This is a genomic window from Rhodococcus sp. NPDC080181 (genome assembly GCF_040702225.1).
GTDB lineage: Bacteria > Actinomycetota > Actinomycetes > Mycobacteriales > Mycobacteriaceae > Rhodococcoides > Rhodococcoides fascians.
In genome coordinates, this window is record NZ_JBFBKN010000032.1 from 1 (window position 1) to 42487 (window position 42487).

The window sequence follows — 42487 nt, forward strand, 5'->3', positions numbered from 1 at the left end:
TCGATCACCATCCCGGCAACAGGAAGCGGTGGCACACACGACGGTGCGTGCCACCGCTTCACCATGCCGTCGTTGACAGGCCGACCTCCATATGAGGCGGCTTCTCCGCTCCCGGCGGGGCGAATACGAAACAACGAATTCTCGGCATCGAAGGCGTCACCGGATTCGACGAGCCGACGCTGTTCTGAATTCATCGGTAATCGCTAAAGATACTCTCGACCGAATAAATAGATGAAAAACAGGACTGAAGTTGGCTTTGTCAGCCAGATATGCCGACCGAAGACATCGAGGCGTCGACAACGGAGACCGTCGCGGCGTCGGGACCCGGACTGACATCAGAATCCTCTTCTCTACCGCCGATGGTGAATGCGCCCGTATCCGGTAGCCAGCCGATCGCTCCCCGCTGGAACAGGTTGTAGCGTCCGGAACCGGTGGGCGTCGGGCGCTCGTTGCTGATCGGATAGCCAAGTGCGCCATAGGGTCCGCCGTGCGAGAGGTACCACTCCAAGATTGGTCCGTGTACTTCGTGCGCACCACCCTCGGGGAGAGCGAACACCATCGCGTGGGTGAACTCCAACATGCCGCCACCCTGAGGACCGAGCATGAATTCGCCAGTCTGCGCCCCGATCCACGAGTGTTCGTAAGCAAACCGATCGAATTGGTAGCTGAAAACTTCCAAGCCATTGTAATTTTCAGTCATCGACCGGCCCTCCGTCGCTTTACTTGCCCTCGATTATCCACCCGTTTCGTGGACGCGCACTTCGATTCGGAGATATATGTGACGTCTCCGCTATTGGAGAAGGGCGAGAATCTCGGCGGGGACCTCATCCGTCGCTGCGGGGTCGACCACCGTTCGAGACCAGGCGCAGTCGACATCGACTCGCGCCTGCGGCCGGTCTACGTACACGCCGAACGAGGCGCGCCCCCTACGATCGCTCCAAATCGCGGGTAAGCAGGTCCTCCGCAATGGACCTCCGGTCATACGCGATCATCGAGACCTTGCTGTCGGGTCTGACCGACGGACCTTTCGCGCACATGCCCTCGGCATCATGAGGCGCGGACTCGGCGTAGGTACAGCGGAGCGATCAGCACCACCTGCAACCCGCCGCCGGAACCGTGGCAAGAGGCCGGCACACGAAGCCCAGCGGGATGACGTCGGTGGATCGGGGCTAAAGCAACGCGGCGATGTCCGACGGTAAGTCAGCGGTCGATCTCGTACTCGAAACAAACGTGCCATCACCTGACGGAGCCAACTGCACCGGAGCAGATTTCTCCGAGAGGATGTACAAGCTGCCGTTGGAGGACCACACTGCCCCTGTACCGTAACGCTCACTCGACGACACTGGGTATTCGTACACGATCACCTCCGCGGGATCGGTTATTGCCAGCACACCTTGTGCGACACTCGCTGTGTACTCACCCGAGGATTTCGGCGAACCGGGTGAGACAAATGCGCTTGCTGGAGGGGCTGGCGGAAGCGCCGGCGTCTCAGGGACGGCAAGTCCGGGCTCGACTGGTTCAGGGACAATCGGTGCGGGAACGACCGGTTCGGTGGGGACGGTCGGTGCCGACGTCGTCGTCATTGGTGGCACTTCCGTAGCTTTCGGAGGCGCAACCGTCGTGGTCGGTGTCGTGGTCGCTGTCGTGGTCGATGCCGCGATCTCGGGCGAGGTCGTGTTAGCCACCGAACTATCGATCGTCGGCGACGGTATCGGCACAGCTTGCCTGCTAGCCGACGCGGTGGCGCTGCCGTTGCAATTCACACCTAGAAAAGAGGTGATTGTCTGGGTCTGTTTCCCGGGCGAGACCCACTGCCCAGCAGTCGATCGAACGTCTGCATACGAAGTTCCGCCCAACAATGCCCCGAGAAGTCCGGAAGTCACCACCGCGGTGGCGCTACCGGTCTGCGGCACCGTGAAAGCCATCGGGGCCGTGGAAGTTGTACCTGCAGCATTCCGAACTACCACCTGAAACCCGGTGACCGGAGCCACGGGACGGCCGATGGTCAAAGTCACCGATCTTGCCAACGTCCCACCGCCCGAGCAAACCAGTCCTGTCGGGTTGGGTAAGGTACCGGCTGCTAGCGGCCCCGGCCGAACCGTGGCAGTGTCCGATAGAGCAGCCTCAGTCATGTCAGGATGCGCATACCCCATTCCCAGAGCGGTCGCACCAGCAGCAACAAGTGCAATCCCGGTGGACAACGAGTGCCTGCCGCTCGGCGTACGTGACGCACTCGGCTCCGGACGCCATGCGACATACAATAAGAATGCTGCAAGTCCAGCGCCGAGCACCCAGGCGAACGGCGTGGTGGTCCACGTTGCTACATAGCCGCCAAAAGGCACATGCGCGAAAACTCGATCGGCTTCGGTAATTGCATAACTGTCGGCATCGACGTCCGCATTTGCGTCACCTTTGAGGAGGACCGACACAGAGTTTCCGGTAAAACCCTGAATCTTGTTGACTCGGTGCGTAATACGCGATCCATCCGTACGGTTGATGCTCACGATATCGCCGACCGTCAGCGAAGACGCCGGTACGGTACGCGCCAAGGCCAAAGATCCCGTATCAATGGCGGGGCTCATCGACCCGGAACGGAATATCAGCGGTGTGATGCCGAAGAAGACAGCGCACACAGCGAAGACGAAGCAAATAACGCCTAAGAGCGCACCGATATTGAGCGCGGATTCCCTTATCATTTGTCTCGACTTGGCCATCAAGCCCCCGTCGCAGTAAAGAGAAGGCTGACGTTCCCCGTCGAGCTCTGCGCGCTAGCAGGGGCATCCGGCGACAGTCGCAGACTTACGCACAGAACTTGAACTCCGCTTGTGGCGGCCAGGGGTGCTGCCACAGGAGCAATCTGTAGATTCGCGGGCAAAGGGGCGAGTGATGGCGTGACTGCAGTGCCGTCAGTGCACGGCGCAGTCACACTTCCGTCCTTCCTGACAGTTACATCGAAAAATGCGCCGAGACCAGTCCCGGTAACAGCGACGGAGTACGAGAAATTTGTCGACCCGACGTTGCGGACAGTGAATGCCCCTGAGGTAATCGAACCGGGAAACAACCCGGTCAGCGGTGCAGACGCGTAAGTCACCGGATCGTTCGAGTTGTTGATGGTTATGTCGACAGTTCCGGTTGTGAACTGACCTGACGTCGCAACTACAGTCGACGACCACGCGGCAAGAGTGCCCACGGCACCGAGGCCCAGAACCATCCCGAGCGACAGAAGCGCACGAACGCGAGTACTGGACAGGACGTTGAACACCGGACCGAGAAAGCTCACGACTGCAGCTTTCGCCGCGACCGGTCGATCCCTGCGCTCGCAAACTGATAGAGCGCGAATGCAACCAAGCCGCCCGCAATCACGTATACGGCGGTCGTTCGGCGCTCACCGGTAATCCAATTATTCACGTACCCGAGGTACGGAATGCTGTACCAAACACTTCCGCGGATTTGCTCGGGCTTGACCGGGCTCTCATCAGGACGCGGATTATTGTCGCCCTGCGTTGTGTAAACCCGCCTGTTTTCTGCGTCGAAACCGACGGCGACGATCCTGTGCGTTATCACTTCGGGCAGTCCGGACGCAATTTGGTATGTGACGGGTTCGCCGATGCCCATCGACTGCACGTCGCCCGGCTTGACGACGATCAAGGTTCCAGGTGGATACGTCGGTTCCATCGATGAGGTCAGAACTGTGTATGCCTGCGATCCGCTGACCTTCGGCACAACCACGGCTGCAAGGAGGATCGCCACCACACAGAACAAGAGAAGCAAGGACATAACGTTGACGATCCACCAGCGGAGCCCGGTCTTCTCGCTGGTCTGCTCAGCGGTCGTCATTACTTTTGCACCTGCTCTCCAACAATGGTGAATTCATGTCTGTACGACGACGACACTGACGTCGAGGCGGACACCAACGTCGACCGCACACACAGCACCACTGCCTGATTGGCCTGAATGGTCTGCTCCAAGATCGGCGTTCCGACGGGGACGATTGCAGGCGACGACGTGCTCGCGGAAACGCTGACTACGGACGGGCCCGACGGCGCACTGGTCGTCGTGCAAGCAGCAACAGTCGTGCCGATCCGGACGTCTACGGCGACTTGCACCGGCGTGGCCGGCGCCACCGTAGCCGGCGTCAATCCAATCCTGCTCACTCTGAACCGCAGCGGGACGTTGCCACCGTTCCTCAACACCATCGCACCCTGGCCGAATTCACCGGGTGCAATCAAAGTTTTGGCGAGGTTGTCGAACTGGAAAACCTGGGAGGTCGTAGTCGAATCTCCACCCGCAAAGAGAGTCAACGTGCCCGCTTTGACCGACCCCGCGTTCATCGTCTCTTGGTCGCGCCACAGTGCGCCGGTAGTCTGCACTGACCCAAAGGCCAGGACAGCCACCGACGCAACCGCAATACCGAGCCACATTGTCTTGACTCTCGGTCTGAGTTTCGACACGAACCGAAATGACTACGGACGTGTCTGCTGAAGATTCAGCTTGAACGTCGACAAATTGATAGTGCCGTTCTGACCGACCTGATTGGCGGTTTCCCTATCGAAGGTGACCTTCGCCGACACCGTGATCGTCTGTCCGGCCTGAGCGGAGGTAATTGTGTTGGATCCGGTCGAGTTGGTAACCACGACCGGAGCATTGACAGCAGTCAATCCGGAAGTGCCGTCGTACCTCACTGCGGTCAGGGGATCAGCCGTCAACGTCGCGGTCAGATTGTTACCGGTGGCGGTGACTACGAATGTTGCGTCGTACTGCAGGATGTCGCCGGGTACCATACGGAAGCTGGCGATCGATGGGATCGGGGTGCCAGGCGCACCCGCCGAAATGTCTCTCCATCCCGTACTGGTACCGGGAGCGATGTCGAGAATACCTGCAGTCACGGTGCCACCGTCGACGGTTTCGCTATCACTCCAGAGCGCGTAGGACCCGGCACCGCCGAGCAGGAGCACGCCAGCGGCAGCGGCAGCGAGCGCGCCCTTGGTTGCCTTGTTCATTCGTTCTACTTTCTTCGGTGGCCACACGGGGCCGAGGGGGGTGATCCGATCGGATCGTCGGCCATCCGAAGAGGCCTCCGCAATTGGTGCGATGCTCATTGTTTCGCCACGTCTACCTGGCCTGTTACCCAAGTGAGGGTAAAAGTCCAAGAGCTTTTTCGGCCGCTCGTTTCGTACTCTGAGTTTACAAGTCGAGATCGACTGTAACGCAGAGTCGCATCGGTAATCGGTCGAATTGGGGGCAGTTCGACGGCTGTTTCGCAGTGACCACCCGTCGATAGAGTCATTTCGGCGCAATTGGCAAAACCACAGTTCGTTTTCAACCCACAGCCGATGTGAAAGGTCCAGTCCGTCCTCATACAGCAAAAAGCCCCGAGGCAGTGCGCCTCGGGGCTTTTCGATAACGGGTTCGGCTACCGCAGAATGTCTCGACGGACGATGGTTTCGTCGCGGCCCGGTCCCACACCGATGCACGACATGTACGCACCCGACAGTTCCTCGAGACGCAGGACGTAGTTCTGCGCGTTGATCGGCAGTTCCTCGAATGTCCGGGCACCGGAGATGTCTTCCCACCAACCGGGCATCTCTTCGTAGATCGGCTTCGCATGGTGGAAACCGGTCTGCGTCATCGGCATTTCGTCGTGACGGACGCCGTCGACGTCGTAGGCGACGCAGATGGGCACGGTGTCCAGGCTGGAGAGCACGTCGAGCTTGGTCAGGAAGTAGTCGGTGATGCCGTTGACGCGGGTGGCGTACCGAGCGATGACCGCGTCGAACCAGCCCGTACGTCGGGCGCGACCGGTGGTGACGCCCACCTCGCCGCCCTGCTTGGCCAGGTACTCACCATGGTTGTCGAACAGCTCGGTCGGGAACGGACCGGATCCCACACGCGTCGTGTACGCCTTGAGGATGCCGAGCACCGTGGTGATCTTGTTCGGGCCGATGCCCGAGCCGACGGACGCGCCGCCTGCCGTCGGGTTCGACGACGTCACGTACGGATAGGTGCCGTGGTCGACGTCGAGCAACGTGCCCTGCGATCCCTCGAGCAGAATCGTGTCGCCGCGCTCGAGCGCGAGGTTGAGCTGCAGGCGCGTATCGGTGATGCGGTGCTTGAATCCCTCGGCCTGCTCGAGCACCTCGTCGACGACCTGCTGTGGATCCAGCGCCCGGCGGTTGTAGATCTTCGAGAGCACCTGGTTCTTGAATTCCAGTGCGGCCTCGACCTTTTGGGTCAGGATCTTCTCGTCGAGCACATCCGCCGCACGCACACCGACGCGGGCGAGCTTGTCCTGGTAGCACGGGCCGATGCCGCGCCCGGTGGTGCCGATCTTCTTGGCACCGAGGAACCGCTCGGTGACCTTGTCGATGGCCACGTGGTACGGCATGATCAGGTGCGCATCGGCGCTGAGCAGCAGATTCGACGTATCGACATCGCGCTTCTCGAGGCCATCGAGCTCGGTGAGCAGCACACCCGGATCGACGACGACACCGTTACCGATGACGTTCTTGACGCCCGGCGTGAGAATTCCCGACGGGATCAGGTGTAGTGCGAACTTGTCTCCGTTGGGAAGAACGACGGTGTGGCCGGCGTTGTTGCCGCCTTGGTAGCGAACCACCCACTGAAGTCGTTCGCCGAACAGGTCGGTGGCTTTGCCTTTGCCTTCGTCGCCCCACTGGGCGCCGATCAGGACTATCGCCGGCATGTGCTCTCCTACGTTGCTTTCGTGCAAGGACGTGCTGCAGATGTACTCGAGCGAATGCAGCAGTCACCATTCGTCGCAGGCGCGACAGTGGCCGGGGGAACAGTCTAGCCGAGGCGGTGAGCTGGCCCGCATGCCGCTACGGTCGACGCCGAACGAGGGCACTATGGTCGTGACGAGGATTCATCGGAAGATCTAGGAGCGCCGTGACACCGTTCGTTCTGCAGTGCGGCAACCCGCTGCTGCCGATCACGCTGACCGACGTCCCACTGCGCAACGCCGACGCAGTACCGACCGACGACGACTGCAGCGCGATCTTCTCCGACATCGAATCCGCCCCCGAGCCACGCATCATCGTCCTGGGCGACGATGCGTCCCTCGCCGCGCTGCTGACGCGCCTGATGCGCACCGAACGGCTGCACGTCGAGGTCGCGTTCGTGCCGGAGAACGCAACCGACGCCGCGCACATCTACAAGCTGGGCACCGGGTCACGTGCCGCCAAGGTCGCCCTGACGGGTACGGCGTCGAGCACACCCCTCATCCGCGACGATGCAGGCAAGGCCGTCGTCGGGAGGGCTCTGCTCGGCGGTGCCGACGGAACCGACCTCGAAGGCGAGGCCTACGTCGACGACACCCGGTTGTTCTCCGGCGTCGTGCCCGGAGTCGAGGTGGCTCCCACCGCGGACATGCCCGGCCTCCGCGCACGCGTCGTCGGCCGTCGCCGATTTCTGCCGCGCCGCTGGGTCAGCGGCCGCGCCATGCAACTCGGCTCCCCCGCCGCCGAACTGACGCGCGACGGTATCGCCGGCGGCAAGGCGGTGAAGCGGTCGACCTTCTACCGCCACCATCAGGAGTGGTTGCTGGTCCGATGACCGTTCCGGTGCGGCGCAGTCCCGTACTGCCGAGCCCGATCTTCGTCGCGGTGCTCGCCGTCGCCGGAATCGGTGGTGCCCTTGCCTGGACGGCGGACGACGTCACGTCCGTCGCCGCGCGCATCGGAGTGTTCGTGCTTGTTCTCGCCGGGTGGATCGCGTCGGTGTGCCTGCACGAATTCGGCCACGCCTACACCGCGTTTCGAGCCGGTGATCGCGAAGTCGAGCTCCGCGGCTACCTGACCCTGAACCCGCTGAAGTACACCCACCCGCTGCTGTCCATCGTTCTCCCGGTGGTGTTCATCGCGATCGGCGGGATCGGCCTGCCGGGCGGCGCCGTCTACCTGCGTACCAGACAGTTCTCGGCGTCGCCCCAGCGGCGCATCGCACTGGCCGGCCCGTTCGCCAATGCAGTTGTGGCCGTGGCACTTCTGGTGGTCATCAGGCTGTTCGGTACCGACGGCACCAACGCCGCCTTCTGGTACGGGCTCAGCTTTCTGGCGTTTCTGCAGATCATGGCCACGATCCTCAACCTGATCCCGGTGCCCGGACTCGACGGATACGCAGCCCTCGAACCCTCGCTCTCACCCACCACCCGAGCGTCGCTGAACCAGTTCAAGGGATACGGGATTCTCGTCCTCGTTGCGTTGCTTTTCGTGCCGGCTGTCAATGCCGCCTTCTTCGGAGCGATCTACACCCTGTTCGGATTGTCGGGGGTCCCCGAGTTCTTCGCCGGCAACGGCAACTACCTGATGCGATTCTGGATCTGACAGGTCCAGCGGGAAAGAGTGCACGATATCGAACGCGATCGGCGGGATTCCGTCTGTTCGGGCAGGTTCCGTGCATTCCTGCCCAACACTGTCGGTGGTCGATCGCATAATGTGCGCATGACGACGTGGAACGAATTCTCGGCAGCGGCTCCGACTCTCGCGTCCGCGGTGCGGGCCCGATTCACCGCGCACAAGCACCATGTTCTCGCGACACTACGGGCAGACGGCTCACCGCGCGTCAGTGGAACCGAGGTGGAGTTCGTGGACACCGGGGTGCTGCGACTCGGATCGATGCTCGGTGCCGCCAAAGCGCGAGATCTACAGCGCGACGGCCGGTTCGCACTGCACAGCAATCCCGGCCACCACTCGATGGAGGGCGGCGATGCAAAGATCAGCGGAATCGCCGCAGAGATCACCGATCCCGCTGTGCTGCAACCGATATTCGACGCGGCTCCCGGCGAACTCGTGCCGTACCACGTGTTCGATCTCGACATTGGCGAAGTGGTACTGACGTCACTGGTGGACGATCACATGCAGATCGACATCTGGCGTCCGGGAACCGAGGTACGCACCGTCACCAGGTGAGCTCTTCCTTGCAGGTTCGGCCGTGTGCGGTCGGCTCGACCTGCACGGTGGCATGGTCGAGTCCGTAGGTCGACAGCAGCGAGCGCGCTCGATCGAGCACCATCGACGACGACCCCTCGCATTCCAGATGCACCGTGGCCACGTCCATTCCGGTGGTCAGGGTCCACACATGCAAGTCGTGCACTCCCGTCACTCCGGGAAGGGCGCTCAGATCTCCGGTCAACGCGTCCACGTCGACGTCGGCAGGACTCGCCTGAGTGAGGATGCGCAGTGCCGACCCGGCGAGCTTGATCGCACGCGGAACCACCCACAGCGAGATGAGCACGCCGACGACGATGTCGACCCAGGTCCACCCGAACACCAGCATGAGCACACCGCCCACCAACACACCGACGCTGCCGACGGCGTCGGCCAGCACCTCCATGTAGGCACCGCGAACGGCGAGAGAGTCCTTCGCATCGCCGCGGATGAGCATCATGACGACGATGTTCGCGGCAAGACCGGCCGCTGCGGTGAGAATCAACGGAAGACCGGGGATCTCGGGCGCATCGCCGATGCGAGATATCGCCTCGTACATGATGAACGCCGCAACGCCCAGCAGCAGAACAGCATTCGCGATTGCGGTGAGCACCTCGGCACGGTGCCAACCGAATGTCCTTGCCGCTGCGGCACTTCCCTTCCGCGCAAGGACGAGAGCGATCAAGCCCATCGACATTCCGAGTACGTCGGTGAGCATGTGGCCGGCATCGGCCAGCAGACCGAGCGAGCCGATGGCCAGCGCCACGGTCAGTTCGACCACCAGGAACACCACCAGAACGGCCAACGCCACGATCATCTTGCGAACCCGAGATCTGGGCGGTCCCGCGCCGTCGGGCGAATGACCACCCACGCCGTGGCTGTGTCCGTGACCCGCGCCCATGACTCCCCCTCGTGACTGCAACGACTTCAGGCAGTCACCATATGCGTACATACGCATATATGCAACGGTGTGCTCGGGTCACAACTCCGGCGGGACGTGCGGATGCTTGACCGTCGGCGGCAGAGTCGCCAACGCAGAGATGCGCTTGAGCCCGGCGACCTGCAACAGATCGACGATGATCGACCGCAACTGAGCGAGCACCACCGTCGCCGACAACCCGGCGTTCGAGATCAGTTCCGGCTTCGCTCCGGCAGCGACCGACCGCAACACCCGCGCGGCCTCCGCCGCATCCGGCTTCTGCCCCGGATCGGCGAGAATCATCTGGCGTAGGACTTCCACCGCGTGCGCCAGCTTCTCCACCTCGTCGACCACCCGCGGGTCCAGAATTTCGTCGTCGCGCACCAAGGTCAACGACCGCCGTGCCAGCACCCGAATATTGCGAACAGCGTTGTCGATGGGGTCGGCTGTCGCCGCCAGGGCCGCCAACCGAGTGCGATGATTCCAGTACATCGGAGAAATGCGCGCGATCTCCCGGCCGCCCTTGAGATCGGTTCGCAGAGCGTCGATGCCGGACTGCGTCGCCCGAGCCTTGCGCAACGCATCCTCGATGGGCTTCGGGTCGTTCGCCACTAACCCGTCGGCCACTTTCTGCAACACACTCGCCGCCGTCGCCAACACGTTCGCCGCATCCTTACGCGCCCGCCACACCGGATGCGTCGGAATCAACGCCACGATCGCGATGCCCACCAGACCACCGACCAACGCGTCGACCATGCGGTTGGGGCCACCCATGTTGCCGGGCGGAATGAGGGTCGCCACCAGCACCGCGGACGATCCGGCCTGCATGGCGATGATGGGGCCGCCGTCGAGGAACACCGCGGCCGACATCGCCAACACGACCACCAGCGCGATCTGCCATGGCCCACTGCCGATCAGGGAGATCAACAGATCGCCGACGCCGATGCCGACCGTCACGCCGGCCACCAGCTCGGCCGATCGGCGCAACCGCGCCCCGAGGGACACACCGAGCGAGACGACGGCCGCAATGGGCGCGAAGAACGGACGTTCGTGACCGACGAGATCCGTAGCGACGAACCACGCGACCCCGGCCGCCAACGCGCACTGCACGATGGGCAACAGCGACAACCGCAGCCGCTCGGTGCCCGCCTTCATCCGGGTTCGGCCACGCGCCCGGCTCGCGCGGGCACGATCAGCCCAGGCCGAGCGCTTCCGCTGCTTTGGGGTCACAGTCTTCGAGGAGGTCGAGGCAGCGGGCGTACTCGTCGTGCTCGCCGATGTCGCGGGCGGCTTTGGCGAGGACTGCGACGCATCGGAGGAATCCGCGGTTGGGCTCATGGCTGTACGGGACCGGCCCGAATCCCTTCCATCCGTTACGACGCAACTGGTCCAGACCTCGGTGATAACCGGTACGCGCATAGGCGTACGCGGTGATGGTGGCACCCGATTCGAGAGCGGCCTCGGCGAGATACGCCCACGCGATCGACGCCGTCGGATGTGCCGCAGCAACCGTCTCGGGAGCCTCGTGATTCAGCAGTGCGGATTCGGCCTCGTCGTCGCCGGGCAACAGCGTTGGTTGAGGTCCGAGCAGATCACCGAAAGAAGTCATGGCGCTCATTGTGCCCCTACGTCACCCAATCGTGTCCGAACACCCCCGGCGGCGCTCACGCTGCGCTGCACACGCGGTCGATAGGCTGCCAGCTGACGAAATTTCGGACTTACAGCTTTCGAGGAATTCGGTGAACGAGGGAGAACGCATGCCGGACGAGAAGAACAATGCGACCCCCGAGGCCGACACGACCAAGATCGACCTGAACAAGAAGAAGCCGGCCGACGAATCGACGGACGCCTCCACCGAGAAGATCGCTGCACCTGCAGCCGATTCGCCGGTAGCTGCGCCTCGAAAAGCCGAGCCCCAGAAGATTGCGGCCCAAAAGATCGCGCCCAGAAAGATCGAACCGCAGAAAGCTCGGCCGCAGCAGGTCGGACCACGCCGCGTCGGACCGCCGGCTGCGGAACCGAACAAACCGAGTCACAAGAAGTGGTGGGCGGCTCTGGTGGCCGCGGTAGTCGTGATCGCGGCAGTGGCCGCCGGTGCGTACCTGCTGATCGACCGCACGAACGTCGAAGACTCCCCGGAAGCGCAGATTCGCACGACGGTCGAGTCGTTCACCAGGGCGCTGGCCGCCGGGGATCTGGCCACGCTGCGCAGCACGTCCTGCGGAGACCTGGCGACGTTCTATCGCGACATCCCGGACGCGGAGTTCGCCGACGTGCATCGGGTGTCCGTGGAGCAGGGCAACATCCCGACCGTCGACAGCATCGACGCCATCCAGGTCACCGACGACTCCACGGCGATCGCCCAGGTCATCGCCCACACGGACGCCAACCCGAACGATCGTTCGCCGCGCACCTTCGACCTGAGCCTCGACGGCGATCAGTGGAAGGTGTGCAGCTGAGTACCCATGTGAGTGGAACTTCGTAGCCCACTACGAGGTTCCGCTCACATGGGGTGCGGCCGCTTATCCGGCGCTGACGCTGCGTCCGGCCGACTTCAGGTCGTTGCAGGCCTCGATCACACGGGCCGTCATTCCGGCTTCTGCCTTCTTGAGGTAGCTGCGCGGGTCGTAGGCCTTCTTGTTGCCCACCTCGCCGTCGATCTTGAGCACACCGTCGTAGTTGGAGAAGAAGTGTCCGGCGATCGGGCGGCTGAATGCGTACTGGGTATCGGTGTCGACGTTCATCTTCACCGTTCCGTACTCGAGCGCCTCTTCGATTTCGCTCTTCGCCGAGCCCGATCCGCCGTGGAAGACGAAGTCGAACGGCTTCGAGCCCGATGCCAGGCCGAGCTTCTCGCTGGCCACACGCTGACCGTCGGCGAGAACGGACGGCTTGAGCTTGACGTTGCCCGGCTTGTAGACGCCGTGCACGTTGCCGAACGTCGCCGCCAGCAGGTAGCGCGAGCCGGCGTCTCCGGCACCGAGTGCCTCGACGGTCTTGAGGAAGTCCTCGTTCGACGTGTACAGCTTGTCGTTGATTTCTGCCTCGACGCCGTCTTCCTCGCCGCCGACGACACCGATTTCGATCTCCAGGATGATCTTCGCGGCCGCAGCGCGGGCCAGCAGATCCTTCGCGATCTCCAGGTTCTCGTCGATCGGCACGGCCGATCCGTCCCACATGTGCGACTGGAACAGCGGGTTCTTGCCGGCGTCGACGCGCTCCTGCGAGATCGCGAGCAGCGGACGCACGTAGGTGTCCAGCTTGTCCTTGGGGCAGTGGTCGGTGTGCAGCGCGATCGTGACGTCGTATTCGGCGGCCACGACGTGGGCGAACTCGGCGAGAGCGACAGCGCCGGTGACCATGCTCTTCACACCCAGGCCGGAGCCGAATTCTGCGCCGCCGGTCGAGAACTGGATGATGCCGTCGCTACCCGCGTCGGCGAAGCCTTTGATGGCGGCGTTGATGGACTCGGAACCCACACAGTTGATTGCCGGGAAGGCGAACTTGTGTTCCTTCGCCCGGCCCAGCATCTCGGCGTAGAACTCGGGAGTTGCGATAGGCACGGCGTCATTCCTCCATTGAAAGTTCGATTGTGTCCTGTGCAGTATGGCAACCTCCGGGCTCGGTGTCGTGCGTACCCGCTCACGTCCCTCCCGGGTGGTTGTCCGTCGAGGGGTGCCGAACAGGCCATCGAGTTCACGGTCGGCCGACACCGACTGTTCAGGAGTTGCCGGTTTCGGCCGGTAGTGTGGGCGCGGTGAGTCTTCTTGCTGCTTCGGAATCGGTGACGACGAATCTGGCCCTGTTGCCCGGTTTCCTCGATCCGGTGAACCTGCTCAATTCCTTCGGTCACTGGGTCCTGATCGGTCTGCTGCTGGTGGTGTTCATCGAGTCCGGCCTGCTGTTCCCGCTGCTGCCCGGCGACTCGTTGCTCTTCACAGCCGGCCTGATCGCGGCGTCGAAGTCCACCGAGATCGAGCCCTTCGCGTCCATCTGGACGCTGGTCATCCTGATTCCCATCGCGGCGATCCTCGGCGACCAGGTCGGTTTCCTCATCGGCACCAAGGGTGGTGCCGCCCTCTTCAAGACGAACGACGCCCGATTCTTCAAGAAGAAGTACATCGACGAGTCGCACGTCTTCTTCGAGAAGCACGGCCCGATCACGATCATCCTGGCGAGATTCGTACCCATCGTGCGGACGTTCGCGCCGGTCGTCGCCGGTGCGTCGCACATGAAGTACTCGCTGTTCCTGACGTACAACGTCGTCGGCGGCATCCTGTGGGGCGCGGGTGTCACGGTTCTGGGGTACCTGCTCGGACAGATCGCGTTCATCCGCGACCACGTCGACATCATCTTCCTGCTGATCGTCGCCGTGTCCGTACTGCCCATCGTGATCGAGGTCGGCAAGCGCATGATCAAGGCCCGCAAGACTCCACTCGGGGAAGCAGCAGACGCGATCGAAGCCGACGCCCCGGACTCCAAGTCCTGATCGAGAAATTCCGAAAGCGATCGAGCCCGTGTCACTGAGCGCCACAGCATTGACCGCCACCGCACTGCAGACCGTGTCCACCGAGGCCGTCGGCAGTTTCGGACCGCTGCAGTCGGCGGGTCCGCTGGTCGTGTGGGTGATCGTGATGGCATTCGTGTTCATCGAATGCGCGGTGATCATCGGCCTGTTCCTACCCGGTGACTCGATGCTGATCACTGCGGGCATCGTCATGGCGACGCACGCGTCGGGCACCGGCCACATCTGGGCTCTCTCGGTCGGTGCGATGGTCGCGGCGATCGCGGGCAACCAGGTGGGATACATGATCGGCCACCGAACCGGTTCGACGCTGGTGGCCCGCAAGAACGGCAAGTACCTCAACACCAAGAACCTGCACAAGGTCAATCTGCTGCTGGAAAAGCACGGATTCTGGGCGGTTCTCGTCGCGCGTTGGATCCCGTGGGTGCGCACGCTGTGCCCGATGGTCGCCGGGGCGGCGAAGATGGATCACCGTCGCTACACCATCGCCAGCACTCTGGGCGCGATCATCTGGGCACCGGTGCTGTTGCTCGTCGGCTTCTACTTCGGCTCGTTCATCCAACGCATCCCGTGGCTGATGCCCGCGGTGCTGATCAGCATGATCGTGCTGCTGGTCGTCGGAACGGGTCTGGGCATCTGGCAATACCGCAAGGAAATGGCGCGTCCCGAAGAGACGATCGTCGTCGACGAGGTTGTCGAGTAGGACCCGGAACGACCTGAAAACCGGCGGGAGTGCAGCCTGCGGAACGACCTAGAATCCGCGGGAGTGCAGCCTGCGGAACGACCTAGAATCCAGCAGCGCAGACGCGGTAGGCCGCTTCCATGAGCATCCAGCCACCGAGTTGCACGGACAGGTCGCGTTCGGGCACCTCGGACGGTCGGACCGTTCCCTCGGCGAAGGTGGCGATGTGCAGGCCCTGCCCCGGGAATCGTGCTTCGCGGGTCCAGTCGGCACCGAACAGTGGGTTGTCCTCCACTTCGAGTCTGTTCTCCCATGCGGCCTCGGCCGAGGCGAGGACGATTGCGGCCGCAACCTCTCGTGCACGGTCGTCGGCGTCGGTGTCGCCGGGTAGTTCGGTGGCCACCAACGCGAGGTAGCGCGCGAGGATCGGGTTGAACAGGCCCCCGTCTCCCCCGCCGCCGCCGGTGATGACGAGGTTGCGGGTGAGGTGGTTCTCGACGGCGTCGACCAGCGCGTGGACACGCTGCGCGTGCCTCGGCTCGCCGAGACGGAGTGCGAGTTCGGTTTCCAGGCCGAGTGCGACGCCCTGGCAGTAGCTGTAGATCGCGCGTTCGACCTCGCCGGACTTGCCCGCGTCGACGAGGGCGCGGGTGGAATGCATGCCGTCGAGGATCAATCCGGTGCGCGAGTCACGCAGGGTGCGGTCCATCCAGTCCGACATCTCCTGGGCCCGCCAGAGCCGACCGGTGCGGGCGAGCATGATCGCGGCCGGGCCGTTGGCCGGCGCGTTGTAGAAGTCGGATTTCTTGCGCCACGGGATGCCGCCGCCTTCGGCCGGAGCCCAGGCGTCGAACAGTTCCATCTCGATCTGCTGGATGCCGCTGCGGTTTCCGACGAAGTGCTGACGCTGCGCACGTTCGAGAGCCAACCCGAGCCAGGCCATGTCGTCGTAGTAGTTGTTGGTCCAGCCGGTGAGGTTTCGGGTGCGGTGCGCGCGGGTGATTTTCGTCAGGCGTCGTCGACGTTTTGTGGTGAGTTCGCGGTCGGCGGCATCCACTGCGCAGTCGAGCAGGTGTGCCTGCCACCAGTAGTGCCAGCGCAGGAAGGCACGCTCATGCTTGACGGGCGGCCACGCGACGACTCCGAGCGCCGTACCGGGCAGTCCCCACAGCCGACGCATGTGCCGTGCGACGACGGCCCCCTCCGCAGCGTCGGCACGCTGCGACCACAACTCCTGCATACCCGCAATCCTGCCACTACCGTTGCCGAACCGTTACATCCCGTCCTGGTAAGGCCCTGTCTTCACCATGCGGTATCGAGATCGGCGTGGCGACGAATCCACGAGTGCATCGCAATCCCGGCCGCAACACCGGCATTGATGCTGCGTGTCGACCCGAATTGCGCGATCGAGACCGTCATGGACGCGGACTCCCGCGCGCTATCGGAGACGCCGGGACCCTCCTGACCGAACAGCAGCAGGCAGTTGCGCGGCAATTCAGCCGTTTCGATCGGCACCGAGCCCGGGGTGTTGTCGACGGCGACGACGACGAGTCCCTGGTCCTCGGCGAACGCCATCAGCGCCTCCACCGAATCGTGGTGGTGAATGTGTTGGTACCGGTCGGTGACCATCGCGCCGCGACGGTTCCATCGACGCCGCCCGACGATGTGCACCGCCTGTGCAGCGAAAGCGTTGGCCGTGCGCACCACGGTGCCGATGTTCGCGTCGTTCGCGAAGTTCTCGATGGCGACGTGCAGTGAATGACGGCGAGTGTCGATGTCGGCGACTATGGCCTCGCGTCGCCAGTATCGATATGCGTCGACGACATTGCGTCGATCACCGGCGGCGAGCAGTTCGGGGTCCAGCCGCGGGTCGTCGGGCGGCGGCTCGTCGTGGGTGTCCGACCACGGGCCGACGCCGTTCGGGTTCTCACCCCATTCGGTGGGACCGGCTTCGGCCGGTTGGCCGTCGATCTCGTTCTCGCTCAATAGATTTCGTTACTGTCGGGCGCGATCCGGAATCCGTGACCGGTGGCGTCGTTCGCGCACGAGATACCGTTCTCGGCCGAGGTACAGGTGTAGCCACCCTCGGCGATGGTCGCACCGACAGCCAGCGGCGGATCCATCGATTCGCCACCCGAGGTGTACACCACTCCCCCGGAACACATGAATGCCGCGGGACCGTCGTTGGTCACGCGAATACCGTTGCCCCAGTTGATCATGCAGTCGTCGGGCCGCGGCGGGACCGGGGTGGTCGTACCTTGACACCCGGCCTCGGTGCGACTCGACAGCGGCACGATGCCGCATTGGAACAGTCCGTCGGGCGAGGTGAAGTAATAGGCCCCGCCGATCGCGGCATACGTCGTCTGCGGCTCCGCGACCGGTGGGGGTGGTTCGACCGGCGGGGGCGGCGGCGCTTCCGACGTGGTCGTCACCGGCGGCGGAGTCGTGGTCGGTGCGGTCGTCGTGGTGGTCGGCACGGGGGTGGTGGTCGACGACGGAGGCGGCGCTTGCGCAGCCGACTCGCTACTGCAGCCGGTGAGGACGAGCGCCGACCCGACCCCGACAGCGACCGCCCACGCCCGCACCGTTCCGAATCGCACTGTCCCGAATTGTCTTGTCCTGCTCGACCGCACCGTGCTCAGCATGAAGAAAACCCGACCCACCTTTCGACACCTACTGCTCGAAAGACAGACGATACCGGCGCAGCGCCGGCATCGTCCGGTGCGGCGTTCTAGGTGTGGCTCAGACGGCGGTTGACTTCACGGGTGAGCCACGCAGGCGAGAACCGTGAACCGAGCGAGAGCGCCTTGGAGGGCAGTCCGACCGGGAAGTGCACCTTGTGCAACCGACGCTTCACCGGACGGGTGGCGTCGAAGATCGCGTCGGACACATCTTTGACGGTGAGCTTGATGCCCAACGAGCTCGTGGTGCCCGTCGAGATCTTCTCGGTCATCGCCGTCTGGACGAACAGCGGCCACATGGCCTTGACCGCGATGTCGTACTTGCTCCATTCGAGATCCAACGCCTCGGTGATGCCACGTACCGCGAACTTGGATGCGCCGTACGTCACCAACTCGGGCTGACCGTAGATGGCCGAGGCCGAGCACAGGTTGACGACCTGCGCGCCCGGGGTGTCCCTGAGGTAGGGGAATGCAGCGTGGGTGCCGTAGACGACGCCGTTGACGTTGATGTCGATCTGGCGGCGATGCACCGAGAGCGGCATGTCTTCGAAGGCCCCTGCAGCGAGGATTCCGGCGTTGTTGATCAGGATGTCGAGTCGACCGTCACCCTCGGCAACGAACTCCTTCAACCGGGTTTCCCACTGGTCGGAGTTGGTTACATCCAAAGTACCGGTGAACACTCGACCGCTGAGCGAAGCAGCTTCCTTGCCGAGTGACGCCAAACCGGTCTCGTCGATGTCGTACGCACCGACGAGGTAACCGTTGGCAGCGAACTTGAGTGCCGTTGCACGGCCGATGCCGGCCGCGGCACCTGAGATGAAGACAGTAGGTCGAGTCACATCGATCACCGTACATGTAACCCTACTTACGAGTAACCCCCAATCTCCGATCGATCGAACGCCGTCTCCCGACGGCACAGGAGTACCGAAGTGAACGACTCGAGGATCGTGCGAGCCGTCGTCGTCGTGGCGATCGGCTATTCGATAGTGCTGGCAGTCTGGATCGGCTGGCTCGTGGACAAGACCCCGCCCGGCACATTGCCGTACCAGTTGGCAGCCCTGGTGGCCGGATTCGGCGCGGCCCTCGGCCTGGCCATGATGATCGCCGGACGCCCCACGCGCGAGCAGAAGGATCTGATCGAACACGGCGTCGAGGGGTGGGCGACGGTGGACGCGATCCGGCGCATCGACGACGACACCGCCGAGCTGGACCTGGAGTTCACCGTGCCGGGCTCGAGCAGCTACTTCGGCAAGATCGTCTACGGCATTCCCCGAGCCGACACCGCACACTTCGAGCCGGGCACGGTCATCGCTGTTCGAGTGGACCCGGCCCATCGAGAGCGGGTTCTGCTGCTTCCCCGTCACGGCGTCGACGAGTAGTGGCCAGGGCGTCGACGAGCAGCATCTGAGCGGCCACGTACGTGGACAGGATCACCGCCTCCGCCGTGCGGCGCTGCCGTTCGTCGGTGAGGAACAGTCGTCGGTGGACGATCAGCGCGTCGGACACCGTGAACAGGATGCCGCCCACGACGAGCCGGCGATCACCCCCACGCGAGACCGACCGCGCAGACAACGTCGACGTCGTCGCGAGCACGCCGCCGTAGGCCGACAGGGTCGGGGCGACCGCCGGTTGGCGTCGAGCCAGCAGGATCGACGCGGCCAGCCAGCCCGCGTATCGCGGAACGGCGTCCAGCAGAACCGGTCGCGCACCACGACGCCACAGCAGAAACGTGTAGCAACTCTGCATGACTCCGAATGCAGTGGCACCGAGTTCGAGCGCCGAGTCGTCGTCCGGGTCGATCAACAGCACGTCGCCGATGGTGGCGGCGACCAGACCCGTCGCCAGCACCCGGTCGTGTGCTGGATCGAGGGCGGTGGCCAATGCAGGAACGATCAGCGGCTTGGCAATCTTCTGCAGCCGTGCCGAGCCCGTCCACGCCCCGAGCACTGTCACCGCACCTGCTACCGACGCGGCAACGCGGGCACATCCCACCCGATCGAAGTTCACTTCCGACCTTTCCGGGGCGAATCCGTCATAACGACCGTCACATGTGACCCTGACCCCTATCGCTTGATACTCGCAGTGAGCGTGGGCATCGTGGACAGGTCGGTCGGATCATTTTCGAAAGCACTGGGGACCATCATGCGCCGCAAACTCACCGGGCACACTCGCATCGCAGGTGACGAGGTCGCCGGCTACCCCAATCCGCTTCTCCGCGACTGCGACCTCCGCCAGGCACAGATCAAGCGCTGGGTCGTCACCCTGTTGATCGTCATGGTGCCGTTCTCGCTGTGGATCGGCACCGGTGCCTACTCCGAGCAGCAGCAACGACTCGATGAGCAGCGCACGTCGATCCACCAGGTGACGGCCACCACGACCGATGTCGCAACCGTGGCACCGACTGCCGCGACCAGCTTCGACTCCACCAACGGTGGAGCCGTGACGGCCGTTCCCTCGCAGTGGGTCTACCGAGGCGTCGAGCACACCGGCCGCGTCAGCGTCGACACCGGGTCGCCGGTAGGTACGACCGCTCAGATCTGGGTGAACGACGCCGGCGAGCTGAGCCTGCGGCCACTGACCTCGTCGGATGTCGTCGCTGCCGCGATCTTCAGTGCCGTCGGAAGTTGGATCCTGGCGGCCACTGCGCTGATCGGCTTCTACTACGTCATGCGCTTCCGATATGACGGGCGCCGAAACGCCGAGTGGGATCGCGAGATCGCCGATCTACTGAGTCGACACTGATCCGCTCTCACTCCCCGAGCTCACCCCACCCGATTTCAACGGCAGGTGAGCCTCGCATTGCGATAGATAGTTAGTGTATGTAACAATAAACCGGTGAGCCATTCCCACGACGACCTCAAAGATCTGGTCTCGGAGCTGGTCACCAGTTCGTCACGCTTCGTTCGCTTGGCTGCCCGGTTCGGCAGCGACGAATGGCCCAGAGCGTGGATGCGGGCACTGTCGCTGCTCGAGGAGTATCAGCCCTTGCGCATCAGCACCTTCGCCGAGTTGGACCGATGCTCGCAGCCCTCGGCCACGGCACTGCTCGCGAAGTTGGGCAAGAACGGCCTGGTGACCAAGACGTCCGACCCCGACGACTCGAGGGCCGTGCTCGTCGAGATGACCGAGGCCGGCCATCGGTGGCTCGCCGCGAGTCGCCGTCACATCGTCGACGGACTCGTCCCGTACCTGTCCGACCGAGACCCGGAACAAATCCAGAAATTGACCGACGGCCTGAGCGAGCTTCGCAGCATCCTCGAACCCGTCGATCGGGAAAAGAGAGGAACTCTTTCGTGACCACCAGCACCTCCCCCGACAGCCTGCTGAAGCAACCGCGCGCCGTGTGGGCCGTCGCGTTCGCCAGCGTCATCGCCTTCATGGGTATCGGTCTGGTCGACCCGATCCTCAAGCCGATCGGCGAACAACTGCACGCCTCGCCGTCTCAGGTGTCGCTGCTGTTCACCAGCTACATGCTCGTCACCGGCGTCGCGATGCTCATCACCGGCGTCGTGTCCAGCCGATTCGGGCCCAAGCGCACACTGCTGGCCGGCCTGGCCGTCATCGTGGTCTTCGCCGCCCTCGCCGGCATGTCCGGTTCCGTCGGCGAGATCATCGGATTCCGCGCCGGCTGGGGACTGGGCAACGCCCTGTTCATCGCCACGGCGCTCTCGACCATCGTCGGCGCAGCATCCGGCGGCGTCGCCCGCGCGATCATCCTCTACGAGGCCGCACTGGGCATCGGAATCGCAACCGGCCCGCTGGTCGGCGGCCTACTCGGCGGATTCAGCTGGCGCGGACCGTTCTTCGGCGTCGCGGTACTGATGGCCATCGCATTCATCCTGCTGATCGTCATGCTCCCGGACACCCCCAAGCCCGCGCACACCACGTCGATCCTCGATCCGTTCCGGGCACTGCGACACCGCGGACTGCTGACCGTCGGCATCACCGCACTGCTCTACAACTACGGATTCTTCACCCTGCTGGCGTACACCCCGTTCCCCCTGGACATGGGCACCTACTCGATCGGTTTCATCTTCTTCGGTTGGGGCCTCTGCCTGGCCGTGGCATCGGTGTTCATCGCACCGAGACTGCAGCGGGCCTACGGAACGCTGAACATGATGATGCTCTCGCTCCTGCTCTTCGCCGTCGACCTCGGCGTCATGGCGATGTTCACCGAGAACAAGACCGTCCTGATCGTCGGAACCGTCGTGGCTGGCCTGTTCCTGGGCGTCAACAACACTCTGATCACCGAGACCGTCATGATCTCGGCGCCGGTGGAGCGCTCGACCGCGTCGGCGGCCTACAGTTTCGTCCGCTTCACCGGCGGTGCCGCCGCTCCCTACCTGGCCGGCAAGCTCGGTGAATCCAACATGCACGTCCCGTTCTGGGTCGGCGCGGCCTGCACGGCCCTGGCCATCGTCGTCCTGGCGACCGGCCGAAAAGTCCTCTCCCACGTGGACGAACACGAGCCGGCACCACACAGCATCGACGAAGCCCGCGCGGTGACAGTAGGCGACTGAGCCTTCCGATCAACCGCTGGATCCGACGGCCGAGAGCATCACTCTCGGCCGTCGGCGTGTATCAATGGCCTCATTCGTCACATCCGTCTCATCAGTAACACTTTGGTAACCAATACCTCAGTAAAGGACTTTTCGGTTCGATGTACCGTCCGGTTGGTTTACGGTCACGTCATCACGGTTGTTCGTGTGACTCACCAACAACACTCGTTCCGCGTGGGAGGACGGGTGCGCGCAGCTCACTGCTGCCACTGACCGAAGGGCCACAATCTCCATGTCGCAGAAGTCGATCGCCAGGTCCAAGAAGGCGCGCCTCGCCGCAGCCGGGGCCGCCATGGCACTGTCCCTGTCCATCGCCGCACCGGGAATCGCCAGTGCTCAGGAGCCCAGTACGCCGGAAAGCTCCGAGGTTCAAGCACCGGCGGGCGAAGAATCCGAAGGCGTCGAACCCGCCGCTCCCACAGGCCAACAGGGTGCCGCAGTAGAAGGATCGGGCACCGCAACAGCCGAAGGACAGATCGACGCTCCTGTCCCGGCCGTCACGTCCGAGGACGCAGCCGCGGCCGCCGCAGCCGCAGTCCCGACACCCGAAGCCCCCTCCGCCGTTCGTCCACTGCCGCAGATCACCGGCGGCGTCGTGTTCAACGAAGACGGCACGGCCACAGTCAATCTCGACGTCATTCCGCAGTTGTCCGACGCCGAGAAGAAGGCGATCGCCGACGCCGAGGCCGCCAGCAAGGAAGCCGCAGCCGCATCGGCTGCCGCCCAGGTACGACTCGAGACGGCCAAGGCAGCCGAGGCCACCGCGAGCACCGACGCCACCAAGGCAGAAGTTGCTGCTGCCGAGGCAGACGTCAAGGCCAAGGCCGCCGTCACGGCCGCCTCGAACGCCAAGGTCGAGAGCGCAGCAGCGAGCGCAGCGGTCACCGCAGCGAAGAACACCGCTGCCGAACTGAAGACCAAGGCCGACGAAACCAAGGCCGCCGCCGACAGCGCTGCAACAGTCGCAGCCGAGGCAGAGGCGAAGGCGAAAGAGCTCGAAGCCGCAGCCGTCTCGGGCGACCCCGAGGCCACCGCCGCAGCCGAGGCGGCTCGCGCAGACGCCGACGCGAAGGCCGAACTCGCCGCCACCGCCAAGGTCGAAGCCGACGCATCGAACAAGGCGCTCGCGGATTCCGTTACCGCTGTTCAGGATTCGTTCAAGAACTTCAACCTCACCAAGGTGACCGCTGCAGTTCGCGCTGCCGCTGCCACTGCCGCGAAGTCGCTGGCACTGAACATCGAGGCTCAGACCGCTGCCGCAGTGGCTGCAGTGGCCGAGCAGAACGCGAAGAACCTCGAAGCCGCAGCCGAGGCCGCAGCCGGTGAAGACACTGCATCCGAGAAAGCCGCAGCCGACGCCCGCACTGCAGCCGACGCAGCAAAGGCCGATGCCGACGCCAAGGCCGAGGCGGCAACCGCTGCCCAGGCTGCACTCGATTCCGCGCCGTCGGACGCCGATGTCGCCGAGTTGCAGGCCAAGGCCGACGCAGCCGCAGCGGCACTGGTGACGGCGAATACGGCCGTCGAGACGGCGAACGCCGACCTGCAGGCCAAGACCGACGCAGCCGCGACCGCCAAGACCAAGGCCACGGAGGCAGCAGCCACGCTGAAGACGGCTCAGGACGCCGCAACGGCCGCCAAGACCGAAGCCGACGCCAAGGCGAAGGCCGAGGCCGATCTCAAGGCCGAGGCAGCCGAATTGGCAGCCAGCGGACCGAAGTTCGAGTGGACCATCAACCTCGGCAACACCGTGAAGGAAGACGTACCCGTCACCGAGGTCGACGAGAACACCGTCGTCGTCGACGAGACCGGAGTCTCGCTCGTCGGCGTCAAGAACGAGGACGGATCCTTCACCGTCGCGGACTACTTCACCACCGACGACAACGGCGTCGTCAGCGTGGCCGGAGAGCTCCCGCCGGTCGATCTGGCACTCGGCGATTCCTCGAACGAGGCGTCGGGCGCTTCGGACAGCTCGTCGAACACCCCGGTGATCCTGGCCGGTGTCGGCGTGGTCGTCGTCGCAGCTGCCGGTGGCGCGTTCTACCTGCGTCGCCGCAGCTCCACCGATGCCACCTCGTAACACCCGCTGGCTGTGGACGGCGATCCTGACGTTCGTTCTTCTCGTATCAGGTTGTGCGAGTGGCGAAGTCGGGATCGCCGCACCCGATCGTTCGCCGGTGCAGTCACAGATCTCGGGGGCTGCACCGACGGGCGATGTCGCCCCCTCTCGACCGGAGTACATCGAGCTGCGCTCGGCGGACGGGTCGACCTATCTGAGCAGTCCCATTCATCCGGACCCCCTCTATCGCGGCGGGGAAAGCGGGCAGGTGCTGAACCCGGTGGACGAACTACCGGCCTGGTGGGCCGAGAGTGGCATGCCGGGCACCTCGACCGAGCAGACGGTAGTTGTTGCCGGACACAACTATTCGAAGCGGGACGCCCCGTTCAAGGCATTGCGGGTGGTAACCCCTGGCGACACCGTTGTGCTGCGTACCTCGAGCGGCACCTTGGAATACGCAGTCGAAACCGTAGGACCCCTGCCGAAGGGATCACTGTTGGCAGACAACGAACTGCGCAAATCGGTACCCGGTCGATTGATCCTGGCCAACTGCGACGTCCAAGGCGGCGAGCCTACCGACGACAACTTCGTCGTCGTCGCGCAGTTGATTCGCTGAAACAGGCTTGTAGACAATCACTGTCGCGGCCGGGCCCCCGGTCCGGCCGCGACAGTGGCTACAGACCGAGGTCTGCCAAGCCCAGCAGTGATCGGTATACCAGCCCTTCGGCGGCGATGACATCGTCCGCACCCGTCGCCCGATCCACGACTGTGGCGACCCCGACCACCGTCGCGCCCGCGTCGCGCAGGGCTCGAACTGCGGTCAGGGGCGAATTGCCGGTCGTCGTCGTATCTTCCACTACGAGAACACGTTTGCCGACGATGTCCGGTCCCTCGATCTGACGCTGCATGCCGTGCGCCTTCGCTGCCTTGCGCACCACGAATGCGTCGATCGGCCGGCCCTGCGCGTGCATGATCGCCATCGCGACGGGATCTGCGCCCATCGTCAAACCGCCGACCGACGCGAAATCCCAGTCGGCGACGAGTTCGCGCATCAGCGAACCGATCAATGCACCTGCGCGATGATGGAGGGTCGCCCGACGCAGATCTACGTAGTAGTCGGCTTCCTTGCCCGAGGACAACGTCACCTTCCCGTGCACGACGGCGAGCTCTTTCACCAGATCGGCCAGTTCCTGCCTGTCCGAATTCGCAGCGCTGTCAGCCATGTTCGGGTTCCTCTCGTCGTGCCATGAGGCGGTCGGGTCGGTACGAACTTACCCACCGAGATTCTCGACCACCCGCACCCGGGTACTGGGCGCAGCGCTCCCCTAGGCGGCGACCTCGGCGGCGCGGTGCTCGTCCAGGGACTCCTTGGTTTCGACGAACGGTTCGGGCGCGGTCACCGATCGAGCCTTCGCGACCAGCGACGAGGGGAACGATCCGACGGCCTCGGACAGCTGATACGCCGTGTCGTTGTACACCCGCACCGCGCCGGCAATCCGCTTCTCGGTGACCGTCAGGTCGCCGGCCGGCCCCTGGAACGCCCAGTTGCCGACGACACTGCGGCGCGCTTCGGCGTCGTCGAGAACCGCATGGAAGGCGGCGGACAGAGCGTTCTCGGCGGCAGCCTGCGCCTGCAGGCCCAGTCCGCGATCACGGACTGCCTTGGACCACGAACGCGCTCCGGCGAGCTGACGCAGCAGGTCGCCCGACAGGTCCGCCGACTCGGCCGCAGTCAGAAACGGTTGCAGTTGCTCGTATCGACGCTCGAGCTCGATGTCGACGAGCCGTGCGCTCTGCTCGGCCAGACCGCGGTACCGCGCGAGGCGGCGCACCACACTCAGGACGTAACCGAGAACGACGAGTACCAGCACAAGGACCACAACGCCCGAGAAAACCGTCACGAGGTACGAATTTAACGGTGCCCAGCCGCCGAGGCCGGTAGGCACGCCCGAGAATGATCAGGGTTGGTTGCGTCGCCGATCCGCATCGAACGGAATCGGACGGGACACGGGCGGACGCGGCACCGGTCGCACCGGATTCACCGATCGCGTGGCCTGCGGTCCGCTCTGATCCGGCCTCGGTGGACTCGGCCGTCGAGTCGCCTGCTGCGGACGAGAATCGGCAGCAGGACTTCTCGTCTCCACACCGCGAGGCTCGACACTGCGCGGCTCCACACCGCGCGGCGGGACGTTCCCGGACTGCTGGTTGCGGGGCGGCCCGACGCGCGGTTCCTGCACCAACGGTCGACCCGGATCGCTTCGATCACGAACGGACTCGCCGCCGCCCGGACGCGAGCCGTACACCGCGCTACCGCGGACCGGCGGCAGAACGTGCAGCATCCCCGACAGTCGCGCCACCGCATCGATCGCGGCATCCCAATCGCGCCCCGAGCTGGTCAGGGGCATCGATCCGAGAGTCCAGTCCTGTTCACTCCACAACAGCTGCAGATTCTCGGGAATCGACTCGGTGAACGCAGCCATCCGCTGGTCACAGACACGACGAGCGATGTCGACGTCGGTGGCGAACACCACTCGCGGTCCGATGGACCCGAGAAGTTGCATGTCCTCGTCGCGCGGAGGTGGCGTCGAGCGGGGCCTCAGGTCGATATCGACATCGGAGCCGACGGAACGCTGGACGGCCACGATGGTGCCCGTCTCCTCGACGTCGAAGAGTACGAACTCCTCACCACGCCGAACTCCGGTGACGACGCCGAGAGCCACATCGAACTCGGGCTTGGACAGCGCGGCGCGCGAGAACTGGGTGACCAGCTCTCGGTCGTGGGGTCGGTACTCGTACCCCTGGGCCTTGGCCCACATCTGCCGTACCCGACCGGATCGATCTCGCTTGGATCGGTCGATGTAGAGCAGCGCTGCTGCGCCCACGAGTGCAATTACCGCCAGGCCGAACCACATTGCCGTCATCGCGAACCACCTTAATCGACTTCCACCTCGCGCCCGTCCACGGCCGCCGACTCCTGTGAACGGTCATAGGAGCCGCACGGAGAGCTGCGGGTCATTCCGCGGGCTCCACTCCCGCCTTACCCTCCGAGCTTGGGGGTCTCGATGATGACGTTCGCACGGATGATTCCGTTCTCGACGGCCTCGCCCTGCACCACGACGAAAGCACCGACGGCCAACGACGCGAGATCGCGACCGGACAACGAGATTATCTGGGTCTGCGGTGTGGTCTGCACTGTGACCGGAGCGCCGTCGAGGCCGTCGAGCGTCAGAGTCGAACCGTCGTTGGCGTTGATCGTTCCCACCGATGAGCCGAGCTGGCCGAGGATCTCGGGAATACCGCCGGGGATGAGCTCGGGTGTGGTTGTCGCACCCGATTCCGTGGGCCGCGGCGTGGTCATGGGCGCGCTGGACGGCGAGGGCCGGATGGAGGTGGACGGTGCCGCGGCGGTGGTGCCCGGTTCGTCGCGCCCTCCGCTCAGAAACGCAATCCCGAACGAGACGACGATGACGAGCACAACGAGCCCGATCAGCGCCAGAACCCACGGACGGGGCCCCTTACTGCCGGAATCGACGCTGTTCGGCTCCTGCGGCGGCGGCGCACCCCCGAACTGCTGGGTGCCCCCGAACTGCTGCGGTTGCCCGAACTGCTGGGTGTGACCGAACTGCTGGGTGTCGTATCCCGGGGCCTGTCCGTAGGCCTGATTCGCGGCCGCCTGCTGCGCCGGGTCGAAGGGCGGGAACGCCTGCGTCGGCTGGTAGCCCGGTGGGTACGCCTGCGGGTCGGGGTTGCCGTAGGCCTGGGTCGGATACGCCTCCGTCGGCTGAGCGCCCGGAGACTGCTGGGCATCCGGGTACTGCTGGGCATCCGGGTACTGCTGGGCGCCTGGGTGCCCGTAGTCCTGGGTCGGCTGGGATGACTCCGGCTGCTGCGCCGCGTCCTGATCGCGATCTCGGGGTGCTCGCGGGTCGTCCGGATTTGTCATTCCACGAGGGTACCCACGCCGAGAACGTCGACAGTGGCAACCGACAGCAGGCCCGCACGAGACGTTCGTGCGGGCCTGCTCGGGCTGGTTGCCGGCTCGGGCGCTAGCCGAGGATGAGCCGTTCGCCGTCGGGGCTGACGTTGACGGGCACCACGTCTCCGTCGTGCACGTCACCGGCGAGGAGGAGCTTCGCCAGCTGGTCGCCGATTGCCTGCTGAATCAGTCGGCGAAGCGGTCGAGCACCGTACAGCGGGTCGTAACCGCGTACGGCCAGCCACATCTTGGCCGGCGACGACACGTCGAGAGTCAGTCGACGAGCTGCCAGACGGTTCGCGAGGAAGCCGAGCTGGATGTCGACGATCGACTCGAGCTGGTCCTCCGACAGTGCGTCGAACACGACGACGTCGTCGAGCCGGTTGACGAACTCGGGCTTGAACGAGCGCCGCACCGCGTCCATCACTTCGTCCTTGGTACCGCCGGCACCGAGGTTCGAGGTGAGGATCAGGATCGTGTTGCGGAAGTCGACCGTGCGGCCCTGACCGTCGGTGAGCCTGCCCTCGTCGAGCACGGCCAGCAGGATGTCGAACACATCCGGGTGTGCCTTCTCCACCTCGTCGAAGAGCACCACCGTGTACGGACGCCTGCGTACCGCCTCGGTCAGCTGCCCGCCGGCCTCGTAGCCGACGTAGCCGGGAGGTGCGCCGACGAGCCGAGCAACGGCGTGCTTCTCGCTGTACTCGCTCATGTCGATGCGGACCATCGCGCGTTCGTCGTCGAAGAGGAACTCCGCCAACGCTTTCGCGAGCTCGGTCTTACCGACGCCGGTGGGTCCGAGGAACAGGAACGAGCCCGTCGGACGGTTCGGGTCGGCCACCCCGGCACGGGCCCGTCGGACGGCGTCGGACACCGCTTGCACTGCATCTTTCTGTCCGACGACTCGCTTGCCGAGTTCGTCTTCCATCCGCAGCAGTTTGGCGGTCTCGCCTTCCAGCATTCGGCCGGCCGGAATTCCGGTCCACGCCGCCACCACGTCGGCGACGTCGTCCGGGCCTACCTCCTCCTTGAGCATCACGTCGCCCTGGGCAGGTGAGTCCTCGGTCTTGGCCGCGAGTTCCTTCTCCAGGGTCGGGATCCGGCCGTACCGTAGTTCGGCGGCCTTGCCGAGATCACCGTCGCGTTCGGCGCGATCGGATTCTCCGCGAAGGTTCTCGAGTTCTTCCTTGAGCACCCGCACCGAGTCGATGGCGTTCTTCTCGTTCTGCCACCGCGTGCTGAGCTCGGCCAGCTTCTCCCGCAGGTCGGCAAGTTCCTGACGCAGTTTGTCCAGCCGGGCCTTCGATGCGTCGTCGGTCTCCTTGGCCAGGGCCATCTCCTCGATCTCGAGGCGACGGACGGCTCGTTCCACCTCGTCGATCTCGACGGGGCGCGAGTCGATCTCCATGCGCAGACGTGATGCAGCCTCGTCGACGAGGTCGATGGCCTTGTCCGGCAGGAACCGGGCCGTGATGTACCGGTCGCTGAGGGTCGCGGCGGCCACCAGGGCGGAGTCCGTGATGCGGACGCCGTGGTGCACCTCGTAGCGTTCCTTGAGTCCGCGCAGGATGCCGACGGTGTCTTCGACCGACGGCTCCCCGACGTAGACCTGCTGGAAGCGGCGTTCGAGGGCGGCGTCCTTCTCGATGTACTTGCGGTACTCCTCGAGGGTGGTCGCGCCGACGAGTCGGAGCTCGCCGCGAGCAAGCATCGGCTTGATCATGTTGCCCGCGTCCATCGCCGAGTCGCCGGTGGCTCCCGCGCCCACGATGGTGTGCAGCTCGTCGATGAACGTGATGACCTGACCGGCGGAGTTCTTGATGTCGTCGAGCACGGCCTTGAGCCGTTCCTCGAACTCACCGCGGAACTTCGCGCCGGCGACCATCGAACCGAGATCGAGGGATACGACGGTCTTGCCTCGCAGGCTTTCGGGCACGTCGCCGGCGATGACGCGTTGCGCGAGTCCTTCGACGATGGCGGTCTTGCCGACACCGGGCTCACCGATCAGAACGGGATTGTTCTTGGTGCGTCGGGACAGCACCTGGACGACACGCCTGATTTCGGTGTCTCGGCCGATGACGGGATCGAGCTTGCCTTCTCGGGCGAGCGCCGTCAGGTCGGTGCTGTACTTCTCCAGCGCCTGGTAGGTGTTCTCCGGATCCGCGCTGGTGACGCGGGCACTGCCGCGGACCGCCTGGAACGCGTTGCGCAGCTCGTTGGCTCCGGCACCATGGCCGGAGAGGAGCTTGGCGACGTCGTCGTTTCCGGTCGCGAGACCCACCATGAGGTGTTCGGTGGAGACGAACTCGTCGTCCAGTTCGGTGGCCAGGTGCTGCGCTGCGGTGATCGCGGCGAGGGTTTCACGGCCGAGTTGCGGAGTGGTGGTCGAACCGGACGCCGAGGGCAGGCGGTCGACGAGGTTCTGCGCTTCTCGACGCACCGTTGCGGGGTCGACGCCGACGGCCTTCAGCAATGGTGTGGCGATGCCGTCGGTCTGATCGAGCAACGCCACCAACAAATGTGCCGGACGAATATCCGGGTTACCGGCCGCGGATGCGGCCTGCAGGGCAGCCGAAAGTGCTGCCTGCGACTTCGTGGTGGGAGTGAAACTGTCCACCGGTCACCTTCTTTCCAGTGTGGGGTTCGAGCGTGTCGCTGGGTACAACCATAGACAAGTTGAGTCTGTTCCGCTCAACCTTGATTCTTTTCGTACGCGATGCCCTGATGCGCGAAAGTCTCGATCGGTCTACTTTGGTGACGGTCGAAGGTGTCAATCGGTGGGGGTGGAGGTTGCTCGACGCACGCACGGTCTCCCTGGTCCGCACCGGATTCAAGTCGGTAGCGGCTGCACCGAACGGTCCCGAACAGCTGTCCCGGTCGTTCTACGCTCACCTTTTCGCCGAGTATCCCGACTTCCGTTCCCTGTTCCCGGCGTCGATGGACGCATTGCGCGAGCATTTCGTTCTGGCACTGGGGTACATCTTCGACAATCTGGACGACGCCGACCGCGTCGAGCCGTTCCTCGAACAGCTGGGCCGGGACCACCGCAAGCACGGAATTTCCGGGGCACATTTCCGGGCGGGGAGTTCGGCGCTGATCAGCGCCTTCCGGAGCTTCGCCGGCACCGAGATGTGGACCGACGAGGTCGAGACCGCCTGGCGAGATGCCCTCACCGTGGTCAGCAACGCAATGGCCGCCGCCGCCGACAACGACGAACTGCCCCCGTATTGGAGCGCGACGGTCGTCGAACATCACCGCCTGCTCGACGACCTGGCCGTGGTGCGACTGAAGACCGACGGGGAGATTCCGTACTTCCCCGGCCAGTACGTCAGTGTGCAGATTCCGCAGCGGCCCAAACTGTGGCGCTACCTGTCCCCTGCCATTCCCAGCAACCCCTACGGCGAGATCGAGTTCCATGTTCGACGCGTATCCGGGGGCTGGGTATCACCGGCGATGGTCACCGAAACGACTGTCGGCGACCGTTGGCTGATCAGCCCGCCGCTGGGCGGCATGCACGTCGATCGCACGATCGGCGAGGACGTGTTGATGATCGCCGGGGGCACCGGTCTGGCACCGTTACGCGCGCAGGTGATGGAGATGGCCCAGCGCAGCACCAATCCGCGGGTGCATCTGTTCGTCAGTGGGACGTATCCGTGCGACCTCTACGACCTCGACACACTGTGGCAGCTGTCGTTGTCGAATCCGTGGCTGACGGTGGTGCCGGTGACCGAGGAGCTCGAGGATCCGTGGTGGCACTCGGGTCCGACGCCCGAACTACCGTGGGGCATGCATCATCGACTGCACGGCCCGGTGGGCAAGGTGGTGACGCGGTTCGGCTCGTGGGCCGATCGGCAGATTCAGATCTGTGGGTCGCCGTCGATGGTGCGCACCACGCTGTACGCACTGCGCAAGGTCGGTACGCCGATGGAGCACATTCAGCACGATCCGTTCTGACTGCGCTACAACACTTTTCAGCCGGGAATGATCTTTCGGCCGGAGATCGACCGCGGCGGGAGGTCCTCGACGATGCCTCCGACGACCAGCCGCGGTGTCCAGCTCTCGGTGACGAGCCTGCCGTCTCCGGTGATGATCGCCTCGGGATCAGGGTCGACGAGAATGGGGTATCCGGTGTCGGACGTAGCTCCGACATTCTGCACCAACAGGCCGTTCTCGATGGTGTAGTACACGTGCACCGGGTGCAGGTCGGAGTCGAAAGCCCAAGGGCGACCGATGAATATCACTGCGTCGCCGGTGTCGTCGAGCACCGATACGGAGCCGTCTCGCTCGAGCCGCAACTCCCAGCACGCAGGCATGGATGCGGTGAAGTCGAATCGATGCGGAGCCTGGGCTTCGAGCAGGTGAATCATCAACAACGCACCCTCGCGTGAGTCCCGTTGCGGCACAACCACTTCGAACGATCCACATTCGTAGAATCTGGATCCGAACGGTCCCGGTACGCCTACCCCGAGATCGTCGGCGATGGCCAATTCCAGGCGGATCGAACCGGATCCGTTCTCGGCCCGCAAGGTGATGCCCTCGGAAGGATGAGGCATCGGGGACTCGTCGCGGGGCGCGTAGGACAACACCGCTCGCAGCAGCGGCTCGGCGACCTCGGCGTCACCGTCTCGGGAATCGAACGTGCGTCGTCGTCGTCGATCGGTCATCGTCACCCCCTTCGCCTGACTCGACCAGTTTGCCACCCTCGACCCCGATCGCGCGTCCGATTCTGCGGAAAACCATCCATTCGATGCAGTGGTCTGCTAGCGCGCATCAGGCCCCGGCAGCCGCCTTGGCGGCAACCCGCGCCTGCACTTCCGGACGCCTGAGCGGCGGCACCGTCGGAGGTGGCTGCCGCCGGTCCGGCAGGGCGTCGAGCAGCCGATGCGTCGTGGCCGTCACCTCGGCGACTGCCGTCTCGAACGCGTCACGGGTGGCGTCGGACGTCTTCTGCACACCGCTGATCTTGCGGACGTACTGACGCGCCGCAGCCTCGATCTCGTCGTCGGTGGCGTGTGGTTCCAATCCCCGCAGGGTGGTGATGTTTCGGCACATTCCCCGACGATAGACCCGCAGGTCACACCTCGAGAAGACCTGCGATCGCCTTCAGGCACAGCTCGCGAACCTGTTCCCTCTTCAGAGTCCTGCGCTCCACCCAGTCGTGACAGACCGCGCGGACGAATGCCACCCACCCGCGGAGCGCGGCCCGGATCATCTCGTCGTCGTGGAACTCGTCCGGCAGCGCGTCGAGAATGCGTTGCTGCTGGATGTCGAACTCGCGCGTGAGAATGTCGTTGATGCGGTCGTCTCCGAGCAGCGCGCCTCGATTGACCGCTCGGACGCCGTGCGCATGCTCGTCGGTGTAGGCGATGTAGGCGTCGAGTCCGGCGGCTATCTGCTCGAGGACCGGCAACGAGGGGTCCGGGGCGGTGACGGCGAGGTTGCGCTCGGATTCGGTGCGCACGATCTCGACGAAGAACTCCCGCTTGGACGGAAAGTAGTGGTACATCAGACCCCGTGAGACCCCGGCCAGGTCTGCCACTTCCTCGATCCATACGTCCTCGTAGGGACGTTCGGCGAACAGGGTCGACCCGATCTCGATCAGCTGCGCACGCCGCTGCTCCGGTGTCATGCGTTTTCGAGGTGTGGTCATGGGGTTTCGAACCTTACTTGACACGAGTTCAACGGTGAGTACGGTCACTATTTGACACCGGTTCAACGAGTCGGTTCGGGGACTGAGGAGCGGCCATGTCGACGGAATTCGCACTACGAGACGGCGCACTACCGCATCCGCCGTATCGATTGCCGATACTGGGCGACGTCATCGGTGTCGACCCGCGCTCGCCGATCCAGGATTCGACCGCTCTGGCCGCACGGCTCGGACCGATGTTCGAGCGCCACATCCTCGGCAAGCGCTTCGTCTTCGCCTCGGGTGCCGACGTGGTCGGCGATCTCTGCGACGAACGCCGCTTCGAGAAGTTCCTGCCGCCGGGCGTCGAGCGCCTCCGCGACATCGGTGCCGACGGCCTGTTCACCGCCTACAACGACGAGCCCAATTGGCAACGGGCCCACGATCTGCTGCGGCCGGCGTTCACCGCCGGAGCCATGCGCGGCTACCACGACATCATGGTGAACGTCGCGGACGATCTGATCGAGCACTGGAGCGAGCGTTCGCGCGACGCGTCGACGACCGATGTGTCCTCGGACATGACGAAGCTGACGCTCGAGACTATCGGACGCACCGGATTCAGCTACAGCTTCGGCTCGTTCACCCGCGCCGAACCACACCCGTTCGTGTCCGCGATGGTCGGCGCACTGACGTACAGCCAACGGCGGGCGTTGGTATCGATCCCGGCGTTCGCCGCGCCGCTGTTCGCCCGATCGGACCGCCGATACGAGCAGAACAAGAAGTACCTGGCCGAGGTACTCACCGACGTCGTACGTACTCGTCGACAGTCCGACGGGGACTTCACCGACCTACTGCAGATCATGATGGACGCGGCGCGCGAGGCCGACAACCCGAATGCCCTGAGCGAAGCCAACATCGGCCACCAGATTCTGACGTTCTTGATCGCCGGGCACGAGACCACCTCTGGTGCATTGTCTTTCGCACTGTACTTCCTGGCCACCCACCCCGAGGTCTTCGAACGTGCCCGGGCCGAGGTGGACGAGATCTGGGGGACGGACAAGCCCGAGTTCGGCCAGGTCCCCAAACTCCGGTACGTCCGCCGAGTCCTGGACGAATCACTGCGTCTGTGGCCGACGGTTCCCGCGTTCGGACGCGGCGCACGAGCCGACACCGTCATCGGCGACGGCTACCCCATGGCGGCAGGAGACTGGGCGATCGTGCTCGCGACGGCCCTGCACCGAGATCCGGTGTGGGGCGATCGGCCGGAGAAATTCGACCCCGACAACTTTCTGCCCGCCCGCATCAAAGCTCGGCCGGCGCACGTGTACAAGCCCTTCGGGACGGGCGAAAGAGCATGCATCGGAAGGCAATTCGCCATCCATGAGGCCGTACTGGTACTCGGAACCGTGCTGCAACGCTTCGATCTGCAGGCCGACCCGTCGTATCGACTGAAGGTCACGGAGCGGCTGACCATGATGCCCGAGGGCTTTCGGGTGCAGCCGACGGTGCGCACGTAGTCAGTCCGGCAGCAGCGGTACCGATACCCCCGGGTCTCGTCCGAGCAGTACCCCGCGCGTCAGCGACGTCGACCCGAACTTCTTGTGCACCCCGTCCAACGCACGGTCGAGTGCCGACGCCTCGGGTGGTCTACGTACCGAGGGGGGGTCGAACTGCAGTTCCAGTTGCTCGGCTCCGCCCCTGTCGATGCTCGAGACCGTCACCCCGACCAGAGTGATGCCCTTCTCCGCGATCAGCGGAGCCGCCTCGTGCAGCAGCTCGAGTGCGGCATCGAGGATGTCCCGGGTGTCGGCGGTGGCGCGATCGAGGGTGTGCGATCGGGTGGCCCGGGTGAAATCGGCAAACCGCAAGCGCAACATCACGGTTCGGCCGGTCCGCTGCGCGCCCCGCATTCGGTGCGTGACGCGATCGACGAGGCCGATCAACGACGCCTCCACCTCGGCCGCGTCGTGCCGCCCGCGGCCCAGGGCCCGCTGGGCACCGATGGAACTGCGCGACTTTCCGGGCTGCACGCGGCGCGGATCTCGTCCCATGGCCAGTGCGTACAGGTGCGCTCCTGCGCCCTTTCCCAACACCGAGGCCAGCGATCTCTCGCCGTAGGCCGCGATGTCTCCCACGGTTCTGATGTCGAGTACGTGCAGCTTCTCGGCGGTGACCTTGCCGACGCCCCACAGCCTTTCGATGTTCAGCGGGTGCAGGAACTCGAGTTCACCACCGGGTGGCACCAACAGCAGCCCGTCGGGTTTGGCGAACGCACTGGCCACCTTCGCCAGGAACTTGGTGGTGGCAATCCCGACGGTGATGGGCAGCCCGACCTGTTCGGCGACGTCGCGGCGCAGTTGCTGCCCGATGTCGAGGGCGCTGCCCGCTATCTTACGCAGGCCTCCGACGTCGAGAAAGGCCTCGTCGATGGAGATTCCCTCGACGAGCGGCGTCGTGTCGTGAAAGACGTCGAACACGTCCTTGCTCGCCTGGGAGTACGCCTCCATACGCGGAGGCACGACGATCGCCTGCGGACAGACCGCCCGCGCCTGCCCACCGCTCATCGCGGTGCGTACCCCGAAGGCCTTGGCCTCGTAGCTGGCCGCGAGTACCACTCCCCCGCCGACGATCACCGGTTTTCCCCGCAGCCGCGGGTCGTCTCGCTGCTCCACCGAGGCATAGAAGGAGTCGAGATCGGCGTGCATGATGCTCGCTTCCCCGCTCTTCGCCTTCCCGGCGCTCGACTCCACGTTTTCATGCTCCCACGAGGCACCGACATCCCCGTTACCTGCATCGAGCCCGAAAAACACCCCGAGAAAGTGACCCAGGTCACCTGATGTGCCATTGTTGAGTCGTCGGATCACGCGAACGGCTGGAGACAACTGTGACGGCCTGGTGGCGGTGGTACGGAGCACTCGGCGTACTCGGCTGCATCGCCTACTTCGCGGTGCCCGACTCCGTCTGGTCGCAATCGATCTTCGTCGTGGTCGGGGCGTCCGCCGTCGCCGCCACGATCGTGGGAACGAGACTGAACCGTCCGCGCAACCGAACCGCCTGGTGGAGCATCGCCGCGGGCACCGCGGTGTGGGTGCTCGGCGACATCGTCTACGAGTGGCTTCACGCCGGCGGGGGCGTCGTGCCTTATCCGTCGCTCGCCGACGCGCTCTACCTCGTCGGCTACCCAATCTACGGTTTCGGACTGTTCCTGTTGGTCCGGCACAAGTGGCGGGCGAGCGAACGCGGCCACATCGCCAACAGCGCTATCGTGATGGTCGCATTCGCACTGCTCACCTGGGTTTTTGCGGTCCAACCGTCGCTGGACGGGGACGGCATCTCCGGCGTCGCCGGGCTGGTCGACGTCGCCTATCCCGCGATGGACATCTTTCTGCTCGGGTTGCTCGCCCACTTCGTCGGGTCTCGTCAGTGGCGGGCACTGTCCTACCGACTGCTCACCGCGGCGGTGGTCCTGCTCGTCGTCACCGACACCGCCAACAACTTCTCCATCGTGTCCGATTCCTCGGCCGACCGCTCGCTGCTCGACGCGGGGTGGACGCTGTCCTACGTGCTCATCGGCGTCGCCGCACTCCACCCGTCGATGCGGAGAATCACCAGCCCCACCATCGAATCCGACGCCCACCTGATGGCGTCGTTCACCACACCGTCCGTCGTCGTGCTGACCGCTGCCACGCTCACCGCCCCCGCCGTGATGGTCGTCGAAGTCGTGCGCGAGAAGCCGATCGCACAATGGGGATGGGCGGTCATGCTGTGCGCGGGCATTCTGGTGGTCCTGGTGATCCTGCGCATCACCGACCTGCTGCGGCTGCTGCACACCCAGACCGTTCAGCTCCGCGCCGTCGCCGACACCGACCACCTCACCGGGCTGGCCAATCTGCGCGCTCTCGAACACCGGATCTACGGCAACGCCGGTGAATCGACGTTGCTGACGGTCGACATCGACCGCTTCACCGAAATCAACGACACGTTCGGACGGGGCCTCGGAGATCAGGTGTTGGCCGCCGTCGCCACCCGACTGCGCACGGTAGGCGACGACGCGATCCTGTTGGCACGCTTGGCCGGTGACGAATTCGCGTTGTGTGGTGAGTCGGATTCGATGGATCCCGCAGCCCTCGCCCGCGACATACTGGAACAATTCTCGACGCCGTTCGAAGTGGGCAACATGTCGTTGCTCATCGAAGCGAGCGTGGGGGTAGCGACGAACGCCCCGGCGCGCGTCGCCGAGGACGACGCCACACCCGACCGTCTGGTGCAGCGCGCCGACCTCGCCGTGCAGGCCGCGAAGACCGTGCAATCGCGCGTCGCGTACTACGACCGGTCCATGGACCGGGACAAGAGCGAGCAGTTGATCATGCTGGGCGAGCTCACCGCCGCCCTCGCGTCGGATCAACTGAGACTGCGCTATCAGCCCCAGGTCGATCTGGACTCGATGACCGTGGTGGGGGTCGAAGCCTTGCTGCGTTGGCACCACCCGAGTGGAGACATTCTCTCTCCCAGCGCATTTCTGCCCACGGCCGAGCACACCGGACTGATCCGCCCACTGACCCGCTACGTCCTCGAGCAAGCCCTGGCGGAACGACAGCGATGGGCAGCATCGGGCCTGAACCTGCGCATGGCCGTCAACATCTCCACTCGAAACCTGTTCGACGACAGTCTGATCTTCCACGTGTCCCGAGTCCTGTCCGAGTTCGATTGCCCTGCAGAGCAGTTGACCTTGGAGGTCACCGAGAGCTCCGCGATGACCGACCCCGCCGGTGCCACGGAAGTGCTGGCCGGTCTGCACGCCATGGGAGTGCAGGTCGCCATCGACGATTACGGCACGGGCTACAGTTCTCTGGCCTACATCGAGCGCCTCCCGGTCCAGGAACTCAAGATAGATCGAACGTTCGTCAGCGGAATGTCGCACAATGCCACTCACGCCGCCATCGTTCGCTCGACCATCGAACTGGCGCGCACACTGGGGCTGTCGGTGACCGCAGAGGGCGTGGAGGACGAAAGGACGGTATCGGTGTTGCGTGAGCTGCGATGCGGACGGGCGCAGGGCTTCCACCTGGGCCGCCCCACCCCCGGCGAGCACCTGCCCGCCCTCGTCGACGAACTGAACGAGAACCTGAAAACTGTTATCGGAGAACGGATATCATGACCGAAGCCACACTGTCGGTATACGCGGCCATTCGATCTCGCCGCGACGTGCGAGCCGAGTTCGACGGAACCGTCGTCGACGACGACACCTTGCGCCGCATCCTCGGCGCAGCGCATCAGGCACCGAGCGTCGGCAACACCCAGCCCTGGGATTTCATAGTGGTCCGCAAACCCGACACGTTGAGCGCCTTCGCCGCACACGTCGCCGACTGCCGACAGGACTTCGCGGACAAGCTCGACTCCGAGCGCCGACAGACGTTCGACCCCATCCGTATCGAAGGGATCGAGACCAGCGGTACCGGAGTGGTGGTCACGTACGACCCGAACCGGGGAGGCCCGCACGTCCTCGGCCGCGATACCGTCGACGACACCGGATTGTTCTCGGCAGTACTGGCCATCGAAAACCTCTGGCTCGCAGCGATAGCCGAGAACGTCGGGGTCGGCTGGGTGTCGTTCTACGACGAGGCGTACCTCACCGAACTGCTCGACATCCCCGCCCCGGTGCGTCCGATCGCATGGTTGTGTGTGGGCCCGGTCGAGTCGTTCCAGGAGGTACCGGATCTCGAGCGATTCGGCTGGCGCACGGGGCGTCCACTGGACGATGCCCTGCACTTCGAGCAGTACCGCCGATCGTGAAAACCGCTCTCGCCGCGGCGACGGTCATGTGCCTCCTGCTCGTGGGGTGCTCTTCTGCCCCTGACGAATCCCCTTCGCCCGCAACCACGCCGGCAACAACTCCGGCAGCCGAACCCGCCCAGGCACCCGATTCTGCCGATCCGGTCGGAACTGTCGTTCCGCTCCCCGGGGCTCCCGAGGGCATCGTCGTGGGGACGTCGGGCATCGCCGCCGCCGGAGTACGCGAGCCCGACGGCGTGGTGCTGTTCGACGCGGCGACGGGTGCCGTCCGGCAGATGGTCCAGACGACGGGCGCACCCCGGCACCTGTCGCTGGCAGGTCCCGACGGCCCGGTCCTGGTCCCGCTCGAAGGCAGTGACGAACTACTCGAAGTGGCGCTGAACGACGGTGCGATCCTGTCCACGGCCACGGGTGTCGGACGGCAGCCGCACGACGCGGTGCTCACCTCCGGCGGCACGATCGTGGCCACCAACGAGATGGGCGGCGGGGTGATCTTCCTGCGCGAGGGATCGGTCTTGTCGGAACTTCCACCGGGCCCGGTCCAGCCCGGTGGCGCTGCCGCTCTCGGCCCGTACGCCGCCGTCGCAGACGTGCAGGGCAACGGTGTGTGGGTCTATGACGGCGCGACCCAGCGGGAGGTGGCGCAGGCCCCGATCGGCGTCAAGCTGACCCACGCCGTGACGGTGAACGAGACAACGGCCGGGTTCGCCGATACCGACGGCGGAACCGTTCTTCTCGCCTCGGTCGACGCTGCGGGGAGTATTCGCCAGACCGCGTCGATCGAGGCCCCGGGAAATCCGTACGGACTTGCCGTCGACCGCGACCGGGCGCTGCTGTTCGTGACGTTGACCGCGTCGAATCTGTTGCGCGTGGTCGATGTTTCGGACGTCTCCGCACCGCGATTCCTGGGCGACGTCCCGACCGTGACACAGGCCAACTCCGTTGCCGTGGACCCGCGCACCGGGGACGTGCTGGTGACCGGCAGCGACCCCGGCGCAACGAGTTCGATTCAGATCATCCCCCGCGCCGAGCTACCAGCGGGGTGAGTGATCACCAGCCGTAGGAGCCTGGGATGCCCTTGAACGGGCCGACCACGTCGTCGGTGATCCAGCCCTCGTAGAAACCGCCTTCTTGCGGCCGGACCGCCTCGCCGTCGATTTCGCAGTCGAGTCGGCTGGGTGAGAACGCGAGGTAGCCGGCGATCTCTGCGAACCGCGGTGTCGGGTTCTCGTAGCTCCACCCCGCGGCCGGTGCCACGGCGTCGCCGCCGTGCACGTCCCAGTAGGTCGCCGCGCCCTTCCATTCGCAGTGCGTCGACCGGGCCTCGGACGGCGTCAACGCGCCGGGAACCACGTCTGCGGGCGAGATGTACCAGGTGGGCGGATGGCTGGTTTCGAGCACTCGGTACGCGGCGGTGGTGCGCGCGACCACCTCGCCGCCGAGCCGGACGACCAGCGAACGGTTGGAGGACTCGAGCTTCGGTGGACGGGGGTAATCCCACACCGACTCCTGACCCGGCTTCGGCTTCTCGGGAACTACGGATCTCGGCAGATTCTGGCTCATCACTCGATGGTGCCACCGGATGTCACGGAGCGTCGACGGGATAGAGATCGTCCACCCGTTCTTCGTCGAGAATCCAGCGATCGACGTCGTCCAATGGTTCGACCGTGCGCACGGACGTGAACGGAATATCGCGCGCCGGCGAATCGCGACGAACGTCCTCGACGGGTGCGGCCGGTACCGGGGTGGATGACACAGCAGACGCGGGCTCAGCCGGTTCCGGTCTCGGTTCGATCCCGGTCTGCAGCGGCACCACGTCGGCGGCCACGGTGTCGTCGTCTGCCTGCGTGAGGCTTCGGGCGTCGTCCGGGATCTCTGGATTGTTCGGCAGTTCGGCCGGTACTCGGACGAGGATGCCGAGTCCGTGTGTCGCGGCCAACAGACTGACCGGGGCGACCGTCGCAATGGCCGCCGATAATGCCGGATGCAATGTTCCGGCGTCGGAAATGAAGGCGTGCATGGCATTTGCACCGATACTGACCAGAGCCGCCGTGATCAACACGCCCCAGAAGAAGCGTCGGCCACTGCGTTGTTCCTCGAATTGAGCGAGTGCGATGACGGAGATCGTGGCCTGCAGAATTGTGCCGTCGACGATCACGGGCCACAGCCAGGACAGCGATCGCGGGACGCCCGCCATCGTGGCGAGATCCCACAGTGCGGCGAAACTCAGCACGAACGACGCGATTCCGATGACGGTGGTGATGACGACCGCACTGACGAGCGTCGCACGCAGGACCTTGTTCATGGGTCGTCATGAAACACGAGCCCACCGACAGGTTCGGCGACGAGCACGCTGGTGGCCCCGAATCCAGTGCGCAGATCACGTCCGGCACCGTGTGCTGCACTCCACCTCGATACTTCCGATCACAGCTCGGACGAGTGAACGCTCGATGATACCGAGGCAATCCACTTCCAGTCTGCGCCTCCGTCGCCCCACCTTTTCCACACGCGGACCATGTATCCAGTTGGAAGCAAAACCATTATGGCCACCAAGGAGCACAACGCCCGGGATGGACCCCTGCGACTGAGCGTGCGAGAGCGTCGAGCAACGCAATGGAGATACTGCCCTAGTTGTAATGAGCAGGGACGTTGTGGACGGCGTGGCAGCGACAGATAGGTGAGGACCTCCGGTATCGGTGTGGTTACCACAACTGCACCGACA

Annotated in this window: 45 protein-coding genes; 17 read left to right on the forward strand and 28 right to left on the reverse strand. The window is 64.7% G+C overall.

Annotation, left to right across the window (positions count from 1 at the left end; translation table 11 throughout):
• The 8 genes from AB0O58_RS23950 to AB0O58_RS23985 form a co-directional block, all read right to left on the reverse strand.
• The coding region (locus AB0O58_RS23950; protein ID WP_366238875.1) for a hypothetical protein at window positions 1-194 on the reverse strand (194 nt) is incomplete at its 3' end.
• Window positions 195-259: 65 nt separating this feature from the next.
• Window positions 260-604 (reverse strand): hypothetical protein, encoded by a 345-nt coding sequence (locus AB0O58_RS23955; RefSeq protein ID WP_230593450.1) that lies wholly within the window; start codon window positions 602-604, stop codon window positions 260-262.
• A gap of 565 nt (window positions 605-1169) precedes the next feature.
• Complete coding sequence (locus AB0O58_RS23960; protein WP_366238876.1) at window positions 1170-2714, reverse strand: signal peptidase I; 1545 nt, start codon at window positions 2712-2714, stop codon at window positions 1170-1172.
• Entirely contained in the window at window positions 2714-3280 is a 567-nt protein-coding gene (locus AB0O58_RS23965; RefSeq protein ID WP_366238877.1) for a SipW-dependent-type signal peptide-containing protein, read from the reverse strand. The genes AB0O58_RS23960 and AB0O58_RS23965 overlap by 1 nt, the downstream gene beginning before the upstream one ends.
• The gene (locus AB0O58_RS23970; protein WP_032371489.1) at window positions 3277-3837 is read right to left on the reverse strand and encodes a signal peptidase I; all 561 of its coding nucleotides are present in this window, start codon (window positions 3835-3837) and stop codon (window positions 3277-3279) included. Before AB0O58_RS23970 ends, AB0O58_RS23965 begins: the two co-directional genes overlap by 4 nt.
• Window positions 3837-4421 carry a hypothetical protein gene (locus tag AB0O58_RS23975; RefSeq protein ID WP_032371490.1) on the reverse strand — a complete coding sequence of 195 codons (585 nt, stop codon included), beginning with the start codon at window positions 4419-4421 and terminating at the stop codon, window positions 3837-3839. The genes AB0O58_RS23970 and AB0O58_RS23975 overlap by 1 nt, the downstream gene beginning before the upstream one ends.
• Window positions 4422-4463: 42 nt before the next feature.
• Window positions 4464-5000 (reverse strand): alternate-type signal peptide domain-containing protein, encoded by a 537-nt coding sequence (locus AB0O58_RS23980; protein WP_032371491.1) that lies wholly within the window; start codon window positions 4998-5000, stop codon window positions 4464-4466.
• 413 nt (window positions 5001-5413) lie between these two features.
• Window positions 5414-6703: an adenylosuccinate synthase gene (locus tag AB0O58_RS23985; RefSeq protein ID WP_027494295.1), complete on the reverse strand. Its 1290-nt coding sequence runs from the start codon at window positions 6701-6703 to the stop codon at window positions 5414-5416.
• A gap of 203 nt (window positions 6704-6906) precedes the next feature.
• Between AB0O58_RS23985 and AB0O58_RS23990 the strand changes: the two genes are divergently transcribed.
• The 3 genes from AB0O58_RS23990 to AB0O58_RS24000 all read left to right on the forward strand — a co-directional run bounded on the left by AB0O58_RS23990 (window position 6907) and on the right by AB0O58_RS24000 (window position 8927).
• Complete coding sequence (locus tag AB0O58_RS23990; protein WP_027494296.1) at window positions 6907-7572, forward strand: hypothetical protein; 666 nt, start codon at window positions 6907-6909, stop codon at window positions 7570-7572.
• Window positions 7569-8342, forward strand: a complete 774-nt coding sequence (locus tag AB0O58_RS23995; RefSeq protein WP_045841402.1) for a site-2 protease family protein — start codon at window positions 7569-7571, stop codon at window positions 8340-8342. The genes AB0O58_RS23990 and AB0O58_RS23995 overlap by 4 nt, the downstream gene beginning before the upstream one ends.
• A gap of 117 nt (window positions 8343-8459) precedes the next feature.
• The gene (locus AB0O58_RS24000; protein ID WP_032382205.1) at window positions 8460-8927 is read left to right on the forward strand and encodes a pyridoxamine 5'-phosphate oxidase family protein; all 468 of its coding nucleotides are present in this window, start codon (window positions 8460-8462) and stop codon (window positions 8925-8927) included.
• On the opposite strand, the gene AB0O58_RS24005 is transcribed toward AB0O58_RS24000, so the two are convergent.
• The 3 genes from AB0O58_RS24005 to AB0O58_RS24015 form a co-directional block, all read right to left on the reverse strand.
• The gene (locus AB0O58_RS24005) at window positions 8917-9846 is read right to left on the reverse strand and encodes a cation diffusion facilitator family transporter (RefSeq protein WP_027494299.1); all 930 of its coding nucleotides are present in this window, start codon (window positions 9844-9846) and stop codon (window positions 8917-8919) included. The two genes, AB0O58_RS24000 and AB0O58_RS24005, sit on opposite strands and share 11 nt — an antisense overlap.
• 78 nt (window positions 9847-9924) lie before the next feature.
• On the reverse strand, window positions 9925-11019 hold the full coding sequence (locus AB0O58_RS24010) for an FUSC family protein (protein ID WP_032371495.1): 1095 nt from the start codon (window positions 11017-11019) through the stop codon (window positions 9925-9927).
• Between the two features lie 37 nt (window positions 11020-11056).
• The gene (locus AB0O58_RS24015) at window positions 11057-11473 is read right to left on the reverse strand and encodes a DUF3151 domain-containing protein (protein WP_027494301.1); all 417 of its coding nucleotides are present in this window, start codon (window positions 11471-11473) and stop codon (window positions 11057-11059) included.
• A gap of 148 nt (window positions 11474-11621) precedes the next feature.
• Between AB0O58_RS24015 and AB0O58_RS24020 the strand changes: the two genes are divergently transcribed.
• Window positions 11622-12323, forward strand: a complete 702-nt coding sequence (locus tag AB0O58_RS24020; protein ID WP_045841401.1) for a hypothetical protein — start codon at window positions 11622-11624, stop codon at window positions 12321-12323.
• 63 nt (window positions 12324-12386) lie between these two features.
• Here AB0O58_RS24020 and fbaA read toward each other — a convergent pair whose 3' ends face one another.
• The gene (gene fbaA / locus AB0O58_RS24025) at window positions 12387-13427 is read right to left on the reverse strand and encodes a class II fructose-bisphosphate aldolase (RefSeq protein ID WP_366238879.1); all 1041 of its coding nucleotides are present in this window, start codon (window positions 13425-13427) and stop codon (window positions 12387-12389) included.
• A gap of 194 nt (window positions 13428-13621) precedes the next feature.
• Between fbaA and AB0O58_RS24030 the strand changes: the two genes are divergently transcribed.
• Both AB0O58_RS24030 and AB0O58_RS24035 read left to right on the forward strand, forming a co-directional pair.
• Window positions 13622-14353, forward strand: a complete 732-nt coding sequence (locus tag AB0O58_RS24030; protein WP_027494303.1) for a VTT domain-containing protein — start codon at window positions 13622-13624, stop codon at window positions 14351-14353.
• Between the two features lie 73 nt (window positions 14354-14426).
• Window positions 14427-15092, forward strand: a complete 666-nt coding sequence (locus AB0O58_RS24035) for a DedA family protein (protein ID WP_027494304.1) — start codon at window positions 14427-14429, stop codon at window positions 15090-15092.
• A gap of 82 nt (window positions 15093-15174) precedes the next feature.
• Here AB0O58_RS24035 and AB0O58_RS24040 read toward each other — a convergent pair whose 3' ends face one another.
• From AB0O58_RS24040 to AB0O58_RS24055, 4 genes are all read right to left on the reverse strand, one after another.
• The gene (locus tag AB0O58_RS24040) at window positions 15175-16311 is read right to left on the reverse strand and encodes a glycoside hydrolase family 76 protein (protein WP_032373679.1); all 1137 of its coding nucleotides are present in this window, start codon (window positions 16309-16311) and stop codon (window positions 15175-15177) included.
• Between the two features lie 62 nt (window positions 16312-16373).
• Complete coding sequence (locus AB0O58_RS24045) at window positions 16374-17057, reverse strand: RNA methyltransferase (RefSeq protein ID WP_045841394.1); 684 nt, start codon at window positions 17055-17057, stop codon at window positions 16374-16376.
• Window positions 17054-17671 carry a DUF6636 domain-containing protein gene (locus tag AB0O58_RS24050; protein WP_230593449.1) on the reverse strand — a complete coding sequence of 206 codons (618 nt, stop codon included), beginning with the start codon at window positions 17669-17671 and terminating at the stop codon, window positions 17054-17056. Before AB0O58_RS24050 ends, AB0O58_RS24045 begins: the two co-directional genes overlap by 4 nt.
• Before the next feature lie 131 nt (window positions 17672-17802).
• A complete protein-coding gene (locus AB0O58_RS24055; RefSeq protein ID WP_027494308.1) occupies window positions 17803-18591 on the reverse strand; it encodes an SDR family oxidoreductase in 789 nt (262 codons plus the stop codon).
• Between the two features lie 90 nt (window positions 18592-18681).
• Here AB0O58_RS24055 and AB0O58_RS24060 point away from each other — a divergent pair, with 90 nt between their 5' ends.
• Entirely contained in the window at window positions 18682-19131 is a 450-nt protein-coding gene (locus tag AB0O58_RS24060; RefSeq protein WP_027494309.1) for a hypothetical protein, read from the forward strand.
• Here the strand turns inward: AB0O58_RS24060 and AB0O58_RS24065 are convergent.
• Entirely contained in the window at window positions 19058-19759 is a 702-nt protein-coding gene (locus tag AB0O58_RS24065) for a lysoplasmalogenase (RefSeq protein WP_283550534.1), read from the reverse strand. The two genes, AB0O58_RS24060 and AB0O58_RS24065, sit on opposite strands and share 74 nt — an antisense overlap.
• Before the next feature lie 90 nt (window positions 19760-19849).
• Here AB0O58_RS24065 and AB0O58_RS24070 point away from each other — a divergent pair, with 90 nt between their 5' ends.
• The 5 genes from AB0O58_RS24070 to AB0O58_RS24090 all read left to right on the forward strand — a co-directional run bounded on the left by AB0O58_RS24070 (window position 19850) and on the right by AB0O58_RS24090 (window position 24986).
• The gene (locus AB0O58_RS24070; protein WP_155289523.1) at window positions 19850-20494 is read left to right on the forward strand and encodes a hypothetical protein; all 645 of its coding nucleotides are present in this window, start codon (window positions 19850-19852) and stop codon (window positions 20492-20494) included.
• Between the two features lie 93 nt (window positions 20495-20587).
• The gene (locus AB0O58_RS24075) at window positions 20588-21049 is read left to right on the forward strand and encodes a MarR family transcriptional regulator (RefSeq protein ID WP_032364936.1); all 462 of its coding nucleotides are present in this window, start codon (window positions 20588-20590) and stop codon (window positions 21047-21049) included.
• Window positions 21046-22272 (forward strand): MFS transporter, encoded by a 1227-nt coding sequence (locus tag AB0O58_RS24080; protein ID WP_057472648.1) that lies wholly within the window; start codon window positions 21046-21048, stop codon window positions 22270-22272. Before AB0O58_RS24075 ends, AB0O58_RS24080 begins: the two co-directional genes overlap by 4 nt.
• A gap of 271 nt (window positions 22273-22543) precedes the next feature.
• Window positions 22544-24391 carry a hypothetical protein gene (locus AB0O58_RS24085; protein WP_283550536.1) on the forward strand — a complete coding sequence of 616 codons (1848 nt, stop codon included), beginning with the start codon at window positions 22544-22546 and terminating at the stop codon, window positions 24389-24391.
• Window positions 24392-24488: 97 nt separating this feature from the next.
• Window positions 24489-24986: a class F sortase gene (locus tag AB0O58_RS24090; RefSeq protein WP_235579901.1), complete on the forward strand. Its 498-nt coding sequence runs from the start codon at window positions 24489-24491 to the stop codon at window positions 24984-24986.
• Window positions 24987-25044: 58 nt separating this feature from the next.
• Here AB0O58_RS24090 and pyrE read toward each other — a convergent pair whose 3' ends face one another.
• The 5 genes from pyrE to clpB form a co-directional block, all read right to left on the reverse strand.
• The gene (gene pyrE / locus AB0O58_RS24095; RefSeq protein ID WP_032406552.1) at window positions 25045-25593 is read right to left on the reverse strand and encodes an orotate phosphoribosyltransferase; all 549 of its coding nucleotides are present in this window, start codon (window positions 25591-25593) and stop codon (window positions 25045-25047) included.
• 102 nt (window positions 25594-25695) lie between these two features.
• Complete coding sequence (locus AB0O58_RS24100; protein WP_032364932.1) at window positions 25696-26271, reverse strand: LemA family protein; 576 nt, start codon at window positions 26269-26271, stop codon at window positions 25696-25698.
• A 57-nt stretch (window positions 26272-26328) separates the two neighbouring features.
• Window positions 26329-27291 carry a hypothetical protein gene (locus AB0O58_RS24105; protein ID WP_094717223.1) on the reverse strand — a complete coding sequence of 321 codons (963 nt, stop codon included), beginning with the start codon at window positions 27289-27291 and terminating at the stop codon, window positions 26329-26331.
• A gap of 116 nt (window positions 27292-27407) precedes the next feature.
• A complete protein-coding gene (locus AB0O58_RS24110) occupies window positions 27408-28313 on the reverse strand; it encodes a DUF5666 domain-containing protein (protein ID WP_366238880.1) in 906 nt (301 codons plus the stop codon).
• Window positions 28314-28416: 103 nt separating this feature from the next.
• On the reverse strand, window positions 28417-30963 hold the full coding sequence (clpB, locus tag AB0O58_RS24115; protein WP_366238881.1) for an ATP-dependent chaperone ClpB: 2547 nt from the start codon (window positions 30961-30963) through the stop codon (window positions 28417-28419).
• A gap of 173 nt (window positions 30964-31136) precedes the next feature.
• Between clpB and AB0O58_RS24120 the strand changes: the two genes are divergently transcribed.
• Window positions 31137-32300: a globin domain-containing protein gene (locus AB0O58_RS24120; protein WP_366238883.1), complete on the forward strand. Its 1164-nt coding sequence runs from the start codon at window positions 31137-31139 to the stop codon at window positions 32298-32300.
• Between the two features lie 17 nt (window positions 32301-32317).
• Here AB0O58_RS24120 and AB0O58_RS24125 read toward each other — a convergent pair whose 3' ends face one another.
• The 3 genes from AB0O58_RS24125 to AB0O58_RS24135 all read right to left on the reverse strand — a co-directional run bounded on the left by AB0O58_RS24125 (window position 32318) and on the right by AB0O58_RS24135 (window position 33996).
• Window positions 32318-33010 carry a hypothetical protein gene (locus tag AB0O58_RS24125; protein ID WP_366238882.1) on the reverse strand — a complete coding sequence of 231 codons (693 nt, stop codon included), beginning with the start codon at window positions 33008-33010 and terminating at the stop codon, window positions 32318-32320.
• A gap of 106 nt (window positions 33011-33116) precedes the next feature.
• Window positions 33117-33398: a DUF2277 domain-containing protein gene (locus tag AB0O58_RS24130; RefSeq protein WP_167329267.1), complete on the reverse strand. Its 282-nt coding sequence runs from the start codon at window positions 33396-33398 to the stop codon at window positions 33117-33119.
• Between the two features lie 22 nt (window positions 33399-33420).
• A complete protein-coding gene (locus tag AB0O58_RS24135) occupies window positions 33421-33996 on the reverse strand; it encodes a TetR/AcrR family transcriptional regulator (protein ID WP_027494321.1) in 576 nt (191 codons plus the stop codon).
• A 95-nt stretch (window positions 33997-34091) separates the two neighbouring features.
• On the opposite strand from AB0O58_RS24135, the gene AB0O58_RS24140 reads away from it, so the two are divergent.
• Window positions 34092-35489 carry a cytochrome P450 gene (locus AB0O58_RS24140; RefSeq protein ID WP_322544813.1) on the forward strand — a complete coding sequence of 466 codons (1398 nt, stop codon included), beginning with the start codon at window positions 34092-34094 and terminating at the stop codon, window positions 35487-35489.
• Here AB0O58_RS24140 and dinB read toward each other — a convergent pair whose 3' ends face one another.
• Window positions 35490-36722 carry a DNA polymerase IV gene (dinB, locus tag AB0O58_RS24145; RefSeq protein ID WP_322544812.1) on the reverse strand — a complete coding sequence of 411 codons (1233 nt, stop codon included), beginning with the start codon at window positions 36720-36722 and terminating at the stop codon, window positions 35490-35492.
• 134 nt (window positions 36723-36856) lie between these two features.
• Here dinB and AB0O58_RS24150 point away from each other — a divergent pair, with 134 nt between their 5' ends.
• From AB0O58_RS24150 to AB0O58_RS24160, 3 genes are read left to right on the forward strand one after another with little or no spacing between them, the layout of a single operon-like run.
• Window positions 36857-39130 carry a bifunctional diguanylate cyclase/phosphodiesterase gene (locus AB0O58_RS24150; protein ID WP_363799376.1) on the forward strand — a complete coding sequence of 758 codons (2274 nt, stop codon included), beginning with the start codon at window positions 36857-36859 and terminating at the stop codon, window positions 39128-39130.
• 11 nt (window positions 39131-39141) lie between these two features.
• Window positions 39142-39765, forward strand: coding sequence for a 5,6-dimethylbenzimidazole synthase (bluB, locus tag AB0O58_RS24155; RefSeq protein WP_205912975.1), 624 nt, complete (start codon window positions 39142-39144; stop codon window positions 39763-39765).
• Window positions 39762-40811 carry a hypothetical protein gene (locus AB0O58_RS24160; RefSeq protein WP_363799374.1) on the forward strand — a complete coding sequence of 350 codons (1050 nt, stop codon included), beginning with the start codon at window positions 39762-39764 and terminating at the stop codon, window positions 40809-40811. The genes bluB and AB0O58_RS24160 overlap by 4 nt, the downstream gene beginning before the upstream one ends.
• 4 nt (window positions 40812-40815) lie before the next feature.
• Here AB0O58_RS24160 and AB0O58_RS24165 read toward each other — a convergent pair whose 3' ends face one another.
• Both AB0O58_RS24165 and AB0O58_RS24170 read right to left on the reverse strand, forming a co-directional pair.
• Window positions 40816-41328 (reverse strand): DUF427 domain-containing protein, encoded by a 513-nt coding sequence (locus AB0O58_RS24165; RefSeq protein WP_032364925.1) that lies wholly within the window; start codon window positions 41326-41328, stop codon window positions 40816-40818.
• A gap of 22 nt (window positions 41329-41350) precedes the next feature.
• On the reverse strand, window positions 41351-42070 hold the full coding sequence (locus AB0O58_RS24170; RefSeq protein ID WP_094715158.1) for a DUF2637 domain-containing protein: 720 nt from the start codon (window positions 42068-42070) through the stop codon (window positions 41351-41353).
• Between the last annotated feature and the right edge of the window lie 417 nt (window positions 42071-42487).

Coding starts and splice junctions, on each gene's coding strand:
- AB0O58_RS23955 (WP_230593450.1), bottom strand. CDS start 604: ATGCTCGGTCCTCAGGGTGGCGGCATGTTGGAGTTCACCCACGCGATG.
- AB0O58_RS23960 (WP_366238876.1), bottom strand. CDS start 2,714: ATGGCCAAGTCGAGACAAATGATAAGGGAATCCGCGCTCAATATCGGT.
- AB0O58_RS23970 (WP_032371489.1), bottom strand. CDS start 3,837: ATGACGACCGCTGAGCAGACCAGCGAGAAGACCGGGCTCCGCTGGTGG.
- AB0O58_RS23975 (WP_032371490.1), bottom strand. CDS start 4,421: ATGTGGCTCGGTATTGCGGTTGCGTCGGTGGCTGTCCTGGCCTTTGGG.
- AB0O58_RS23980 (WP_032371491.1), bottom strand. CDS start 5,000: ATGAACAAGGCAACCAAGGGCGCGCTCGCTGCCGCTGCCGCTGGCGTG.
- AB0O58_RS23985 (WP_027494295.1), bottom strand. CDS start 6,703: ATGCCGGCGATAGTCCTGATCGGCGCCCAGTGGGGCGACGAAGGCAAA.
- AB0O58_RS23995 (WP_045841402.1), top strand. CDS start 7,569: ATGACCGTTCCGGTGCGGCGCAGTCCCGTACTGCCGAGCCCGATCTTC.
- AB0O58_RS24000 (WP_032382205.1), top strand. CDS start 8,460: ATGACGACGTGGAACGAATTCTCGGCAGCGGCTCCGACTCTCGCGTCC.
- AB0O58_RS24005 (WP_027494299.1), bottom strand. CDS start 9,846: ATGGGCGCGGGTCACGGACACAGCCACGGCGTGGGTGGTCATTCGCCC.
- AB0O58_RS24010 (WP_032371495.1), bottom strand. CDS start 11,019: ATGAAGGCGGGCACCGAGCGGCTGCGGTTGTCGCTGTTGCCCATCGTG.
- AB0O58_RS24015 (WP_027494301.1), bottom strand. CDS start 11,473: ATGACTTCTTTCGGTGATCTGCTCGGACCTCAACCAACGCTGTTGCCC.
- AB0O58_RS24020 (WP_045841401.1), top strand. CDS start 11,622: ATGCCGGACGAGAAGAACAATGCGACCCCCGAGGCCGACACGACCAAG.
- AB0O58_RS24040 (WP_032373679.1), bottom strand. CDS start 16,311: ATGCAGGAGTTGTGGTCGCAGCGTGCCGACGCTGCGGAGGGGGCCGTC.
- AB0O58_RS24085 (WP_283550536.1), top strand. CDS start 22,544: ATGTCGCAGAAGTCGATCGCCAGGTCCAAGAAGGCGCGCCTCGCCGCA.
- pyrE (WP_032406552.1), bottom strand. CDS start 25,593: ATGGCTGACAGCGCTGCGAATTCGGACAGGCAGGAACTGGCCGATCTG.
- AB0O58_RS24105 (WP_094717223.1), bottom strand. CDS start 27,291: ATGACGGCAATGTGGTTCGGCCTGGCGGTAATTGCACTCGTGGGCGCA.
- AB0O58_RS24110 (WP_366238880.1), bottom strand. CDS start 28,313: ATGACAAATCCGGACGACCCGCGAGCACCCCGAGATCGCGATCAGGAC.
- AB0O58_RS24125 (WP_366238882.1), bottom strand. CDS start 33,010: ATGACCGATCGACGACGACGACGCACGTTCGATTCCCGAGACGGTGAC.
- AB0O58_RS24130 (WP_167329267.1), bottom strand. CDS start 33,398: ATGTGCCGAAACATCACCACCCTGCGGGGATTGGAACCACACGCCACC.
- AB0O58_RS24135 (WP_027494321.1), bottom strand. CDS start 33,996: ATGACCACACCTCGAAAACGCATGACACCGGAGCAGCGGCGTGCGCAG.
- AB0O58_RS24140 (WP_322544813.1), top strand. CDS start 34,092: ATGTCGACGGAATTCGCACTACGAGACGGCGCACTACCGCATCCGCCG.
- AB0O58_RS24165 (WP_032364925.1), bottom strand. CDS start 41,328: ATGAGCCAGAATCTGCCGAGATCCGTAGTTCCCGAGAAGCCGAAGCCG.
- AB0O58_RS24170 (WP_094715158.1), bottom strand. CDS start 42,070: ATGAACAAGGTCCTGCGTGCGACGCTCGTCAGTGCGGTCGTCATCACC.